This is a genomic window from Paraburkholderia sp. Cy-641 (assembly GCF_011752945.1).
Lineage (GTDB): Bacteria > Pseudomonadota > Gammaproteobacteria > Burkholderiales > Burkholderiaceae > Paraburkholderia.
This window is the reverse complement of the sequence record NZ_VWWM01000053.1, coordinates 1-57,671: the sequence shown is the minus strand read 5'-3', so window position 1 is coordinate 57,671 and position 57,671 is coordinate 1. Positions and strand designations below refer to the sequence as shown.

General features: G+C 63.1%; 45 protein-coding genes, 1 tRNA gene and 1 pseudogene. 28 read left to right on the top strand and 19 right to left on the bottom strand.

All coding sequences use genetic code 11. From position 1 onward, the window contains the following. Window positions 1-8: 8 nt before the first annotated feature. On the top strand, window positions 9-1,718 hold the full coding sequence (dhaK, locus tag F3J20_RS24770) for a dihydroxyacetone kinase subunit DhaK (RefSeq protein ID WP_167284813.1): 1,710 nt from the start codon (window positions 9-11) through the stop codon (window positions 1,716-1,718). Between the two features lie 24 nt (window positions 1,719-1,742). Here the strand turns inward: dhaK and F3J20_RS32450 are convergent, their stop codons facing one another. The 4 genes from F3J20_RS32450 to selD all read right to left on the bottom strand — a co-directional run bounded on the left by F3J20_RS32450 (window position 1,743) and on the right by selD (window position 5,223). Further along, on the bottom strand, window positions 1,743-1,877 hold the full coding sequence (locus F3J20_RS32450) for a hypothetical protein (protein ID WP_275691484.1): 135 nt from the start codon (window positions 1,875-1,877) through the stop codon (window positions 1,743-1,745). Between the two features lie 26 nt (window positions 1,878-1,903). Further along, window positions 1,904-2,959 carry a permease gene (locus tag F3J20_RS24765; RefSeq protein WP_167284812.1) on the bottom strand — a complete coding sequence of 352 codons (1,056 nt, stop codon included), beginning with the start codon at window positions 2,957-2,959 and terminating at the stop codon, window positions 1,904-1,906. 26 nt (window positions 2,960-2,985) lie between these two features. Continuing rightward, window positions 2,986-4,053, bottom strand: a complete 1,068-nt coding sequence (gene mnmH, locus F3J20_RS24760) for a tRNA 2-selenouridine(34) synthase MnmH (RefSeq protein ID WP_167284811.1) — start codon at window positions 4,051-4,053, stop codon at window positions 2,986-2,988. A gap of 111 nt (window positions 4,054-4,164) precedes the next feature. Further along, the gene (gene selD / locus F3J20_RS24755; protein ID WP_167284810.1) at window positions 4,165-5,223 is read right to left on the bottom strand and encodes a selenide, water dikinase SelD; all 1,059 of its coding nucleotides are present in this window, start codon (window positions 5,221-5,223) and stop codon (window positions 4,165-4,167) included. Between the two features lie 173 nt (window positions 5,224-5,396). Between selD and fdnG the strand changes: the two genes are divergently transcribed. The 11 genes from fdnG to F3J20_RS24700 all read left to right on the top strand — a co-directional run bounded on the left by fdnG (window position 5,397) and on the right by F3J20_RS24700 (window position 20,711). Then, the gene (gene fdnG / locus F3J20_RS24750) at window positions 5,397-8,465 is read left to right on the top strand and encodes a formate dehydrogenase-N subunit alpha (RefSeq protein WP_167284809.1); all 3,069 of its coding nucleotides are present in this window, start codon (window positions 5,397-5,399) and stop codon (window positions 8,463-8,465) included. Between the two features lie 9 nt (window positions 8,466-8,474). Beyond that, window positions 8,475-9,398: a formate dehydrogenase subunit beta gene (fdxH, locus tag F3J20_RS24745; protein ID WP_167284808.1), complete on the top strand. Its 924-nt coding sequence runs from the start codon at window positions 8,475-8,477 to the stop codon at window positions 9,396-9,398. After that, the gene (locus F3J20_RS24740) at window positions 9,395-10,051 is read left to right on the top strand and encodes a formate dehydrogenase subunit gamma (protein WP_167284807.1); all 657 of its coding nucleotides are present in this window, start codon (window positions 9,395-9,397) and stop codon (window positions 10,049-10,051) included. The genes fdxH and F3J20_RS24740 overlap by 4 nt, the downstream gene beginning before the upstream one ends. Before the next feature lie 156 nt (window positions 10,052-10,207). Beyond that, window positions 10,208-11,209 (top strand): formate dehydrogenase accessory protein FdhE, encoded by a 1,002-nt coding sequence (gene fdhE / locus F3J20_RS24735; RefSeq protein WP_167284806.1) that lies wholly within the window; start codon window positions 10,208-10,210, stop codon window positions 11,207-11,209. An 86-nt stretch (window positions 11,210-11,295) separates the two neighbouring features. Beyond that, window positions 11,296-12,738 (top strand): L-seryl-tRNA(Sec) selenium transferase, encoded by a 1,443-nt coding sequence (gene selA / locus F3J20_RS24730; RefSeq protein WP_345889919.1) that lies wholly within the window; start codon window positions 11,296-11,298, stop codon window positions 12,736-12,738. Further along, entirely contained in the window at window positions 12,735-14,648 is a 1,914-nt protein-coding gene (selB, locus tag F3J20_RS24725; protein ID WP_167284804.1) for a selenocysteine-specific translation elongation factor, read from the top strand. Before selA ends, selB begins: the two co-directional genes overlap by 4 nt. A gap of 59 nt (window positions 14,649-14,707) precedes the next feature. Beyond that, window positions 14,708-14,803: transfer RNA gene (locus F3J20_RS24720), tRNA-Sec, on the top strand. 665 nt (window positions 14,804-15,468) lie between these two features. Next, complete coding sequence (locus F3J20_RS24715) at window positions 15,469-16,689, top strand: cupin (protein WP_167048056.1); 1,221 nt, start codon at window positions 15,469-15,471, stop codon at window positions 16,687-16,689. Window positions 16,690-16,765: 76 nt separating this feature from the next. Further along, entirely contained in the window at window positions 16,766-18,319 is a 1,554-nt protein-coding gene (locus tag F3J20_RS24710) for an ethanolamine ammonia-lyase reactivating factor EutA (RefSeq protein ID WP_167284803.1), read from the top strand. A 10-nt stretch (window positions 18,320-18,329) separates the two neighbouring features. Beyond that, window positions 18,330-19,283 (top strand): alpha/beta fold hydrolase, encoded by a 954-nt coding sequence (locus F3J20_RS24705; protein WP_167284802.1) that lies wholly within the window; start codon window positions 18,330-18,332, stop codon window positions 19,281-19,283. A 93-nt stretch (window positions 19,284-19,376) separates the two neighbouring features. Beyond that, the gene (locus F3J20_RS24700; RefSeq protein WP_167284801.1) at window positions 19,377-20,711 is read left to right on the top strand and encodes an MFS transporter; all 1,335 of its coding nucleotides are present in this window, start codon (window positions 19,377-19,379) and stop codon (window positions 20,709-20,711) included. A gap of 445 nt (window positions 20,712-21,156) precedes the next feature. On the opposite strand, the gene F3J20_RS24695 is transcribed toward F3J20_RS24700, so the two are convergent. Continuing rightward, entirely contained in the window at window positions 21,157-21,501 is a 345-nt protein-coding gene (locus F3J20_RS24695) for a helix-turn-helix domain-containing protein (RefSeq protein WP_167048068.1), read from the bottom strand. A gap of 152 nt (window positions 21,502-21,653) precedes the next feature. Between F3J20_RS24695 and F3J20_RS24690 the strand changes: the two genes are divergently transcribed. After that, window positions 21,654-22,286 carry a glutathione binding-like protein gene (locus F3J20_RS24690; protein WP_167284800.1) on the top strand — a complete coding sequence of 211 codons (633 nt, stop codon included), beginning with the start codon at window positions 21,654-21,656 and terminating at the stop codon, window positions 22,284-22,286. 312 nt (window positions 22,287-22,598) lie between these two features. Further along, on the top strand, window positions 22,599-23,813 hold the full coding sequence (locus F3J20_RS24685) for an MFS transporter (RefSeq protein WP_167284799.1): 1,215 nt from the start codon (window positions 22,599-22,601) through the stop codon (window positions 23,811-23,813). Window positions 23,814-24,100: 287 nt separating this feature from the next. Here the strand turns inward: F3J20_RS24685 and F3J20_RS24680 are convergent, their stop codons facing one another. After that, complete coding sequence (locus F3J20_RS24680) at window positions 24,101-24,652, bottom strand: DUF4256 domain-containing protein (protein ID WP_167048077.1); 552 nt, start codon at window positions 24,650-24,652, stop codon at window positions 24,101-24,103. 119 nt (window positions 24,653-24,771) lie between these two features. After that, window positions 24,772-26,217, bottom strand: a complete 1,446-nt coding sequence (locus F3J20_RS24675; protein ID WP_167284798.1) for a DEAD/DEAH box helicase — start codon at window positions 26,215-26,217, stop codon at window positions 24,772-24,774. A gap of 345 nt (window positions 26,218-26,562) precedes the next feature. On the opposite strand from F3J20_RS24675, the gene F3J20_RS24670 reads away from it, so the two are divergent. Next, window positions 26,563-27,162 carry a hypothetical protein gene (locus F3J20_RS24670; RefSeq protein WP_167284797.1) on the top strand — a complete coding sequence of 200 codons (600 nt, stop codon included), beginning with the start codon at window positions 26,563-26,565 and terminating at the stop codon, window positions 27,160-27,162. Between the two features lie 34 nt (window positions 27,163-27,196). On the opposite strand, the gene F3J20_RS24665 is transcribed toward F3J20_RS24670, so the two are convergent. After that, window positions 27,197-27,769: a RidA family protein gene (locus F3J20_RS24665; protein ID WP_167048086.1), complete on the bottom strand. Its 573-nt coding sequence runs from the start codon at window positions 27,767-27,769 to the stop codon at window positions 27,197-27,199. Window positions 27,770-27,884: 115 nt separating this feature from the next. On the opposite strand from F3J20_RS24665, the gene F3J20_RS24660 reads away from it, so the two are divergent. The 9 genes from F3J20_RS24660 to F3J20_RS24620 all read left to right on the top strand — a co-directional run bounded on the left by F3J20_RS24660 (window position 27,885) and on the right by F3J20_RS24620 (window position 39,344). Continuing rightward, entirely contained in the window at window positions 27,885-28,784 is a 900-nt protein-coding gene (locus F3J20_RS24660; protein WP_167048089.1) for a LysR family transcriptional regulator, read from the top strand. 309 nt (window positions 28,785-29,093) lie between these two features. After that, entirely contained in the window at window positions 29,094-31,085 is a 1,992-nt protein-coding gene (locus tag F3J20_RS24655; RefSeq protein ID WP_167284796.1) for a sigma-54-dependent Fis family transcriptional regulator, read from the top strand. Between the two features lie 240 nt (window positions 31,086-31,325). Continuing rightward, a complete protein-coding gene (locus F3J20_RS24650) occupies window positions 31,326-32,426 on the top strand; it encodes an NAD(+)/NADH kinase (protein WP_167284795.1) in 1,101 nt (366 codons plus the stop codon). 14 nt (window positions 32,427-32,440) lie between these two features. Beyond that, a complete protein-coding gene (locus tag F3J20_RS24645) occupies window positions 32,441-33,442 on the top strand; it encodes a thiamine pyrophosphate-dependent dehydrogenase E1 component subunit alpha (RefSeq protein ID WP_167048094.1) in 1,002 nt (333 codons plus the stop codon). A 48-nt stretch (window positions 33,443-33,490) separates the two neighbouring features. Next, window positions 33,491-34,507: an alpha-ketoacid dehydrogenase subunit beta gene (locus F3J20_RS24640; protein WP_167048097.1), complete on the top strand. Its 1,017-nt coding sequence runs from the start codon at window positions 33,491-33,493 to the stop codon at window positions 34,505-34,507. Continuing rightward, entirely contained in the window at window positions 34,507-35,619 is a 1,113-nt protein-coding gene (locus F3J20_RS24635) for an acetoin dehydrogenase dihydrolipoyllysine-residue acetyltransferase subunit (RefSeq protein ID WP_167284794.1), read from the top strand. The genes F3J20_RS24640 and F3J20_RS24635 overlap by 1 nt, the downstream gene beginning before the upstream one ends. Before the next feature lie 175 nt (window positions 35,620-35,794). Beyond that, window positions 35,795-36,862 carry a 2,3-butanediol dehydrogenase gene (locus F3J20_RS24630; RefSeq protein WP_167284793.1) on the top strand — a complete coding sequence of 356 codons (1,068 nt, stop codon included), beginning with the start codon at window positions 35,795-35,797 and terminating at the stop codon, window positions 36,860-36,862. Window positions 36,863-36,937: 75 nt separating this feature from the next. Next, the gene (locus F3J20_RS24625; protein ID WP_205299366.1) at window positions 36,938-37,729 is read left to right on the top strand and encodes a lipoate--protein ligase family protein; all 792 of its coding nucleotides are present in this window, start codon (window positions 36,938-36,940) and stop codon (window positions 37,727-37,729) included. Between the two features lie 88 nt (window positions 37,730-37,817). After that, entirely contained in the window at window positions 37,818-39,344 is a 1,527-nt protein-coding gene (locus F3J20_RS24620; protein ID WP_167048109.1) for an aldehyde dehydrogenase family protein, read from the top strand. 173 nt (window positions 39,345-39,517) lie between these two features. On the opposite strand, the gene F3J20_RS24615 is transcribed toward F3J20_RS24620, so the two are convergent. The 10 genes from F3J20_RS24615 to F3J20_RS24570 all read right to left on the bottom strand — a co-directional run bounded on the left by F3J20_RS24615 (window position 39,518) and on the right by F3J20_RS24570 (window position 51,577). Further along, a complete protein-coding gene (locus tag F3J20_RS24615) occupies window positions 39,518-40,657 on the bottom strand; it encodes a porin (RefSeq protein WP_167048111.1) in 1,140 nt (379 codons plus the stop codon). Between the two features lie 148 nt (window positions 40,658-40,805). Next, a complete protein-coding gene (gene aldA / locus F3J20_RS24610) occupies window positions 40,806-42,242 on the bottom strand; it encodes an aldehyde dehydrogenase (protein ID WP_167048113.1) in 1,437 nt (478 codons plus the stop codon). A 75-nt stretch (window positions 42,243-42,317) separates the two neighbouring features. Next, window positions 42,318-43,610, bottom strand: coding sequence for an MFS transporter (locus F3J20_RS24605; protein ID WP_167048115.1), 1,293 nt, complete (start codon window positions 43,608-43,610; stop codon window positions 42,318-42,320). 63 nt (window positions 43,611-43,673) lie between these two features. Then, a complete protein-coding gene (locus tag F3J20_RS24600; RefSeq protein WP_167284792.1) occupies window positions 43,674-44,837 on the bottom strand; it encodes a mandelate racemase/muconate lactonizing enzyme family protein in 1,164 nt (387 codons plus the stop codon). After that, window positions 44,834-45,718 carry a DeoR/GlpR family DNA-binding transcription regulator gene (locus F3J20_RS24595; protein WP_167048119.1) on the bottom strand — a complete coding sequence of 295 codons (885 nt, stop codon included), beginning with the start codon at window positions 45,716-45,718 and terminating at the stop codon, window positions 44,834-44,836. The genes F3J20_RS24600 and F3J20_RS24595 overlap by 4 nt, the downstream gene beginning before the upstream one ends. Before the next feature lie 143 nt (window positions 45,719-45,861). Next, window positions 45,862-46,290, bottom strand: coding sequence for a RidA family protein (locus tag F3J20_RS24590; RefSeq protein WP_167048122.1), 429 nt, complete (start codon window positions 46,288-46,290; stop codon window positions 45,862-45,864). A gap of 47 nt (window positions 46,291-46,337) precedes the next feature. Further along, entirely contained in the window at window positions 46,338-47,978 is a 1,641-nt protein-coding gene (locus F3J20_RS24585) for a hydantoinase B/oxoprolinase family protein (protein ID WP_167284791.1), read from the bottom strand. Further along, the gene (locus F3J20_RS24580) at window positions 47,975-50,029 is read right to left on the bottom strand and encodes a hydantoinase/oxoprolinase family protein (RefSeq protein ID WP_167284790.1); all 2,055 of its coding nucleotides are present in this window, start codon (window positions 50,027-50,029) and stop codon (window positions 47,975-47,977) included. Before F3J20_RS24580 ends, F3J20_RS24585 begins: the two co-directional genes overlap by 4 nt. Window positions 50,030-50,054: 25 nt before the next feature. After that, complete coding sequence (locus F3J20_RS24575; protein ID WP_167284789.1) at window positions 50,055-51,386, bottom strand: FAD-binding oxidoreductase; 1,332 nt, start codon at window positions 51,384-51,386, stop codon at window positions 50,055-50,057. A gap of 47 nt (window positions 51,387-51,433) precedes the next feature. Continuing rightward, window positions 51,434-51,577 (bottom strand): hypothetical protein, encoded by a 144-nt coding sequence (locus F3J20_RS24570; protein ID WP_167284788.1) that lies wholly within the window; start codon window positions 51,575-51,577, stop codon window positions 51,434-51,436. Between the two features lie 709 nt (window positions 51,578-52,286). On the opposite strand from F3J20_RS24570, the gene F3J20_RS24565 reads away from it, so the two are divergent. From F3J20_RS24565 to F3J20_RS24550, 4 genes are all read left to right on the top strand, one after another. Further along, window positions 52,287-53,231 carry a LysR family transcriptional regulator gene (locus F3J20_RS24565; protein ID WP_167284787.1) on the top strand — a complete coding sequence of 315 codons (945 nt, stop codon included), beginning with the start codon at window positions 52,287-52,289 and terminating at the stop codon, window positions 53,229-53,231. A 76-nt stretch (window positions 53,232-53,307) separates the two neighbouring features. Then, window positions 53,308-54,462 carry a mandelate racemase/muconate lactonizing enzyme family protein gene (locus F3J20_RS24560; protein WP_167048135.1) on the top strand — a complete coding sequence of 385 codons (1,155 nt, stop codon included), beginning with the start codon at window positions 53,308-53,310 and terminating at the stop codon, window positions 54,460-54,462. A gap of 165 nt (window positions 54,463-54,627) precedes the next feature. Further along, entirely contained in the window at window positions 54,628-55,734 is a 1,107-nt protein-coding gene (locus F3J20_RS24555) for a mandelate racemase/muconate lactonizing enzyme family protein (protein ID WP_167284786.1), read from the top strand. 97 nt (window positions 55,735-55,831) lie between these two features. Next, window positions 55,832-57,253: an MFS transporter gene (locus F3J20_RS24550; RefSeq protein WP_167048141.1), complete on the top strand. Its 1,422-nt coding sequence runs from the start codon at window positions 55,832-55,834 to the stop codon at window positions 57,251-57,253. 300 nt (window positions 57,254-57,553) lie between these two features. Here F3J20_RS24550 and F3J20_RS24545 read toward each other — a convergent pair. Beyond that, window positions 57,554-57,671 (bottom strand): annotated as a pseudogene (locus F3J20_RS24545) (IS5/IS1182 family transposase); the annotation flags it as partial.

The following is a 57,671-nucleotide window of genomic DNA, read 5'->3' as shown; positions in this document are numbered from 1 at the left end:
CTGACGCAATGAAGAAGCTCATCAACGACGTGTCCACCGTGGTCCCCGACATGCTCGACGGACTCGTGGCGCTCAATCCTCATCTTTCGCTCCTGCAGGGCGGCACGATCGTCGTGCGCGCCGATGCCGAAGCCGTGGCCGCGCGCGGCGAAGTCGCGTTGATCTCGGGTGGCGGCTCGGGTCACGAGCCCGCGCACGGCGGCTATGTGGGCCACGGCATGCTGAGCGCGGCGGTGGCCGGCGAGGTGTTCACGTCGCCGTCGACAGATGCCGTGCTCGACGCGATACGCGCGGTGGCCGGCCCCGCGGGCGTGTTGCTGATCGTGAAGAACTACACGGGCGACCGTTTCAACTTCGGCCTCGCCGCCGAGATTGCGCGCGCCGAGGGCATCCCCGTCGACATGGTGATCGTCGCCGACGACGTCGCGCTGACCGCGCGTGGCGATCACGCCGGCCGTCGCGGACTCGCGGGCACGGTGCTGGTTCACAAGATCGCCGGCGCGGCGGCCGCGCGCGGCATGCCGCTCGCCGAGGTCGCGCGGATCGCACGCGAGACGGCTGCGTCGCTCGGCACGATGGGCGTCGCGCTGACGCCATGCACAGTGCCGGCAGCGGGCAAGCCGGGCTTCGAGCTGGCCGACGGCGAAATCGAATGGGGCCTCGGCATTCACGGCGAACCGGGCGTCGCGCGCGGCATGCTCGAGCCGGCCGAGGCGATCGTCGGCAAGCTGCTTGCGAAGATCGTCGACGATCTTGTATTGCAGGCAGGCGAGCGCGTGACGCTGCTCGTGAACAACCTCGGCGGCACGCCGTCGAGCGAATTGAACGTGGTGGCCGGCGTCGCGTTGCGCGAGCTGGACAGGCGAGGCATCAAGGTCGAGCGCGCATGGGCCGGCACGTTCCTGAGCGCACTGGAAATGGCCGGCGTCTCGCTGACGCTGCTGCGCGTGGACGACGAGCGGCTTGCGTGGCTCGATGCGGCCGCGCACACGAGCGCATGGCCCGCGTTGAGCGGCCGCGTCGCGCAGGTGTCCGTACGATCCGCGCCCGCCGCGCCGCAACAGGCGAGCGGCGCGACGCTCGCGCGCGAGGCCACGCTGCGTCGGGTGATCGAAGCCGTTTGCGCGTGTCTGCTCGAAGCGGAGCCGACGCTAACCGGGATGGATCAGCGCGTCGGCGATGGCGATCTCGGCATCAGCCTCGCGCGCGGCGCCCGCGCCGTGCAGCACGAACTCGATTCGTATGCGGCGGAGTCGTCCCCGGGGGCCGTGTTGCGCGGCATGTCCGCGACGTTGCGGCGCGTGGTCGGCGGCACGTCGGGGCCGCTGTACGCGGTGATGCTGCTGCGTGCGGCGGCCGCGCTCGAATCGTCGGGCGCGCCTACGGCGCAGCAGTGGGCGGCGGCCTTCAGCGCGGGTGTCGATGGATTGATGGAACTGGGTGGCGCGAAGCCCGGCGACCGCACGATGGTCGATGCGCTCAAGCCCGCCGCCGATGCGTTGCACAGTGCGCTCGCGCAAGCGGCGACGACGGATGCTGCCTTGAACGCGGCCGTCGCCGCAGCGGTCGACGGCACTTCGCGCACAGCGTCGATGCATCCGCGCCGTGGGCGTTCGAGCTATGTCGGCGAGCGCGCGCTCGGTTACGCGGACCCGGGCGCGCATGCAGTGGCGTTGTGGCTCGCCGCGATTTGCGAGGCGCTGGCCGGTCGAGCGTAGGGTGGGCGCAGACCGCAAACCTCCTTACGGCCGCAGCAGATCGAATCCCGCCAGCACCACGACGCCGCTCAACGCAATCAGCGCCACCGAGTGCTGTCCGCTATACAGCAGCCCGGCGGCCGACCAGCAGGTCACGGCGAATGCGGTGATACGTTTCATCGTTCGGCAGAGCAGGCAACGCCGCTTCAGAACCCCAACGCCACGGCCAGCAAGCCACTCACGACACCGCACAGCGCGACCGCCACCGCGACCACGGTCAGCACGCGCTTCGGAAACGAGCGCGACAGCATTGCGAGCGACGGCACGCTGACGAGCGGCAGCGTCATCAGCAGCGCGCCGGCGGGGCCTGCCGCCATGCCGAACGACAGCATTGCCTGAATGATCGGCACTTCGCCGGCGGTCGGGATCACGAACAGCGTGCCGGCAATCGAGAGCGCGATGATCCACAGGAGGCTGTTGTCGATGTCCGGGCCGATGTGCGGAAACAGCCACGCGCGCGCCGCGCCGAGCACCAGCACGAGCACGATGTACTCGGGCACGAGGCGCAGCGTCATCCGGCCGAGAATCTTGATCCAGCGCGTGAACGCGGTGCCCGGATCATCGCGGCTGATCAGCTCGGCCACGGCCGCCTGCGACGCTTGCGCTTCCTGCGGCGTGACCATGCGGTTCACCAGATAGCCGAGGCCGAACACCATCACGAGGCCGAGCGCGAGGCGCAGGCCCATCCACTGCCAGCCGAGCACGAAGCCCATGAAAATCAGCGTGGCCGGATTGAGCGCGGTGTTGCCGAGCCAGAACGCGATCGCCGCGCCCGGCGCAGCCTCGCGCGCCCGCAAACCGGCGACGACCGGCGCCGCGCAGCACGTGCACATCATGCCCGGCAGCGACATCAGGCCGCCCTTCACGACGCTGCCGAAATCGGTGCGGCCGAGCGCGCGCGCGACCCACTGCGGCGGAATCAGCGCCTGCACCGCGGAGCCGAGCAAGAGGCCGAGCACCATGGCCTGCCAGATCGCCTTGCCGTAGGCGAGCGCATAGTCGATCGCGGCTTGCCACGACGCGGCCGGCGCGTTCGCGGACGAGCCCATCAGGATCGACTTGCCGATCGAATGCTGGCTCGCGGCGACGAACGCGCGGTTGTAGTACGGGAACCACTTCACATAGAAGAGGCCGATGACGGCGATCAGCAAAAAGACGATCCAGCCGAGCGCGACGCGAGGTTGCCGAAGGGTAGATTGCATGGGGGTCCAGAGGTCGTTCGTTTGGATTAGCCGGCGACGAGCGTTCGGCTTTCGAGCTGCGCGAGCAGCGTTTTCGCCTGCTCGACGACGTCGGCGTCGTTCGGGCGGAAATCGAGTGGCAGCGCGTTCGGCAACTGCTCGAAGTGCTGACCGCTGCTGCGCGCATAGGCGGGGTCGTAGTGCCGTTCGATCAGTTCGCCCGCGAGTTCGGCGCGGCGGTTTTCGTCGACGAGCCGCAGCCAGCCCGTCACGCGCTCGCGGCTATGCAGGCCGATCAGCCGTTGCAACTGCGCCTTCAAATACTCGGGATGGTCGAACAGGTGCGCGTAGTCGTGCAGCAGGAAGGCCGCGCGGTCCTCGCGGCTCGAACGCACCTCGACGCACGCGCCGCGATGGAACGTGTCGAGCAGCGCGAGTGGCAGCGTGATCGAGCCGATGCGGCGGCTTTCCGCCTCGACGAACACCGGCCGGCCCGGGTCGAAACCGCGCAGCGCGGTGACGAGCAGCGTGTCGAAGCGCTTTTGCGACGGCTGCGGCACGCCTGTCCACGCGCCGAGCAGCGAACCGCGATGCGAGGCGAGCGCTTCGAGGTCGAGCGTCTGCGCGCCCGCCTGCGCGAGCGCCGACAGCAGACGCGTCTTGCCGCTGCCGGTCGGGCCGACCAGCGCGATGTAGCCGAAGGTTTGCGGCAGTGTGTCGAGCGTATCGAGCGTCGCGCGCCGGTAGCTTTTGTAGCCGCCGTTGAGTTGCCGCGCCGGCCAGCCGATCATATTGAACAGCGTCGTGACCGAGCCCGAGCGCTTGCCGCCGCGCCAGCAGTAGATGAGCGGCCGCCAGCTGCGCGGGCGGTCCGCGAAGGTCGTTTCCAGGTGATGCGCGATGTTGCGCGCGACGAGCGCCGCGCCGAGCCGCGTGCCCTCGAAGGGCGAGACCTGCTTGTAGGTCGTGCCGACCAGCACGCGTTCCTCGTTGCTCAGCACCGGCGCGCTGATGGCGCCCGGAATATGGTCTTCCGCGAACTCGAGCGGGGTGCGTACGTCGACGATTTCATCGAAATCGCCGGCTTTGTCGAGCGTGACGAGAAGATTTTTCAAGGGAGTAGGGACGAAGCGGACGGCGGGCAGAGCAAAATTATCGCATGGACGGCCCGGGCGGGCCGCGCCGCTCACCCGCTCCCGGCCGTTTCAGACCCGCTCCAGACCGCGTCAGACCACCTCGACGCGCGCGGCTCCGCTCACCATCTCGCCGATCACGCGCGCCTCGCCGAACCCGTCGGCGTGGAACAGCGCGAGCACTTCGTCGACCGCCTCGGGCGCGCACGACACCAGCAGCCCGCCCGACGTCTGCGGATCGGTCAGCAGCGCGCGGGCGGCCGGCGGCAGCGTTGCGGGCAGCACGACGTCGCGGCCGTACGCGTCCCAGTTGCGGCCCGACGCGCCGGTAAAGATGCCGGCTTCCGCGAGACTCGCGACGTGCGGCAGCCACGGCAGGTCCGCATAGCGCACGCGCGCGGTCAGTTGCGAGCCGCGCGCCAGTTCCAGTGTATGGCCGAGCAGGCCGAAGCCGGTGACGTCGGTCAGCGCATGCACGCCGTCGAGACGGGCCAGCTCCGCGCCCGGGCGGTTCAGCTGGGTGGTCGCGCCGATCATCGCCGCGTAGCCGGCCGCGTCGAGCCGGTCTTTCTTGAGCGCGGCCGACAGAATGCCGACGCCGAGCGGTTTGCCGAGGATCAGCACGTCGCCGGCCCGGCCGCCCGCATTGCGCTTGACGCGCTTCGGATCGACGACGCCAAGCGCGACAAGGCCGTAGATCGGCTCGACCGAATCGATCGAATGGCCGCCCGCGAGCGGAATGCCGGCGTCGGCGCAGACCGATTCGCCGCCCTTCAGCACGGCCGCGATCACGTCGTGCGGCAGCACGTTGATCGGCATGCCGACGATCGCCAGCGCCATGATCGGCTTGCCGCCCATCGCGTAGACGTCGGACAGCGCGTTGGTCGCGGCGATGCGGCCGAAGTCGAACGGATCGTCGACGATCGGCATGAAGAAGTCGGTGGTCGCGACGATCGCCTGCTCGTCGTTGAGCCGGTAGACGGCGGCGTCGTCGGCGGTGTCGTTGCCGACCAGCAGGTCGGGGAAGAACGGCAGCGGGGCGCTGCGTCTGAGCAGGTCGGCGAGCAGGCCGGGGGCGATCTTGCAGCCGCAGCCGCCGCCATGCGACAGGCTCGTGAGGCGGGGCGGCTGGTTTGCTTGGGCTTGGGTCATGAGGGCGCGGGGTCCGGGGCTTCGAATCACCGCATTATGAAGCCTGTGCCGGCACCGTGCAGCGCCGCGGGGCGCCGGTTCGGCCCGCGCGGAGCGTGGCTGACGATCTCGCTGCAGGTCGCGAAACCGGCATCTATAATCAAATTTGTCCCCAAAAGAGCCGAGGCCATTCAATGACCCAGATGACCCGGCGACAATTCCTGAAGGTCTCCGCCACCACGCTTGCCGGATCGAGCCTCGCCCTGATGGGCTTCTCGCCGACCCCCGCGCTGGCCGAAGTCCGTCAGTACAAATTGTCGCGCACAACCGAAACCCGCAACACCTGCCCGTACTGCTCGGTGGGCTGCGGCATCCTCATGTACGGACTCGGCGACGGCGCGAAGAACGCGAAGTCGAGCATCATCCACATCGAGGGCGACCCCGACCATCCGGTCAATCGCGGCACGCTGTGCCCGAAGGGGGCGAGCCTGATCGATTTCATCCATAGCGAAAGCCGCCTGCATTACCCCGAGTACCGCGCGCCCGGCTCGAACGAGTGGAAACGCATGTCGTGGCAGGACGCGCTCGACCGCATCGCGAAGCTCATGAAGGAAGACCGCGACGCGAACTTCGTCGAGACGACCGCGGACGGCAAGAAGGTCAACCGCTGGCTGACCACCGGCATGCTGGCGGCATCGGCCGGCAGCAACGAAGTCGGTTATCTGACGCACAAGGCTGTCCGCAGTCTTGGCATGCTCGCATTCGACAATCAGGCGCGTGTCTGACATGGCCCGACGGTGGCAGGTCTTGCCCCGACGTTTGGCCGTGGAGCGATGACGAACCATTGGGTCGACATCAGAAACGCGGATGTGATTCTCGTGATGGGCGGCAACGCGGCCGAGGCACACCCATGCGGTTTCAAATGGGTTACCGAAGCCAAGGCGCACCGCAAGGCGCGTCTGATCGTGGTCGACCCGCGCTTTACGCGCACGGCTTCGGTCGCGGACTACTACGCGCCGATCCGCACCGGCTCGGACATTACGTTCCTCGGCGGGGTGATCAATTACCTGCTGACGAACGACAAGATCCAGCACGAGTACGTGAAGAACTACACGGACATGTCGTTCATCGTCCGTGAAGATTTCGCCTTCAACGACGGTCTCTATTCCGGCTACGACGCCGACAAGCGCAGCTACGACAAGACCTCGTGGGACTACGAGCGCGGCGCCGACGGCTTCGTCAAGGTCGATCCGACGCTGCAGGACCCGCGCTGCGTCTATCAGCTGATGAAGCAGCACTACTCGCGCTACACGCCCGAGCAGGTCGAGAAAATCTGCGGCACGCCGAAGGAGAAGTTCCTGCACGTGTGCGAGATGCTCGCCTCGACGGCGGTGCCCGGACGCGCCGGCACGATCATGTACGCGCTCGGCTGGACGCATCACTCGGTCGGCTCGCAGATCATCCGCACCGGCGCGATGGTGCAATTGCTGCTTGGCAACATCGGCATCGCGGGCGGCGGCATGAACGCGCTGCGCGGCCACTCGAACATCCAGGGCCTGACGGACCTCGGCCTGATGTCGAACCTGCTGCCGGGCTACATGACGTTGCCGATGGAAGCGGAGCAGGACTTCGACGCCTATATCGCGAAGCGCGCCACGCAGCCGCTGCGGCCGAACCAGTTGAGCTACTGGCGCAACTATCGCGCGTTCCACGTCAGTTTCATGAAGTCGTGGTGGGGCGACAAGGCGAGCGCCGACAACAACTTCGGCTACGACTATCTGCCGAAGCTCGACAAGTCCTACGACATGCTGCAGGTCTTCGAGCTGATGAACCAGGGCAAGATGACCGGCTATATCGCGCAGGGCTTCAACCCGCTCGCGGCGGCGCCGAACAAGGCGAAGATCGGCGCGAGCCTGGCCAGGCTCAAGTGGCTTGTCATCATGGACCCGCTCGCGACCGAAACCTCCGAGTTCTGGAAGAACCACGGCGCGTTCAACGACGTCGATTCGGCGTCTATCCAGACCGAGGTGTTCCGTCTGCCGACCACTTGCTTCGCCGAAGAGCGCGGTTCGCTCGTCAGTTCGAGCCGCGTGCTGCAATGGCACTGGCAGGGCGCGGACGGCCCCGGCGAGGCGAAGAGCGATCTCGAGATCATGTCGGGGCTGTGGCTGCGCATCCGCGAGGCGTATCGCAAGGACGGCGGCAAGTATCCCGATCCGATCCTCAACATGAGCTGGCCGTATTCGAACCCGGAAAGCCCGACGCCCGAAGAACTCGCGATGGAGTTCAATGGCAAGGCGCTCGCCGACGTCACCGATCCGACGGATAAGACCAAGGTGCTCGCGAAGAAGGGCGAACAGCTCGCGGGCTTCGCCTTGCTGCGCGACGACGGCAGCACCGCGAGCGGCTGCTGGATCTTCTGCGGCTCGTGGACCCAGGCGGGCAACCAGATGGGCCGCCGCGACAACTCGGACCCGACCGGCATCGGCAATACGCTGAACTGGGCGTGGGCATGGCCCGCGAACCGGCGCGTGCTGTACAACCGCGCGTCGTGCGACGTGAACGGCAAGCCGTTCGATCCGACTCGCAAGCTGATCGCGTGGAACGGCAGCAGCTGGTCGGGTGCCGACGTGCCGGACTTCAAGATCGACGAGCCGCCTGAAAACGGCATGAATCCGTTCATCATGAATCCGGAAGGCGTCGCGCGGTTCTTCGCGCGCGACGGTCTCGTCGAGGGGCCGTTCCCCGAGCACTACGAGCCGTTCGAAACGCCGCTCGGCTACAACCCGCTGCATCCGGACAACAAGGCGGTCGTCAGCAATCCGGCGGCCCGCGTGTTCCCGGACGACCAGGCCGCGTTCGGCACGCACGAGAACTTCCCGCATACGGCGACGACCTACCGGCTCACCGAGCATTTCCATTACTGGACCAAGCACGCGCGCCTGAACTCGATCATCCAGCCGGAGCAGTTCGTGGAGATCGGCGAAGACCTCGCGAAGGAAGTCGGCGTGGTGGCCGGCGACCGCATCAAGGTCAGTTCGAACCGCGGGCATGTGATTGCCGTGGCGCTCGTCACGAAGCGCATCAAACCGCTGATGATCGAGGGGAAAAAGGTTCAGACCGTCGGCCTGCCGTTGCATTGGGGCTTCAAGGGGCTCACGAGGCCGGGCTATCTCGTCAATACGCTGACGCCTTCCGTGGGCGACGGGAATTCGCAGACACCGGAATTCAAGTCGTTCCTCGTCAAGGTCGAAAAGGCATAAGGAAAAGAGATGGCACTGCAATCACTAGACATCAGACGTATCTCGGCCACGACCGTGCCCGCGCCGCAGGTGCGCGAGCCGGTCACGGGCTCGGTCGCCAAGCTCATCGACGTGTCGAAGTGCATCGGCTGCAAGGCGTGTCAGACGGCCTGCATGGAGTGGAACGACCTGCGCGACGAGATCGGCCACAACGTGGGCGTCTACGACAATCCGGCCGACCTGAGCGAGCATTCGTGGACCGTCATGCGCTTCTCGGAGCACGAGAACGACGCCGGCGATCTCGAATGGCTGATCCGCAAGGACGGCTGCATGCACTGCGAGGACCCGGGCTGCCTGAAGGCCTGTCCGTCGCCGGGCGCGATCGTGCAGTACACGAACGGCATTGTCGATTTCCACGAGGAAAACTGCATCGGCTGCGGCTACTGCATCACCGGCTGTCCGTTCAACGTGCCGCGTCTGTCGAAGAAGGATCACCGCGCGTACAAGTGCACGCTGTGCTCGGACCGCGTGGCGGTCGGCCAGGAGCCCGCGTGCGTGAAGACCTGCCCGACCGGCGCGATCATGTTCGGCACCAAGGAGGACATGAAGCAGCAGGCCGAGGATCGCATCGAGGACCTGAAAGACCGCGGTTTCCAGAACGCGGGCCTGTACGATCCGGCGGGCGTCGGCGGCACGCACGTGATGTACGTGCTGCATCATGCCGACCGGCCTTCGCTGTATCACGGCTTGCCGGACAATCCGCGCATCAGTCCGATGGTCAAGCTGTGGAAGGGTATCGCGAAGCCGCTCGCGCTGGCCGGCATGGCGCTCGCGGCGGTGGCCGGCTTCTTCCACTACACGCGCGTCGGGCCGAACGAGGTGAGCGAGGCCGACGAAGCCGAGGCCAATCAGGAAGCCGATGAAGCACGCCGTTCGCAGGAGGACGCGCAATGAAACACTTCGAGCATACCGTGCTGACCGACGCGAAGGGCAACCGCCTGATCGTGCGCTACACGCCGAACGAGCGCACCAATCACTGGATCACCGCGATCGCGTTCGTGCTGCTCGCGCTGTCCGGCCTCGCGATGTTTCATCCGGCGATGTCGTTTCTGTATTTCGTGCTCGGCGGCGGGCAATGGACGCGGATTCTGCATCCGTTCGTCGGCTGCGTGATGTTCATCTCGTTCCTGATACTGGCGCTGCGTTTCTGGCATCACAACTATCTCGACCGGGCGGACATCCAGTGGATGCGGCAGATCGACGACGTGCTGAACAATCGCGAGGAAAAGCTCCCCGCGATCGGACGCTACAACGCCGGCCAGAAGCTGCTGTTCTTCGTGATGGTGGTCTGCCTCGTGCTGCTGCTCGCGAGTGGCATCGTGATCTGGCGGCGCTACTTCTCGCTCTATTTCCCGATCGGGGTGATCCGGCTCGCGGCGCTCGTTCATGCGGCGGCGGCGTTCGTGCTGATCGTCGGCATCATCGTGCATGTCTATGCGGCGCTGTGGGTCAAGGGCTCGATCGGCGCGATGACGCGCGGCACCGTCACGTATGGCTGGGCGCGCAAGCATCATCCGAACTGGTTCCGGGAAACGATCGGCAAGTGAGTGGCCAACGCGTGGCCGACGAGCCGCGAATAAGCAACGGATAAACGCGGATAAACCGCAATCGAGGCGCGTTTCGCCGCGCCGTTCGCAGCGCACCGGGCCGCCGCTCCCCGTCGATGACGGGCGGCGGCCCTTCAGTTTTCAGAGGTCGACACCTTGGTTCAACGCATTCTCGAAGCCGGCGACATCGAATCGCTCGATCACACGGCGATCCCCCGCATCCGCATGCCCGAGCGGCTCGCCGTGTTCGCGCCGCGCGCCGCGCGTCTGCGGCAACTCGCGGCACTCAACAATCCGATCGCCGGCTATCTGCGCCTGATGGCCGTGCTCGCCGACGCGCAGCAGGCCGTGATCGCGACCTTCAAGGCGCAGCCGCCGAGCGCCGAGCTGATCGCGAGCGCGCAGCAGCATTCGATGCCGCTGATCCCGGCGTTTTCCGGCGTGCGCGATCCCGCGTGGCAGGACGTGCTGCGCCAGTTGCTCGACAAGGTCGAAGCGGCCGGTCCGCTCACGCCGCCGCTCGCCGCGCTGATCGCGCGGCTGCGCACGCTCGATGCCGCCGTGCTCGACATTCAGGCCGACGCGATCTTCGCGCAGCGCTTCGAGGACGTCGATCCGGCGAGCGCGCCGTTCATCATGGCCGCGCTGCAGGTCGTGTGGACCGACCTCGCCGCCGACATCGACAAACGCGCGGTGCCCTACGTCGAGACGCCGGGGCTGTGTCCCGTGTGCGGCTCGCATCCGGTCGCGAGCACGGTGCGCGTGGGCGGCGCCTACGACAACTACCGCTATCTGCAATGCGGGCTCTGCGCGACTGAATGGCACATGGTGCGCGCCAAATGCTCGAACTGCGATTCGACCAGGGGCATCGCCTATCACGTGGTCGGCTCGCCCGATGCCGACGCGGCCGCGCGCGAGGCCGAATCGAAACATGCCTCGCTGAAGGCGGAGTCGTGCGACGAATGCCATACTTACCGCAAGATCGGCTTTCTGGCGAAAGACTTCGACTTCGATCCGTTCGCGGACGATCTCGCAAGCCTCACGCTCGATCTGCTGATGGGCGCGGAAGGCTATCGGCGCGCGTCGCCGCATCCGTGGCTGTGGCCGGAGCAGAGCGCCGGCGCGGTCGAGCCGGACAGCGGCGCATCGGCGGAATAGGTAACGGCGAGGCAACAGCGAGGCAGCCGCCAGGCCGCAACCAGTCAGCAGCCTGGCGCAAGTTCAAAACGACACAAGGATTGCCCGTGAGCGATGTGAGCGGCTCGGAATTGCGCGCGCTGATGGCGCGCGTGCCGTCGGTGGAAAAGGTCATGGCGTCGGAGCCATTCGCGGCGCTCGTGAGCGAATACGGACGCACCCAGGTGCTCAACGCGCTGCGCGCCGCGCTCGATGCCTGGCGGCTGCACGCGCAATCGGGCCACGCGGCCGATAATCCGCCGCTCGGCGCGCTCGATACCGGGCAATTGCAGGGCACGGTCGAAGCAGCGCTGCGCGCGCGCAACGCATCGCGTCTGCGTAGCGTGTTCAATCTCACCGGCACGGTGCTGCACACGAACCTCGGCCGCGCATTGTTGCCCGACGAAGCGGTGCGCGCCGTGATGAGCGCGCTCACACAGCCGGCGAATCTCGAATTCGATCTCGCCACCGGCAAGCGCGGCGACCGCGACGATCTGATCGACGAACTGATCTGCGAGCTGACCGGCGCCGAAGCCGCGACCGTGGTCAACAACAACGCGGCGGCGGTGCTGCTCACGCTGTCCGCGCTGGCGGCGAAGAAGGAAGTCGTGGTGTCGCGCGGCGAACTCGTCGAAATCGGCGGTGCGTTTCGCATTCCCGACATCATGAGCCGCGCGGGCGCGAAGCTGCGCGAAGTCGGCACGACGAACCGCACGCATCTGAAGGACTACGACGAAGCGATCAACGCACGCACCGCGCTGCTGATGAAAGTCCACGCGAGCAATTACGCGATCAGCGGCTTCACGAAGGAAGCCAGCCTCGCGGAAATCGCGCCGCTCGCGCATGCGCGCGGTCTCGCGGTCGCCGTCGATCTCGGCAGCGGCACGCTCGTCGATCTCAGCGAATGGGGCTTGCCGCGCGAGCCGACCGTGCGCGAGACCGTCGAGGCCGGCGCCGACGTCGTCACGTTCAGCGGCGACAAACTGCTCGGCGGCCCGCAAGCCGGGTTGATCGTCGGGCGGCGCGATCTGATCGCGAAGATCAAGAAGCATCCGCTAAAGCGCGCGCTGCGCGTCGGCAAGCTCACGCTCGCGGCGCTGGAACCGGTGTTGCAGCTGTATCGCGCGCCGGAGAAGCTGACCGAGCGGCTCACCACGCTGCGCCTGCTTACGCGGGCCGCCGACGAGATTCACGGCGCCGCGCAACGCGTGCAGCCGGCGTTGCAGCAGGCGCTCGGCGCGCGCTACACGGTGAGCGCCGAGCCGATGTTCAGCCAGATCGGCAGCGGCGCGTTGCCGGTCGACGTGCTGCCGAGCTATGGGCTCGTCGTCAGGCTGGCGGACGGCAAGCGCGGCGGCCGGCAACTGCTCGCGCTCGAAAAGCAGTTGCGCGAGATGGCGCGGCCGGTGATCGGCCGGATCGCGGACGACGCGTTGCGTCTTGATCTGCGCTGCCTCGAAGCGGGCGACGAGGCGCAACTGATCGCGCAACTGAAGGGCCAGTACGCATGATCGTCGGCACGGCGGGGCATATCGATCACGGCAAAACGAGTCTCGTGAAGGCGCTGACGGGCGTCGATACGGACCGCCTCAGGGAAGAAAAAGCGCGCGGCATTTCCATTGAACTCGGCTATGCGTACGTGCCGCTCGAAAACGGCGACGTGCTCGGTCTGATCGACGTGCCGGGTCACGAAAAGCTCGTGCATACGATGACAGCCGGCGCGAGCGGCATCGACTTCGCGCTGCTCGTGATCGCCGCCGACGACGGCGTGATGCCGCAAACGCGCGAGCATCTGGCGATCGTCGAACTGCTCGGCATCAAACGCGGCGCAATTGCGCTGACGAAGGTCGATCGCGTCGATGCGCAGCGTCTGCAGGATGTGCATGCGGAAGTGGCGGCGTTCGTCGGCGGCAGCGTGCTGGGCGATGCGCCCGTCTTCGACACCTGCGCGACGCGCGCGGACGACGCGGGCGTGGCCGCGCTGAATGCGTATCTGCGCGAGCAGGCCGCGGCATGGCGCATGAAGCGCGACGACGGGCTGTTCCGTCTCGCCGTCGATCGCGTGTTCACGCTGGCGGGGCAGGGCACGATCATCACCGGGACCGTGGTGGCGGGCAGCGTGAGCGTCGGCGAGACGATGCTGCTCGCGCCGAAGAACGAGCCCGTGCGCGTGCGCAGCATTCACGCGCAGAATCGTCCCGCCGAAACCGGCCGCGCCGGCGAGCGCTGCGCGTTGAATCTCGCGGGCATCGAGAAGAGCGCGATCGATCGCGGCGACTGGATCGTCGATGCGCGTTTGTCGCAAGCGAGCGAGCGCATCGACGTGATGCTGACGCTGCTCGCCGACGCGCCGCATGCGCTCGAACATTGGACGCCGCTGCACGTGCATCTCGGCACGCAGCATCAGGTCGCGCACGTCGCGCTGCTCGACGGCGACACGCTCGGCGCGGGACAGTGTGCGCGCGTGCAACTGGTGTTCGAGCGGCCGCTGTGCGCGGTGCCCGGTGATCGCTTCGTCGTGCGCAATGCGCAGGCCAATCGCACGGTGGGCGGCGGCCATGTGCTCGATCCGTTCGCGCCCGCGCGCAAGCGGCGCGCGGCGGAACGGCTCGCGTGGCTCGATGCCATCGAAACGATGCTCGACACCGGCTCGCTCGATGCGCTGTTTGCGTGCGCGCCGCGCGGCCTGTCGCGCACGCTGCTCGAACGTCTGACGGGCAGGCCCGCCGCCGCGCTCGCGTTGCCGTCCGATACGCGCATGATCGAATTGCCGGGGCACGATGCCTTGCTGTTTGCGGGCGCGGCATGGGACGCGCTTGCCGAACGATTGACGGGGGCGCTTGCGCAATATCACGAACGCTCGCCCGACGAACTCGGCCCGGACGTGTCGCGCCTGCGGCGCATCGCGGCGCCGCTCGCCGACGATGTGCTGTGGCGCGCGCTGGTGGACGCCGCGGCGGCGCGTGGCGAGATCGTCAAACGCGGGCCGTGGCTGCATTTGCCCGGGCACACGGTGACGCTCGACGACGCCGATCGCGCGCTTGCCACCGCGCTGCTGCCCGAGATTGAGGCGGGGCGCTTCGATCCGCCGTGGGTGCGCGATCTCGCGAAGGCACACGGCGTGACCGAGGAGCGCATGCGTCAGTTGCTGCGCAAGCTCGCGCGGCAGGGCGAGCTGTTCCAGGTCGTGCACGATCTGTTCTATCACCAGGATGTGGTTCGCGAACTCGCTGCGATTGCGGCGGTTGAAGCGCGGAAAAACGCGGGCACGGTGGCGGCGGCACCGTTTCGCGACGTCACCGGACTCGGCAGAAAACGCGCGATCCAGCTTTTGGAGTTCTTCGACCGGGTTGGGTATACTCGCTTCCACCGTGGGTTGCACCTGCTGCGCACGGATAGCCGCTGGCTCGATATGCTTTGAGCGGCGGCGTGCAGTCGATCGATGCTTCATCATCGACTCGTCGTTTTGCAATCACCGAAGGAAGACATTCGTATCCGGTGGTGCGGCTGGGCTTCAAACCCAGTTGAGGGCGTCAGACGCTCTCAGGTCGGTTCGACTCCGGCTGTCTTCCGCCAGCAGGGCCTTTGGGGATAACCGAGCTTGGCTGCATGGCGCACGCACAACGCAAATTCCTCGATCTGCACGCGGAAAAAAACGAAATTACCTGGCTGCGCTGCAATACGTCGCCCAGATCCAGGACGTCGCACTCGAGGTGCAACCGCTCGCACCCCATTGCCGATACGCTTCATCAATGGATGACGCCGCAACGGGCACGTGCCAGTGAAGGTTCGGCAAGACACAGGTACTGATCGATAACAACGGGTGTGAAAACCTCAAGGATGTGCTCGCACGCTTGCCGACACATCCTGCTTCCCGTATCGATAAATTGTTGCCGCAGCGGTAGCGGGTAGCCGCATCCATCTAACTTGCACGTCGTCAATACGGAATTGCCGTGTGCCGACCATTCACCTTTCCGGCGCGCGGCATGAAATCCATGAGGATCACTGACATTCAACCCGGATATGAACTCGCCCGTCAAGGGAAGTGGGTAATGACAAGCCACGTGAGCCGTTTACGGAAAAACCCCGATGGAAAAATCTATACGTCGATCCGTCATTGACACCCGTTACGGTATCGTGATTCAATCATGTCGTTCCATATAAGCGTATATCGTTCCTTATAAAGGAACAACTGAGGCGGTCTTTGCCTGAAAGATCAGCCCGTAAAAGGAGAGATAGCGATGCCGCATGAAAAAGACCTTGCCCACTGGCATGAACCCGCTGGACACAAGAAAGCCGGTTTTGGCGAGTTCAAGAAGCAACCGACGCCCTATGACATTTTCATGGAAAGCGAAGGTGTTCCGGTCTTCCGTGACATCGGTATCAAGGACGTGCGCGATCTGCCGATGGTGGAATGGAAGCGTAAGGGCGGCCGTGGCCACTACATCCAGCTGCTGGGCACAGAAACGAAGTGGGGCTGCTATGTGGTTGAAGTGCCCGCAGGCGGTGCACTGAACCCCGAAAAGCACATGTTCGAAGAAATCTACTGGGTGGTCGAAGGCCGCGGCACCACCGAGGTTTGGCTCGAAGGCGAAGGCCGCAAGCACGTCTTCGAATGGCAAGCCGGTTCGATGTTCTCGATTCCGATGAACGCATGGTTCCGCATCGTCGACGGCTCGAACTCGGGCGCGATCCTGCTCGCCGGCAACACGGCACCGAATGTGATGAACCAGATCAACAACGTCGAAGCGGTGTTTAACAACCCGTTCGTGTTCCGTGATCGCTTCAGCGCAGACGAAGACTTCTACAAGCCGCGCGACGAGATCGAAACGGATCCGGTCCGCGGTCTTGCCCGTCGTCGTACCAACCTGATTACCGATGCGGTTAACTGCGATCTGCCGCTGGACAACCGTCGTTCGCCGGGCTATCGCCGCGTTGAGCCGTTTATGACGGAAAACTGCTTCTATTTCTGGATCGGCCAGCACGAACAGGGCCGCTACTCGAAGGCCCACGCTCACACGTCGGCAGCAATCCTCATCTGCCTGAAGGGCGAAGGCTATACGTACACGTGGCCGGAAGAATGCGGCGAAAACCCGTGGGCCGACGGTCACGCAGACAAGGTTCGTCGCCTCGACTACGGTTACGGCGGTATGGTTACCGCGGCGCCGGGCGGCGCACGCTGGTACCACCAGCACTTCAGCACGTCCAGGGAGCCGTTCCGTCTGACGGCATGGTTTGGGCCGCACAACCCGGGCCGCGATCCGGGTGCCCCGGGTTCGAAGCACAACGACTACACGGCTCAGGACGTCGGTTCTGGCGGCACGGCTATCCCTTACTGGATGGAAGATCCGTACATTCGTCAAGAGTACGAAGCACGCCTCACGAAGAACGGGGTCCAAAGTCGTATGGATTCGTCGTGGTACGTCAAGCCGGAAAAGAATGTCGGTGACTCGGTGGTCTAACGCGTTCGCGTAGTTAGTCCATAGGGCTGTGTTCTTTCGGGGACACAGCCCTAACTTTTATGTATTGGAGACAAGCATGAACAGTGAGACGCAAGAAGGTCGCATCTTCTTTACCGATACCGGCCGGAGCCTGGAGGATGAAGACGAAATCGAACTAACCAGCGTGGGCATCGACGTCGGGTCCTCCACTTCCCACATGGTCGTTTCGCGCATCGTTCTCGAACGCACGACCACGCGTTACATCGTTGCGGAACGTACGATTCTTCACGAATCGGATATCTTGCTTACACCCTATACCGACGACCTGACTATCGATGAGGCCCGGCTGGGTGCGTTCATTGATGAGCAATACCAGAAGGCAGGGGTCACGCCCGAACAGATTGATACCGGCGCCCTGATCCTCACCGGGTTGGCGGTTCGCCGTCGTAACGCACGCGCAATCGCGGATCTGTTTGCCGCGCAGGCGGGCAAATTCGTTTCGGTCTCGGCTGGCGACGGCCTCGAATCCATGCTGGCGGCATTCGGTTCCGGCGCGGTCTTGCGAGCACTGCGTCAAGGCACCCGTCTCCTCCACCTGGATATTGGCGGCGGGACCACGAAGATCGCTATCTGTGAAGAAGGCGAGGTCAAAAGCGTTACCGCTATCGACATCGGCGCCCGCATCATTACCCTCGACGAAAAAGGCCGAATTGCTCGTGTCGAAGCCGCAGGCGAGCGTTTTGCCCGCGAGCTTGGCGCCACGCTGACCGTGGGTGATCCTCCGCTTCCCGGTGTACTGGAGGCCATCGTTGACCGCATGGCCGAGCGCCTGTGTGACGCGTCGATGAAAAACGGCGCAGAACTCGATCCGGCAACTGCTTCATTGCTGCGTCTCCCGCCACTGGCAGGCGCTCGGGTCCCCGATCTCGTCACGTTCTCCGGTGGTGTTTCGGAATACGTTTACGGCCGCGAAACGCGGGTATTCGGTGACTTGGGCTTGATGTTGGCCGCCGCTGTTCGCAAGCGCATCGAAGCCTCGGGAGCCGAAATCAAGGAAACGGATGAGGGTATCCGGGCTACGGTCGTCGGCGCCTCGCAATACACGGTTCAAGTGAGCGGCAGCACAGTTTACGTCGAACCGCAGTCGGTGCTTCCCTTGCGCAATCTCCCGGTGGTGGTTCTCGATCTGGATCTTGAGCCGGATCAACTCGACCCCAAGGACATCGAAAAGGCAGTGACGACAGCGCTCGAGCGGATGGACCTGCAGGAGGACACGAAATGCGTTGCTCTCTTCTACCGGTTTGCCGGGACGGCATTCTATCGCCGGATGGACGCGTTTGTTGTCGGTGTCATGAACGCCATGCGCATGCGGATCGAAGCCGGGCAACCTATCGTCCTGGTCGGAGAGGGCGATGTCGGCGGCTTGATCGGTATCCACTTCAAGCGGGAACGTGGTCTCCCGGTGCCTATCGTTTCCATTGACGGGATCTCGCTCAAGGAATTCGATTTCGTCGACATCGGCGAACTGCTTCCCACGGCCTCAGCGGCACCTGTGGTGATCAAATCCCTGGTGTTCCCGGCGTCAAGCGGCTTGGGCCAAACCGCATTCGAACCCGTGACCGAAATCGCAACCGAAGCCGCGGCCGAATAGGGGACTAGCGATGCCCTATCTGCGCGATCTTTATCCCCCGAGCACGGCTCGCGAATCCGGTTGGATGGATGTCAGTGGAGGTCATCGCGTTTTCTGGGAGGCTCATGGCAATCCCACGGGTATTCCCTTGCTGCATCTATGCGGGGGCCCTGGTGGTTTTCCTGGCCGCCAGGATTCCCGGTTCTTTAACCCCATGGGTTATCGAATTGTGCTCATTCACCCACGTGGGGCCGGTCGTTCTACGCCTGCGGCCAGCGTAGAACATAACACGATGGCCGATCAGATCTCCGATATCGAGCAGCTACGCACCCTGCTTGGTGTTGAACGCTGGATTGTTTCCGGCGCATCCTGGGGGACTACCGTGGCCTTGGTCTATGCGCAAACCCACCGGCAAAGAGTCCGTGCTCTGCTGCTGCGCGGCGTTTTTCTTTGCACCGAAAACGAACTGGAGTGGCTTTACGGAGGGGGCGCCGGTCGCCTGCATCCTGAGGCCTGGGCACGGTTTTCCGGGTGGACCCGGGCCGCAGGGCATCAAGATCTTTTACAGGCCTACGGAGAGGCTTTGAATTGCGGCATCCCCGAAGAGGAATACGAGGCGGCTTATGAGTGGTGCGCCTGGGAAAATCATTTGGCCGGATTTCGGGATCAGGAGCGCGACACGGAGCCGCAAACGAAAGCGCAGGAATTGGCGATGGCTCGCATCTCCGTGCACTACTTCCTGAATGAAGGATTTTTATCACCTCATCAGCTAGTCAGTCATGCAGGTCAATTGCACGACATTCCCGGTACGTTAATTCATGGTAGCTGTGACGAGGTTACCCCTATAGGCGTATACCCTTTAATTCAGGCATGGAGAACGTCAGTGTTTCACCTTGTGGATGGCGGAACCCATGTAAGCAGTGACCATCCAGGAATGATCGATTGCATTATTCGCAACTCAAGTGAGTTGATGAGTTTGAAATAGGTGGCAGGTAACTCCCCATTCCTTAAGTATCGTGTACATCACATACTCCGTCACTCGTGTATGCACTACGCTGGCAGCTGGAGATCATCGACAATGGATTACGAAGTAAATTCACAAACGATTCGCATCACTGAGTTTGTCGACGAACAAAAGATTGGCCCATTCATCTGGACAGTCGTATTCATTGGCTTTCTATGCCAACTTTGTGACGGCTATGATCTTTCGGCCGCCGCATTTGCGGCGATTGGTATCGCCAGCGAGTTCGGGATCGAGAAACACGCCTTGGCCCCTCTGTTCAGTGCCGGTCTCTTCGGTATGCTGTTTGGTGCCCTGGGTTTCGGCTACATCGGCGACCGCTGGGGCCGGCGTGTGGCTATCCTCTCTGCGGCACTGCTTTGTAGTGCGTTTACCCTGCTTAGCGCGACTGCCGAATCCTTTTCTACACTGATCGTCTTCCGCTTCTTCACCGGCGTTGCTCTCGGAGGCCTGCCTGCAAATACAGTGGCTCTGACAGCCGAATACGCACCGCAGCGTAAGCGCGCGTTGTTGATCACGATGATGTTCGTGGGTATGACTTTTGGCGGTGCGCTGCCGGGCCAGCTAGGAAGCATCATTCACCCTACGCAATGGCGCCTGATTTTCACCATCGGTGGTGTGGCTCCGCTGGTAACCGCAGTCCTGGCGTACTTCTTCCTGCCTGAGTCGATCAAGTTCCTGGTCGTACGTAACCCGCACGATCCGCAGATCGTGAAGCTTGCGCGCCGGATCCGTCCGGAGTTGAACATCCCGGTCGAGCCGAGATTTCAGATCCATCACCTTGCGGAAAAGAAATTCCACGTCAGCCAACTCTTTGAAGGCAATCTGCGCGTCATCACTCCACTCATTTGGGTGATGTCGGTCACGAACCTGTTCGCGAACTTCTTCATGAACAGTTGGATGCCGACACTTCTGCATTCGCTGGGTCTGAACCCGCACCAGGCCGAACACGCTGCCTCCATGTACTATCTGGGTGGCGTTCTCGGGGGCCTTCTGATGTCGTTGATGCTTGATCGAGGGCGTCTTTGGGTCGTGCCGCTGTATATGGCGCTCGGAGCCGTGGCGGCCCTGTTCCTGGGGCAGCAAACGCACTCCGTTACGCTCGCCCTTGGCGTGTTCGGTGTCGGTCTCTTCATCCTGGGTACGCAGTCGGGTACGAATGCTCTGATGGCCGTTTGCTACCCAACTCAGATTCGCGCCTCGGGTACGGGTTGGGCACACGGTCTGGGACGCTTTGGTGCAATTGCAGGCCCCTTGACCGGCGGCGAACTGATCCGCATGCACGTGCACATGGCGCAGATCTTTTGGGCGCCGGCAATCATGTCGGTCATCGGTTGCGTGGCCACGATTTGGCTCTCGCGTGTGGCACGGCATCGCTTCCCGAAGAAGTAACCGAAGACTGTAGTCGTTCCCCGGGGTTTTGTGGAGTTGCCTCTGTAACTCAGGACACACGGACACCGTTAGATGGATGACGCCGCTGTACGCTGAGGAAAGCGAATGCTCTTTGCCGATCCATCGCCGACGGTTGAGTCGTCGCGGTTCCAACGGCAGGTTTCAGAGTGGAACGGCCCTACTGCGCCTTCGTCCATGGACTCGTATTCGGTCGAAGCCGACAGTCGCCGATTGGACACAGCACGGCCGTTGTGGGTCACATTGCGGCCATTCGCAAACCGGTGCCTGTGAACGTTTGCTATCTCTATCGATGAATGAGTCTCACCGACCCGAGCGGCGAGTGGACATGTAAAGACAGGCGCTTGAAATGCGCGCGATAACGTCCACTCGGAACGCCATGTCGGCATTCGCGCGAGCTTGTGTCGACCAACCAGCCGCATCCAGCTTAGCGGTCTGCATTGGCGTTGCCAGAGATGTTTCTCCCCTTCAACCACAGCCCAAACTCCTTCAGTACCGCCACTACGGGTTCCAGGCGCTGGCCATCTTCCGTCAGCGTGTACTCCACACGCACAGGGGAAGTCGGGAAAACAGTACGCCGAACGAGCCCGGCATCTTCAAGCGCGCGTAGGTCTAGCGTCAGCATCCGTTGCGAGATTTGCGGGACATCACGGCGTAAATCGTTGAATCGCTTCGGGCCATCTATCAAATACGAGGCAATCAGCAAGCGCCATCGACCACCGATCAGGCGCATTGACTCCTCGACAGAACAGCCAGACAGGTTCTCTTTCATGTTGGTCTCGAAACAGTCATCCAGGTATATTTTTTGTACCTAGATGACACTTTACTGCCTTCTTCCATTTTTAAACCTGATTCTTACAATCATGGCTGTTCGCCTTGGCGCCGAGTGCGACACATGTCATCTAACGAATCGAGGACTGACTTATGAAGCTGTATTACATACCAGCCGCATGTTCGCTGTCGCCACACATCGTCGCCAGGGAGTTGGGGCTGGAAATCCAGTTGATAAAAGTCGACTACAAGACACATCGCACCGAGGACGATCGTGACTTCTACGAGATGAGCCCTTTCGGCTATGTTCCGCTGCTGGAACTGGACGACGGTACAACCCTGCGCGAGGGGCCCGCGATTGTTCAGTATCTTGCAGATTTGAAACCGGATGCGAATCTTGCTCCTGCAAACGGCATTGTTGATCGATATCGATTGCAGGAGTGGTTGAGCTTTCTGACATCTGAGATTCACAAAGGCTTTATCCCGTTGCTTTACGCGCGGCTGGCTGGTCAGTACGGCGTCGAGATCGCGAAGCCCAGGTTGGAAAGCCGGTATGCGTGGTTAAACGAACATCTGGCAGGCAACAACTACCTCATGGGCGGCACGTACACTGTCGCCGATGCTTACCTCTATGCGCTCACGCAATGGGGCCAGGCCGCGTGGTTAGAACCCACTTACAACGCGAACATCTCATACGATGGACTGGACAATCTCAAGGGTTGGTATCAGCGAATGCGTCAGCGGCCCGCTGTCAGGAGCGCGCTGGATTTCGAAGGGTTGAAGTAGCCGTCCGCGGTCCAGGCTCGACTGAGCGTCGAGCCTCGGAATGCTGGTTTTCGAACGGACAGTCTTCACGGTCGGGGGAGTGTCCGCGGGACACGCAGGCCCGGCCGTCTGAGATGAGTATTCGAGTAGCACTTCGTGGCCGGTTGCACGCGTTCAGTGTTCGACCTCGTAAGCTATTGGTCACATACATTCGCCTGGGTCAGTGGTAACTCTTTGACTTCTTGGTTACCAAGCGCAACCCGCCACTATCAGCCACCCGCGAGCAATGCGACGTAGCCACCCATATCACCCTAATCTGGAGCCAGTGAGTTCATGCAGACCGAATCGCCAATCCGCGTCCTTCGCCTGATTCCTCGCACCGTGTGGGTTCTGGGCTGTGTCAGCCTGCTGATGGATGTCTCCTCCGAGATCATCCATAGTCTGTTACCTATGTTCCTGATGGTTGGCCTCGGGGCGAACGCCGCCACGATCGGCGTCATCGAGGGTATCGCGGAAGCCACGGCACCCGTCGTCAAGGTCTTCTCCGGAACGCTGAGCGACTATCTCGGCAATCGCAAATGGCTGGCGGTGACGGGGTACGGACTCGGCGCACTCAGCAAGCCGCTGTTTGCGATTGCGCCGACAATCGGCATCGTCGTGACCGCACGGATTATCGACCGGGTTGGCAAGGGAGTGAGAGGTGCGCCACGGGATGCCCTGGTGGCTGACGTGACCCCCGTGCACCTGCGCGGTGCCGCGTATGGATTGAGGCAGTCGCTCGACACCGTGGGTGCGTTTCTCGGGCCGCTGCTTGCCGTTGTCGTCATGCTGACGTGGGCGGACAACTTCCGGCTCGCTTTCTGGCTCGCCGTCATCCCGGGATGGCTCGCTGTCGCACTGCTGACGTTCGGAATCGCAGAGCCTGCACACGCACTCGACACGAAGCGCGTCAACCCGATTCACTGGGATAGCCTGAGGCAGTTGGATCGGACCTACTGGTGGGTCGTCCTGGTTGGCGGTGTGTTCGCGCTGGCGCGTTTCAGCGAAGCGTTCCTGGTGTTGCGCGCGATGCACAGCGGTGTCCCCGTTGCGCTCGTTCCTCTCGTGATGGTCGCGATGAACGTCGTTTATTCTCTCTCCGCTTATCCGTTCGGCAAGCTGGCGGATACGACGAGCCATACGAGGCTGATGGTTGCGGGCTTGTTCGTACTGGTTGTCGCCGACGTTGTACTCGCCGGCAGTGCCCATTGGGGGGCCGTGCTGACTGGAGTCGCGCTTTGGGGCTTGCATATGGGAATGACGCAGGGACTGCTAGCGACGATGGTGGCCCATGCTGCGCCTCCCGGTCTACGAGGTACGGCCTTCGGTTTTTTCAATCTCCTGAGCGGTATCGTGACGCTCGCCTCCAGTGTCATTGCCGGCATCCTGTGGGATGGACTCGGCGCGCCGACTACGTTTTATGCGGGAGCGGCGTTCAGTGTTCTGACTGCGGCACTGCTTCTGTGCAAGTCACGGCCGTCGGAAGCGGCGCGCAGTGGTTTGCAGTAGCGCAGGCACGGAACAACGCGTAGGAGGCAGGTTGCTGTACCGTCGGCCCGTTTGGAGCATTCGATCGGGGTAGCAAGATCGTTGACGACACAGGGCTGCGCCTCTGCTTTATGGCGGCGAAGTCTGAGGGGTAGTCTTTGGAAGGACACGCTCACAATGCGGCCATTGCGGCCGTCGGCACGATCGCGGACCATGGGCCGCTATGGGTTGCTCTGCAGTCGTTAGACCGCTCACTACTTATGGATGAAAAGGGAGAATTCAGCCATTGGGTTTTGCTGATCCCCGTGCTAGACCCGCAATATGCCGCGAAAACCCCTCGCTGCGTAGTACGACTGTGCGCCATTGTGATACACGAAAACCGTGTCATAGCGCCTGTCACAGAACAGCGCTCCGCCAAGTTTCCTGATTTCCGGCGGCGTCGCAACCCAACTGGAAGTCTTGGCATCAAAGCAGCCGAGTTTTTGCAGATCGCGGTACTGCGCCTCCGACAGTAACTCGATTCCCATTGCTGCCACCGTGTCCAGGACATTACCCGCTGGTTTGTTCTCCTTTCTGGAATCCAGCGCTTCACGATCAAAGCAAAAGCTTCTCCGGCCGCCGGGACTTTCAGCGGAACAATCACAGAATATGATCTGTCCGGTTTTCTCGTCGTGACCAATGACATCTGGCTCACCACCCGTGGCTTCCATCTCGTGAAGCGACCGCAATTTTTTTGGATCTGACGTCATCCGCGATTGAACCTGCGTCCACTCGATGTCTTTGTGACGGCTCAGATTTTTCTCGAAGCGGGCTTTAAGTGTGGAAATCAGGGATTCACTCTGCTTCTTCGTCAGGCTCATGGAACCTCTCCTCAAGACTCACTACTGACTTTCGATTACGTACGAATGCTGCCTGGGTACCCAACCAGTAGTAGACGGACTCGTCGGTCCATCTACGGTTAATAGTGCGGACAAGCATATCAAGGTTGGCGTTTACCGCGGCCACCAGCAGGTTTGCCAGCCGGCTTACGTGAACTCGCAATTGGCTTGCCGGCGGATTTGCTGCGCGGCTTCTGCACGCTGAACGGGCTACCGCTAGACAAAGCTGTGCCTTTACCCGCGGCCACAGCACGTTGCGCCGCAGGCTTGTGCCTGTTTTCGCCACTTTGCGGGTGCGGCTTTTTGCCGGGCACCTGCGTTGCGCCCGGCGCGGCGAACGGCACCTTGGGCTTCTTCGGTTTTTTCGGTTTCCTGATGATCTGCCCCGTCGCGCTAGTTTGCGGCACGCGGTGTTCAGCTTCAAAACCGGGCTCTTCCTCACGGCGCAGCGTTTGCCGGATCAGCGCTTCAATCGCGGCCAGCTGCGGCGCTTCATCGGCACACACAAGGGACACCGCCACGCCGCTGGCACCTGCACGGCCGGTGCGGCCAATACGGTGCACATAGTCTTGCGCCACGATCGGCAGATCAACGTTGATCACCAGCGGCAGATCGTCGATATCGAGCCCGCGCGCAGCCACATCGGTGGCGACCAGCATCTGTACTTCGCCTGTCTTGAGGCGCTCCAGCGCACGCAGGCGCGCGGGTTGCGGTTTATCGCCGTGGATGGTGTCGACCGCATAGCCCGCGTCATCCAGCATGGCCGCCAGGTAATCCACGCCATTGCGGGTTTTGACGAACACCAGCGCGTGCTCCCAGTTGTTCTCGGCCACAAGGTGCATGAACAGGTCAGGCTTGTTCTTTTTGTCCACCGTCACCACCCACTGCCTGATCTTGCTGGCCGTGGCATTGGGCGGGTTGACGCTGATATCGACCGGGCCGCGCAGAATGCCAGACGCCATGGCGCGGATATCCTCGGTAAACGTGGCGGAGAACAGCAGGGTCTGGCGCTGGGCCGGCAACGCTGCGAAGACGGCGTTGAGTTCGCGCGCAAAGCCCAGATCCAGCATGCGGTCGGCTTCATCCAGCACCAGCGTTTGTACCTGATCAAACTGCACTGCGTTCTGGCGATGGAGATCCAGCAAACGGCCCGGCGTGGCAACGAGCACATCCACGCCTTTGCGCAACTTCATCATTTGCGGGTTGATACTCACGCCGCCATAAGCGGCCAGAAATCGCAAATCGAGGCCTTTGCCGTAACCGACGAAGCTTTGCAGCACCTGTTCGGCCAGTTCACGTGTGGGCACCAGCACCAGAACGCGCGCGCGGTTGCTGGACACCGCCGGGCCGTGTTGCACCAGCCGCTGCAACAGCGGAAGCGCAAAACCCGCCGTTTTGCCGGTGCCGGTCTGTGCCGCCGCCATGACGTCCTTGCCACTGAGCACGGCAGGAATCGCCTTGACCTGCACCGGCGTAGGTGTCCGGTAATTGAGGTCCTGCACATTACGCAGCAAGTGATCGATCAGGCCAAGCGAGGCAAATGACATGGGCGTATTCCGGGCTGAAACTGTAATTCTAGCGGTTGTGTTGAGTGGCAATGGATGAATTGAATGTCTGGGCGTTTCGTGGCCACAGAGTCGATCAATGGATGGCGGTCGGAATCCCGCATGCGACGAATAAATCCTGGCGATCCTATGCAGTCGCCCGAAACCGGGCCGGCATGCGACCGCTCGCTGCGCCGTTGCGTCAAATCTCCGTGTGTTCTGTCATTTCAAGCGCAAGCCATTGCGGAGAATAGGCCTGCTAGAATCACCGGGCCTGATTATTTCGCTATATATAGCTTGCGTCGCCGCATGCCCAGAGGGCGATCGCAAGCGCGAATGGAGAGTGCAATGCCGTTGAGTCTGAATACCCAGGACACCCATTGGCGCATCCATGAACTGGTGTGGGGCGGATTCCACGCCCTTGATGACATCGAGGCGATCATCACGGATGAATATCTCGATCCCGACGACCTTAACGCCGACGACCTGGTCTGGGTGAAATCCGAGGTGGCCCAGGCGACAGCCGCCAAGCGCGCCATGGAAGCCGAATGGTCAAACCCTACCGAATACGACCGCCTGGAGAAAGTGTTCCAGGCGCTTCGGGTTGAACACTTCATCGCCCTGCATTGCGCGGGCAATACCAACCAGGAAGGGAAAGACGATGCGCGGGAGGCGTGGAAGGCCGCGGGCGGCCCAGGCTCCGGGCTGTTAGGCTACTGTTTCTATCACAGCCAGGACGTAGATCGCGCTGTTGATACTGGCCATCTTTACCTGTCTTTCAGCGGCATCGGCCCGACTCCGCAGGCCCGTGACGAGCATACCCTGCTGCTCTCGCGTCGCCTGATCGAACTCCTGCGGGAGGCGGGCTTCGCTACTCACTGGAGCGGTTCGATTGAAGAGCGAATCGACATCGACCTGGGGCAGTGGCGCAAACGTAGCCCGCAATAGAGCCGGCTCTCGCCGACGCTATTCCGCTGGTCACTCAGATGACACGCGCGACGAATTTAATCTCGATCAGCTGACCGACGAACGCCAGGCGCGGCGTCGCCAGCATCGTACTCGTCACGATCGGCATGTTGCTGCCGTAAGCCTGCCGTCGAATGTCGCCCGCCACGGCAAAGGCCGTGTCCACGTCGAGAACCAGGAGCGTTTCCTCGACCACATTTGCCATCGTGAAGCCGAGCAGTTTCAGCACCTTGGTCGCATTCGCGTAGGCCTGGCGCATCTGCAGGCCCATGTTGGAGAAATCGACGACTTTACCGTTGGCATCGACCGGCGCCGGGGCGACCAGCTTGCCCGTATCGTCATGGCTGAGCTGACCCGATACGTAGATCGTGTCGCCGACGCGAATCGCCTGCACGTAGCCGTAGCTCGCTTCCCAGGGCACCCCCAGGTTCACCCATTGCTTATCGGGGCAGGTTGCGGCCGAGGCCGTCGTAGCCAACAGGCCGGACGCCGTTGCTGTTGCTGCTGCTGCTGAAGTCGCGAGGAATCTGCGACGCCCCGAAGTCAGGTCGAGGGCGCTGCCGTTCGCGGGTGCCGTTTTATTGCTCATGCCGTACTCCTTGCTTGACGTGATGGGATGGGGCTTTCACGATGCACACTCTATAAATTCTGCCGCGCTAGATAAACAGCAGGCAGCCTGATGGTTTGTCCACGAGAGAGAGACAATGGATCGTTTCCACGAGATGAAAGTCTTCACGACGGTCGTCGATACGGGCAGCTTCGCCGGCGCGGCCGATTCGATGGCACTTTCAAAGCAGACCGTTTCAAAGCGGGTCGGCGAGCTGGAGAAGCGCCTGGGCGTGCGCCTTCTCCATCGCACCACGCGCCGGCTTTCGATCACCTCGGAGGGCGAGACCTTTCTCGCCCGATGCCGTGCGCTGCTGGCCGGCGTCGATGAGGCCGAGGCCGAACTCACCGCGCATCACGGTGCGGCGTCCGGGCGGTTGAAGGTCAACGTGCCCATGACGTTCGGCCTGTCTCATCTGGCGCCGCTATGGGGGCGCTTCACCGCCGACAACCCGGATGTGATGCTCGAGGTGACGCTGACCGATCACGTCGTCGACCTCGTCGACGAAGGCTTCGACATGGCCGTGCGTATCGCGCGCATACCCTCCAGCTCACTGGTCGGTCGCAAGCTCGCGTCGACGCGCATGATCCTCTGCGCCTCGCCGGTCTATCTCCAGGCGCGAGGCCGGCCTCTTCATCCCTCGGACCTGCAGCGGCACGACATCATTGCCTATAACCTGTTTTCTCTTGGCGACCAATGGGAGTTCGAGAATGCCGGCGAGATCGTGACGACACGTGTCCTGCCGCGTGTGCGCACGAACAGCGGCGATACCTGCCTTGCCATGGCGCGTCAGCACCGGGGGATCGTCCTGCTGCCCAGTTTCCTGGTCGACGGTGTCATGACGAGCGGGGAACTGGTCGAGGTGCTGCCCGAGCACCGATCCATCGAGTTGGGCGTGTTTGCCCTGTATCCCTCGCGCAAGTTCGTCCCGGCCAAGGTGCGGCAACTGGTCGAGTATCTCGCCGAGTCGTTTCGCGACTCTCCGTGGCGGAACTAATCCTGCTGCTCGCTCACGCTGGCTTGCAGGCCGTCGTGCCGCCGGATTTGCACAATCCGGAGGCAGTCGGATACATTATCGAGTCGGGTACCGTTGAATTCGAAATCTGCCGGGCCCGCCTGCAGGCACAGCCCGTGGCGTCCTGCGACCGCATTTCAATTTCAAAAAATGGCGGCTCCGACCCTATGGCCGCCCGGCGATGTATTGCACGGTGATGTGCCCGGAGGCACCACCCGGCACGTTGAGCCAGCGTGGCAGGCTGGCCGGTATCGGCGCACCCGGCATCAGGCGCGTCGTAAGGAGGCAGCGATGGACCAGCGGCAACGCGAGCACATCGAGACAGTAGTCCTGACGACTACCGGCGAGTCGTCAGGCGTCGCGCGCGCGCACGATGCCATCATCCAGAGTTCGTGGCGGCGTTGCGTGCATCAGTACGGTCTTGATCCGGCCCGCATGCAGGAAGCGCGCATTCTGCCGCAGATGCGCTTGCGCGAACATCAGCAACGCATCGACGATTTCACGCGGATTGCCCGTCATGGCCTCGAAACCCTGTACGGCCAGGTAGGGGGCATGGGCTACGTGGTGCTGCTGACGGATGCCGACGGCGTCACCGTCGACTACCTCGGCAATGCCAATACGGATGCCGCGCTACGACGCGCCGGCCTTTATCTGGGCGCCGAATGGAGCGAAAACGGTGCGGGCACCTGTGCGGTCGGTACGGCGCTGGCGACGGGTCAGGCCCTGACCGTACATCAGGCCGATCATTTCGATGCGACCCATATTCCGCTGACCTGCACCGCGGCGCCGCTGTTCGATTCGTATGGTCAGCTCAATGCGATTCTCGACATCTCCGCGCTGAGTTCGCCGCAGGCGAAGTACAGCCAGATGCTTGCGCTGCAACTGGTACGCATGTACGCCAATCAGATCGAGGACGCCTATTTCTTGCGTCGGCACCGGCAGGACTGGATGCTCAAGCTCAGTCCGGCGTCCGAGTTCCTCGACGTCAACCCGGAGTACCTGATCGCCCTCGACGCCGATGGCCGGATCTCGGGCCATAACCGTCGCGCCCAGCAAATGCTGATCGCCGAGCCCGGTGTCGAGGCGAGGGGGCTGTCGCTGATCGGCCTGCGCTTCGAGGCGTTGTTCGAGGCACGTCAGGAAGACCTGGGCCGCTTCGTCTACTCGCGGCCCAGTGAGCAGCGCGTCGTGCGGCTGAGCCATAGCGGAAAACGGCTCTACCTGAGCGTGATGCCGCCGGTGCTGCGTTTGCAGCATGGAATGCCGGACAGCGCATCGCTGCCGCTGCCCCCCGAACTGGAGGCCCTATGCGGTGGCGATGCGATGTTGCAGCAGCAATTGCAGCGTGCCGCCAAGCTGGTCGATTCGCGCATCAACCTGCTCATCAACGGCGAGACCGGCAGCGGCAAGGAGTTTTTTGCCAAGGCGCTGCATCGAGCCAGTTCACGCCGCAATGGTCCATTTATCGCGGTCAATTGCGCGGCGATTCCCGAAACGCTGATCGAGAGCGAGTTGTTCGGGCATCTGCCCAACAGTTTCTCGGGCGCCGGTTCCAGGCCCAAGCGCGGCCTGATCGAGGCGGCAAACGGCGGTACGCTGTTCCTCGACGAGATTGGCGACATGCCGCGCGAGTTGCAGTCGCGTCTGCTGCGGGTGCTGTCCGAGGGCGAGGTGCTGGCGATCGGCGCTTCGCGTCCGGTGCCCGTCGATGTGCGAGTCATTTCGGCCACTCACCACTCGCTTGATCAGCTGATCAGCAGCGGGCGGTTTCGCGAGGATCTGTACTACCGTCTCAACGGTGCGCGTTTTGTGCTGCCGCCGCTGCGCGAGCGCAGCGATCTGGACTGGCTCGTGCAGAAGCTGCTTGCCGTACCGGAGCGCGAGTCGGGTTTCACGATCTCGGAAGCGGCGCGCGAGCGGTTGCATCGTCATCGCTGGCCGGGAAATTTGCGCGAACTGCGCAACGCGCTCGAATATGCGCGCGCGGTTTGCAGTCATGGCCACATCGAAGTGGATGACCTGCCCGAAGGTATCGGCGAGGCAGCCGTGGCGGCGCGCGAGGCTGCCGGCGTGGCGACGCATTCGGCTGCGGCGTTGGAACCGGCCGTTCTGCCGCCCGAGGGCATGCTGCTCATGCAGTACCTGCGCGCGTCCGGCTGGAACCTGAGCGCCGTTGCCCGCCAGATCGGCATTAGCCGCATGACGCTGTACCGCCGCATGGCGCGCTATGGCATCCAGTCGCCCAACCGCAGCGACACGGATGCCGGCGAGAGCCGGCGCTAACGGCACGGCCCGCGTTTCACCGATACGACTGTCCACCACGATGCAGTTGCCGCTGTGACACCTGTCTCGGCGGCACGCTCCAATTCGGCGCTTCACGTCGATTCGCGTCCCTTCATGCCCCTTCGCGTCCCTATTCCCGGGGGTATTCCCGTAGATTTTCCGCCCATCCCGGGGGATGCGGCATTGGCATAGTCGTTGCGGTATTTACGCCTGTCAGAACACGCACATCAGGAGACAGGCATGCGCGAACCTTGTCCGGTTCGTCCGCCGCGGGTTGGCATCATTGCCAATCCCATTTCGGCACGCGACATCCGCCGGGTCATCGCCAACGCGAACAGCCTGCAACTGGCCGATCGCGTCAATATCGTGCTGCGGCTGCTGGCCGCGCTGGCCGCCGGTGGGGTTGGCCGCGTGCTGATGATGCCGGACCGCGAGGGGCTGCGGGTCATGCTGCAGCGGCATCTGGCGCGCTCGCAAGGGCCCGATGCCGCGCTGGCGGCCGTCGAGTACCTGGACATGCCGGTTACCGGCAGCGTGGACGACACGCTGCGCGCCGCGCACATGATGCGCGAGGCGGGCGTTGCCGCCATCGTGGTGCTCGGCGGTGACGGCACGCATCGCGCCGTGGTTCGCGAGTGCGGTGATGTACCGATCGTCGGGATCTCCACGGGTACCAACAATGCCTTTCCCGACATGCGCGAACCCACCATCACCGGCCTCGCGACCGGCCTGTTCGCCAGCGGACGGATTCCAGCCTCGTGCGCGCTCGCGAGCAACAAGCGCCTGGACGTGACGATTCGCGAGCCGAACGGAGCAGTACGGCGCGATATCGCGCTGGTGGACGCGGTCATCTCCCGCGAGCAATACATCGGCGCGCGCGCCGTATGGAAGACCGACACGCTGGCCGCGGTCTACGTGTCGTACGCGAGTCCGCAGGCAATCGGCCTGTCCGCCATCGCCGGCCTGATCGAGCCGATCGGCCGGGACGAATCCGGCGGCCTCGCCGTCGAGCTCGCCAGCCCGGGCCATGGCGCGTTCGAATTGATTGCGCCGATCGCGCCCGGCCTGCTGCGGCCGGTGCCGATCGCCGCCTGGCACCGCCTCGAACATGCCGTGCCGCAGCGTGTGCGGCAGCGCGCCGGCATCGTCGCACTCGACGGCGAACGCGAGCTGACCTTCGGTCCGCACGATGAAGTCTTCGTGACCCTGCACGAGAACGCCTTTCACAGCATCGACGTGGCCGCCTGCATGAGCTATGCGGCGGACGCGCAACTGATGCGCAGCGCCGCGGGCGCGAGCCTGCCCGTTGCCGGATTCCGCCCCCTCACTCCCCAAACCTGAAACAGGAGACAGACATGGACGCAGACATCGCAGCAGGGCAGGCCCGCTTGCCGCTCGACAAGGAGACGCTGCTCGCGGTCTACCGCAAGATGCGCACGATCCGCGAGTTCGAAGAGCGGCTGCACGTCGACTTCGGCCGCGGCGACATTCCCGGCTTCGTCCACCTCTATGCCGGCGAGGAAGCGACCGGGGTCGGCATTCTGCACCACCTGGGCGACGGCGACCGCATTGCAAGCACGCACCGCGGCCACGGCCATTGCATCGCCAAGGGCGTGGACCCGGTGGCGATGATGAAGGAGATCTACGGCCGCAAGGGGGGCTCCTGCAACGGCAAGGGCGGCTCGATGCACATCGCGGACCTGTCGAAGGGGATGATGGGCGCCAACGGCATTCTCGGCGCCGGCGCGCCGCTGATCTGCGGCGCGGCGCTGGCCGCCAGGTTCCGCGGCAAAGGCGAGGTCGGCATCACGTTCTGCGGCGACGGCGCGTCGAACCAGGGCACGGTTCTCGAAAGCCTGAACCTGGCCGCCGTCTGGAATTTGCCGGTGATCTTCGTGATCGAGAACAACGGCTATGCCGAATCGACCGCGCGCGAATACGGCACGGCCGTGGACAGCTACGTCGATCGCGCGGCCGGCTTTGGCATTCCGGGCGTGACGGTGGACGGCACCGACTTCTTCGCGGTGCACGAGGCCGCGGGCGAAGTGATCCGGCGCGCGCGCGAGGGCGGCGGGCCATCGCTGCTCGAATGCAAGACAGTGCGCTTCTACGGCCACTTCGAAGGCGATGCGCAGACCTATCGCGCACCCGGCGAACTCGACGAGATTCGCGGCAATAAGGACTGCATCAGGAAGTTCGCGCAGGTGGTGACGCGCGCGGAGGTGATTGCGCGCGATGAGCTGGAGGCGATCGATCGCGAGGTCGCGGCGCTGATCGAGCATTCGGTCGTGGAGGCCAAGGCGGCGCCGCTGCCGGGCCCCGAGGACCTGCTCGCGGACGTCTATGTCAGCTATTGAAAGCACTTTGCGACGACCGATCCCATCATTCAATCAGGAGACTTGACCATGGCCCGCAAACTGAGCATGAAGCTGGCGATCAACGAGGCGATCGACCAGGAGATGACCCGCGACCCGAGCGTCATCATGTTGGGCGAGGACATCGTCGGCGGTGCCGGCGCGAATGGCGAAAAGGACGCGTGGGGCGGCGTGCTCGGCGTGACCAAGGGCTTGTACGCCAAGCACGGCGATCGCCTGCTCGACACGCCGCTGTCCGAGTCCGCCTACATAGGTGCGGCGATCGGCGCGGCCGCGTGCGGCATGCGGCCGATCGCCGAGCTGATGTTCATCGACTTCATGGGCGTGTGCTTCGACCAGATCTACAACCAGGCCGCGAAGTTTCGCTACATGTTCGGCGGCAAGGCCGAAACGCCGGTCGTGATCCGCGCGATGGTCGGCGCCGGCTTTCGGGCCGCCGCCCAGCACAGCCAGATGCTGACGCCGTTGTTCACGCACATCCCCGGCCTCAAGGTGGTGTGCCCGTCCACGCCCTACGACACCAAGGGGCTGCTGATCCAGGCCATCCGCGACAACGATCCGGTGATCTTCTGCGAGCACAAGAACCTGTACGGCTTCGAAGGCGAAGTGCCGGAGAACTCGTATACGGTCCCCTTCGGCGAGGCCAACATCGTGCGCGACGGCAAGCACGTATCGATCGTCACCTACGGCCTGATGGTGCATCGGGCATTGGAAGCCGCCGCGACGCTGGCCAGGGAAGGCATCGAGGCCGAGATCGTCGATCTGCGCACGCTGTCGCCGCTCGATATCGACACCGTGCTGGAAACGGTCGAGAACACCGGCCGTCTGGTGGTGGTGGACGAGGCCAGCCCGCGCTGCAATATCGCCACCGACATTTCGGCGCAGGTCGCGCAGCGCGCGTTCGGCGCGCTCAAGGCCGGCATCGAGATGGTCTGCCCGCCGCATACGCCGGTGCCGTTCTCGCCCGCGCTGGAAGACCTGTACATCCCGAGCGCCGCGCAGATCGCGGAGGCGGCGCGCCGCACGATGCAAGGAGGGAAGAACTGATGGCTGCGATAACCCCGATCGTGATGCCCAAGTGGGGGCTCGAGATGCGCGAAGGCACCGTGCAGGACTGGCTGGTCCGGGAAGGCGAGCGCATCGAAGTCGGCACGGCGCTGGTCGACGTGGATACCGACAAGATTTCCAACGCGGTGGAAGCCGCCGATGCCGGACTGCTGCGCCGCATCGTCGCGCAAAGCGGCGAGACGCTGCCGGTCAAGGCGCTGCTCGGTGTGCTGGCGGAGCCGGACGTGAGCGATGCGGACATCGACGCCTACGTCGCCGCGTTCGAGGTGCCGGCCGCCGACAGCGACGACGAAGACGCCGGCCCGGCGTTCGACTATGCGGAGGTGGACGGCATTCGCGTGCGCTACGCGCGTCGCGGGCCGGCGTCGGGCACGCCGGTGCTCTTTATCCACGGCTTCGGCGGCGACCTGAACAACTGGCTGTTCAACCTCGACGCGGTGGCCGAGAAGCATCCGGTGATCGCGCTGGACCTGCCGGCGCACGGGCAGTCCGCGATCAAGCTGGCCGGCACCACGCTCAAGGCGCAGGCGGCTTTCGTCGGCAAGTTCATGGAGGCCATCGGCGTGACGTCGGCGCACCTGGTCGGCCACTCGATGGGTGGCGGCGTCGCCGCGCAGATCGCCGTGGACGCGCCGCAGAAGGCGGCCTCGCTGGCGCTGATCGACAGCGCCGGCTTCGGCGACGAGGTCAACGCCGGCTATACCGACGGCTTCGTGCGTACCGATTCGCGCCGCGAACTCAAGCCCGTGGCCGAGCTGCTGTTCGCCGACCCCGCGCTGGTGAGCCGCCAGCTGCTGGACGACCTGCTCAAGTACAAGCGCCTGGACGGCGTGACCGAAGCGCTCGGCGCGCTGGGTACTCAACTGTTCGGCGGCGGCAGGCAGAGCGAACAGCCCGGCAAGGCGCTAGGCAGCTTCGGCAAGCCGGTGCTGGTGATCTGGGGCCGCGAGGATCAGGTCATTCCGAGCAGCCATGCCAGGGCCGCGCCCGCCGGCGCGACGGTGGAACTGCTGGACGGCGCCGGCCATATGCCGCAGATGGAGAAGGCCAACGAGGTGAATGCACTGCTGCGCCGGCATCTGAACCCGTGAAGCAGGCCGGCGTGCGTTGGCGACGACGCTCCTTCCGAATGCCGTGCCGGGCACGGCATCTCAAGGCAAGCCAGCCGATCTCCAGGACGCCTCGATCCTGTGGCGCAGGCGCAGCAGGAGGCGAGGCGTCCTGGATCACCTCATGTCATGCGGAACCAACCAGGGAATCCGAACCATGAAAGCAGCACGTTTTTACGATCGCGGCGACATCCGCATCGAAGACATCCCCGAGCCTGTCGTGGCGCCGGGCACCGTTGGCATCGACGTGGCCCGGTGCGGTATCTGCGGCACGGATCTGCACGAATTCATGGAGGGGCCGATTTTCATTCCGCCTTGCGGCCATCCGCATCCGATCTCCGGGGAGTCCGCGCCCATCACCATGGGGCATGAGTTTTCCGGCGTGGTGTATGCCGTGGGTGACGGCGTGACCGATATCGAAGTCGGCCAGCATGTGGTGGTGGAGCCCTACATCGTGGCCGACGACGTGCCGACCGGGCCGGGCGACAAGTATCATCTGTCGAAGAACATGAATTTCATCGGCCTGGGGGGCCGTGGCGGCGGCCTGTCCGAAAAGATTGCGGTCAAACGCCGCTGGGTGCATCCGGTTTCCAACGCTATTCCGCTCGATCAGGCGGCGCTGATCGAACCCTTGTCGGTGGGGCACCATGCCTTCACCCGCAGCGGCGCCAAGGCTGGCGATGTCGCGCTGGTCGGCGGCGCGGGCCCGATTGGTCTGTTGCTGTCGGCGATTCTGAAAGCCAAGGGTCTGCGCGTCATCGTGACGGAGCTGAGTGCGGCGCGCAAGGAAAAAGCCCGCGAATCCGGCGTTGCCGATTACATCCTGGACCCGACCGAAGGGGAGGTGGTCGCGGAAGTCATGAAGATCACGGGCGGTAAGGGTGTGGACGTGGCGTTCGAATGCTCCAGCGTGAACAAGGTGCTGGACACGCTGGTGGCCGCGACCGCTGCGTCCGGCGTGGTGGTGATCGTGTCGATCTGGAGCCATCCGGCCACGATCAACGTGCACAGCGTGGTCATGAAGGAACTGGACGTGCGCGGCACGATCGCGTATTGCAACGACCATCAGGAAACCATCAAGCTGGTCGAGGACGGCAAGATCGATCTGGCGCCGTTCATCACCCAGCGCATTCAGTTAGACGAACTGATTTCGCAAGGATTCGAGACCCTGATCCACAACAATGAGTCGGCCGTGAAAATCATCGTTCAGCCCAGACTGAAGTGAGTCGGTGCTTCTCTGCGAGAAGGGCATATCTGCCGATCTGAGCTTTTGCGAGTTTTCGTGATCCTTCGTGAGCCTATGCCATTTGACATCGTCGACTTCGATGCCGATGCCGATGCCGATGCCGATGCCGATGCCGATGCCGATGCCGCGGACCCCCTCGTCGCGGAGACGGCGCTGCTGCAGCTGGCCGAGACGGGCCGGTGCGTCGCGCACCTGTGGCAGGCCCCGCTGTCGCTGGTGGTGCCGCGCAGTTATCGGCGCTTCGCGGCCCTGGAGAGCGCTCGCGCCGAATTCGCGCGGCACGGGTGCCCGGTTTTTCTGCGCATGTCGGGCGGCGGGCTGGTACCGCAGGGGCCCGGCATTCTCAACCTGAGCCTGGCCTACCTGGTGCGGGGCACCGTGGGCGCGCTTTCCGACGGGGTGTATCGGCATCTATGCGAAATCCTGCGCGAGGCGCTCGGCACGTTGGGGCTTCAGACACATTGGCAGGCGGTGCAAGGCTCATTCTGCGACGGACGCTTCAACCTGGCCTGGGGGCCGCCGGACGATGCACGAAAGCTTGCCGGTACCGCGCAATACTGGCGCGGCGTGCGCTCGGACGCGGGTTCGCATGCGTCGCGGCATGCCGTGTTGGCCCATGCGGTGTTGCTGGTCAGCGCCGATCCGGAGGAGATCAACCAGCGGGCCAATGCTTTCGAGCAGGCCATCGAAAGCGGACGGCGCTATGACGCGCGGCGTGTGGTCAGCGTACAGGAGGCGCTTTCCCGAACCGGTGTGGTGCCGTCCGATGGGCTGATCGACTCGGTCATGTCGGCGCTGCGCGCGAGCGTGATGGCGACGCCGCCGCCCGTCGATAAAGGCGATTAAATGCAGTCCCGCTTTCCTGTGCCAACCGTCCAATGGAGACACGTGATATGGCATCCGTCAAATCAGCATCATCAACCGGAGACACACCATGAATCCCTTTGATTTGAAGCAACTCGGCCTCGACGTCGACTATCCGTATCGCCGGCAGTACGACAACTACATCGGCGGTCGATGGGTGCCGCCCGCCAACGGCGAATACTTCGAGAACGTGTCGCCGATTAACGGCCAGCCGTTCTGTCGCGTACCGCGCTCGCGCGGCGAGGACGTCGAATTGGCGCTCGATGCGGCGCATGCCGCGCGGCGCAAATGGGGCAAGACGTCCGCGGCGGAGCGCTCGAACCTGCTGCTCGCCGCCGCCGACCGGATGGAGAAGAACCTGAAGCTGCTCGCGGTCGCGGAGACGATCGACAACGGCAAACCGCTGCGCGAGACCATGGCCGCCGACCTCCCGCTCGCGGTCGACCACTTCCGCTATTTCGCCGGCTGCATCCGCGCGCAGGAAGGCGGGATCTCCGAGATCGACGACAACACGGTCGCATATCACTTCCACGAGCCGCTCGGCGTCGTCGGCCAGATCATTCCGTGGAATTTTCCGCTGCTGATGGCGGCCTGGAAACTTGCGCCGGCGCTCGCCGCCGGTTGCTGCGTCGTGATGAAGCCGGCCGAGCAGACGCCCGCCTCGGTGCTCGTGCTGATGGAACTGATTGGCGAGCTGTTCCCGCCGGGCGTGATCAACATCGTGAACGGCTTCGGCAGGGAAGCGGGCGAACGGCTGGCAACCAGCAAGCGGATCGCGAAGATCGCGTTTACCGGGTCGACGCCGGTGGGCAAACACATCCTGCGTGCAGCGGCCGACAATCTGATTCCGTCGACGGTCGAACTCGGCGGCAAGAGCCCGAATATCTTCTTCGCCGACGTGCTGGATCAGGACGATGCGTTCCTCGACAAAGCGCTCGAAGGACTCGCGATGTTCGCGCTGAATCAGGGCGAAGTGTGTACGTGTCCGTCGCGCGTGCTGATTCAGGAGTCGATCTACGAGCGCTTCATCGAGAAGGCAATCGCGCGCGTCGAGCGTATCAAGGCCGGCCATCCGCTCGATATGCAGACGATGATCGGCGCGCAGGCGTCGCAGCAGCAGCTCGACAAGATCCTCTCGTACATCGACATCGGCCGCGACGAGGGCGCGCAGTGCCTGACGGGCGGCGAGCGCACCGCGCCCGTCGCGGAACTCGGCACCGGCTTCTATGTGAAGCCGACCATGCTGCTCGGCAACAACCGGATGCGCGTGTTCCAGGAGGAGATCTTCGGGCCGGTCGCGTCGGTGATGACGTTCAAGGACGAGCAGGATGCGATCGAACTGGCGAACGACACGTTCTATGGTCTCGGCGCGGGCGTGTGGACGCGCAACGGCACACGCGCGTATCGCATGGGCCGCGAGATCGAGGCGGGCCGCGTGTGGACGAACTGCTATCACCTGTATCCGGCGCATGCGGCGTTCGGCGGCTACAAGCAGTCGGGCATCGGGCGCGAGACGCACAGGGCCGCGCTGTCGAACTACCAGCAGACGAAGTGCCTGCTCGTCAGCTATCAGGCGGATGCGCTCGGGTTCTTCTGATCGCGCGGGTTCCTGCGTGAGGAGGAGGCCGGAGCGTCGTGGTGAGAGTGGCGCTCCGGCGAGGGTGTGCCTGGTTCGAATCGGCATCGATGAGTTTCACCGATGCCGTTGCGTCTCGCCCGCGCGAACGGTTCGAAGCCAGATAGCGGATGCGAGCGCGAGCCCCATGCGCTCTAGAAGCTGTGGCGGATGCCCACGCGCACCACGACCTGGTTAGGCGTGTCCGATGGCGTGATGTTGTTGTTGGCCGCCACGGCCTCGGTACCCACCGAATTCGTCCCGCTCGCGTGCTGCCATACGCCGCTCACGTAAAGCAGCGTGCGCTTTGAAAGCAGATAGGTCGAGCCCAGGTTCAACTGGCCGTAATGCGCGTCGCCTGCCCACGTGTAGCTGTAGGCGGCGCCGAGCAGCAGTGCCGGCGTCACGTTGAAGGTGTAGTTGCCTTCCAGCGTGTCGAAGTGCGCGTTGCCGCCGAGTGGTGTCGTCGTGGTGACGACGGCATCGTGGAACTGTGCGTTCGTGTACAACAGCCCAAAGTTCGATGCGCCGAACTGGTACTTCGCCCCACCGCCCGCGATCTGTAGCGAAGATGCGCTCGCATAGCCGCGGTAGATCGGCGTCGTCAGCGGATTCGCGAATGCCTCGTTCGCGACCGGCGGCGCGCTCGCGTTCCACACTGCCGTCGCCGGATTGTTCACCTTGATGTAGGCCGCCGCTACGGAAAGCGGTCCATTGCCATAGGTGAGCGAGAAGTTGACGACCTGATTGCGGCCCATCGATCCCGCGACGTTGCCGAATGCGTAGGCCGCACCGAACTGGAAGCCCGCGAGTGTCGGCGAAAGATACTTGACCGCGTTGTTGAGGTTGAAGTCGCCCCATACGTTGTCGACGTCGCCGGCGTGCGCGCCGAGGCCGCCCGCAAATTTACCCGCCGCCGACAGCGGTACAAGGCTTTCAAACAGCAGGTCGTACTGTTTGCCGAGCCGGATCTGTCCGTACTGGTCGCTGCCCACGCCAACGTAGGCCATCCGCCCGAACAGAGCGCCGTTATTGCCGAGCGCGCCGTTGCTCGGATTGAAGCCGTTTTCCAGCTTGAAAAAGGCATGCAGTCCGCCGCCCAGATCTTCGGTGCCGGTGAGCCCCCACTTGCTGCTGCCGAGACCGCCTTGCGACATGGCCCACGACGATTTGCCGCCCTGATTGTTCGTGTACTGGAGGCCCTCGTCCACGACGCCATATAGCGTGACGGAGCTTTGCGCGTGTGCGAGACTCGCAGCCGCCCCGCATGCCAACATCATCACGACCTTTTTCATTGATTTCCTCCAAATCTTGATACGGTTGTTAGAAACGCTTTTATTCGTTATCCGGAATAAACTGACGGGACACATGCTGCGTGTGCTGTTTCGAGCATGTGTTTGCCAGCGGATAGCCCCTCGCGGGCGCTATCCCACTGGCGCCGCTTTATGCCTGCATGTAGACGGCGTGCGTGTGCGTGTACTCGTACAGACCATGCTTGCCGTCCGCACCGCCAATACCCGAGCGGCGCACGCCCGCGTGAAAGCCTTGCATCGCTTCGAAATTCTCGCGATTGACATAGGTTTCGCCAAAATCGAGTTCACGGCTCGCCTGCATTGCATGCGAGAGGCTGCGCGTGTAGATCGAGGATGTCAGCCCGTAAGCTGAATCGTTCGCCAGGGCGATCGCCTCGTCGAGTCCGTCGACGATCTGGATCGGCAGCACCGGCCCGAAGATTTCCTCGCGCATGATGTTCATGTCGGCGCGGCAATCGACTAGTACGGTCGGTTGATAGTGATAGCCCGACGCGCGCTCGGCGATTGCGCCGCCGGTGGTTGCCGTCGCGCCCTGCGCTATAGCCGTGCGAACCTTCGCTGTTACGTTCTCCAGCGCGCGGGCATTGATGAGCGGGCCCATGTCGAGCCCGTTATCCTTGCCGGGATCGCCATAGCGTGTCGCCGCCATCGCGGACGTGATCCTGTCGATGAACGCCGGGGCCACGGCGCGCTCCACGTAGACGCGTTCCGCGCAGTTGCACACCTGCCCCGTGTTGATGACGCGCGATGCGTGAATCGCCTTGACCGCGAGATCGAGGTCCGCGTCGGCCAGCACAATGGCCGGTGCCTTGCCGCCTAGTTCCAGGTTGACCTTGGTGAGGTTGCCCGCGGCCGCCGCCATGATTTTCGCGCCCGTCGGTACGCTGCCGGTAAAGCTCACCATGTCGATGCGATCGCTCGCAGCGAGTGCGGCGCCGACCTCGCCCGCGCCGCTCACCACGTTGAAGACGCCCGGCGGCAAATCGGTTTCGGCGACGAGCCGCGCGAATTCGAAGCAGTTGTTCGGCGTTTCCTCGCTCGGCTTGATGACGATGGTGTTGCCGGTCAGGAGCGCCGGCGCCATTTTTCGCGCAATGAGGAAGAACGGAAAGTTCCACGGCAGGATGCCCGCGACGACCCCCATGGGTTTGCGGAACAGGAATATGTTTTCACCCGGACGGTCGCTCGTGACAATCTCGCCTTCGATGCGGCGCGCCCACTCAGCCATATAGTCGAGATAGTCGGCGGTGAAATTCACTTCGACTTCGGCGAGGCCGAGAATCTTGCCCTGCTCGAGCATGATGGTGCGCGCAAGGTGTGGCGCGTGCTCGCGTACTTTGGTTGCGATCCGCCGCAGAAAGCTCGCGCGATCGAGCGGCGTGCGCTTCGCCCAGGCGGGCTGGGCGCGGCGAGCGGCGTCCACGGCTAGCGCCACTTGTGCGGCGTTAGCCACCGGTACGCGCGAGAGCAGGGCGCCATCTGCGGGATTGACGACATCGAGATGTTCATTAGCCGGCACGAAGGCGCCGTCGATGTAGTGTTGATGGGTCGGCACGGCAGGACTCATGTTGTCTCCATAAATAATTAGAGGTACATATTGTTGAGAATATTGCGGCAGATGTATAAAACCTCTGCAACGAACTCACTTGAAATTCTTGTCCAGTTCCGAAATCTTCAATCCGAGCGTTTCGCTCAGTGCCCAGAGTGCCGCGCTCGACAGTACCGCGCACGCGACCGCGACGACCATCATCGACCAGCCGAGGCCGTGCTGTTTTGCCATGAAGCCGATCAGCATCGGACCGAACGACGCGATACCACGCCCGACGTTGTAGGCGAAGCCGATCCCCGCGCCGCGCACCGCGCCCGGAAACTGCTCGGACAGGATCGCGCCGAGCCCGCCGGCGCATGACGAGATGCTCGCGCCGACCAGGAACACCAGCACATAGCCGGTCGTGAGCGATTGGACCGGCAGGTAGAGAAAGGCGGCGATCGCAATCATCGAAAAGAGGATCGTTGCGGTTTGCGTCGGGCGGCGGCCGAAGCGGTCGTGAAACCAGCCGACTGACACATACCCGATGAAGCCGCCGAGAATCTGGATGAGCATGAACGTCGTCGTGCCGGCGACGTGCAGGCCGCGTTCGGTCCCGAGATAGAGCGGCAGGAATGTGACGATCGAATAGTAGGTGCCGTGACCGCCGACCATGAAAATCGTCGAGAACATCGTCACGCGGCGCAGATCGCGATGAAAGAGGCGTCCGATCGAGGCGAGCGCCGCTTGCTCCGAGCGGCCATTCCCCGATCGGCGTTCATGAATGCCGCGCCGTGCAACGAAGATCGCAATCGCCGGCAGGAGGCCGAGCACGAAGAGCCAGCGCCACGCGACGTCGGCCGGCATGATCGAGAACATCACGAAGTAGGCAATCGTCGACAACGCCCAGCCGATCGCATACGCGCTTTGCATCACCGCCATCATCCGGCCGCGGCGCTCGTCGGCGGTGTACTCCGACAGCAACGCGACACCCACGGGCCACTCGGCGCCGAAGCACAGTCCTTCGAGCGTTCGCCACAGCACCAGCTGCGTGGCATTCTGCGCGGTTGCAGTCAACGCGGTGAATATGCTGAAGCCGACTACCACCCACACCAGCACGCGAACGCGTCCGTAGCGATCCGCGAACGCGCCGCCGAACAGCCCGCCGATGGCCGATGCGACGAGGCTTGCCGTCGAGATCGTGCCGCCCACGCCGACGGAGAGATGCAGCGTCGTCAGGATTGCGCCGAGCGCGAGCGCAAACATCGTGTGATCGAAACCATCGAGTCCCCATCCGAGCGCCGACGCTATCACCACGCGGCGCTGTTGCGAACCCGCTATCCGTGTGAGATCGGTTGGTGACGGCTGGAATTGCAGTGATTGATGTATCGCATGCGGATCTTTCATTGTCTCTCTCCAGGTTATCTATTCGGTTGTCTTGTACTTCGACCGGGTTGCCGCCGCGGCCGCTCAGCGCGATGGGCCGCCGATGCGTTCACACAGGAATGGCGCGAGTGCGTCGCGATTGAGTTCGGCGCCGAGCCCGGGTCCTTCGGGCGGACTCAGGTAGCCCTCCTTGACCGACGCCTCCGGCGCATCGCGCACCGTGTCGATGTAGCCGTCGTGAAAGCGGAAATACGGATACAGCTCGAGCATCGATATATTCGGCAGGTTGATCGCCAGATGCCGGGCGACCTGGGTCGCGAGCGGACTGCCGCACACATGCGGCGCGACGCGCATTCCGAATGCTTCGGCCATGGCGGCGATCTTCTTGGTTTCCATGATGCCGCCCGTGTTGCACGGGTCCGGCTGGACGATGTCGACCGCGCGCGTCTCGATGAGCGCACGCATCTGGTGGCGTCCATAGTTGCGTTCGCCCGCTGCGAGCGGAATCGACGTGCGCGCGGCGACCCACGCCATGGCATCGGCATCGGACGGATCAGTGGGTTCTTCGACGAACTGAATGTCGTACGGCTCGAAGCGGTTGCACAGCCTCGCTGCTTCGGCGGCGCTCAGTCCGCCGCTCAAATCGAGCATCAGGTCGACATCCGGACCGATCGCTTCGCGTACCGCTTTCACGCGTGCTACCGCGAGATCGGCCTGCTCGCGTGTAATGGAGCGCTGGCTGACGTGGCGCATGTTCACGCCAAGCATCTGGCCGAGCGGATAGAACTTGAGCGCTGTGTAGCCGTCGGCGAGCGGACGCTCGGTGGCCCGGGCGAATTCGTCGGGTGTCTGCGCGGCGTCGTACCAGCCGTTTGCATAGCAGCGAATGCGATCATTGACTGCGCCGCCGAGCAATTGATAGACCGGCAGGCCGCACGCGCGACCCTTGATGTCCCAAAGCGCCTGCTCCAGTGCGCTCAACGCGGCGAACACGATGGTGCCGCCGCCCTTGGCCCAGAACGTATGGTCGTATACGTGTGTCGAAAATGCTTCGATACGAGCGGGATCACGGCCGATCAGATCGGGTGCGAGATCCTTCAGCATGCCTGCGGCGGCATGGGCGCCGCGTCCGTAGGCCACGCCCGCTTCGCCGATGCCGTTAATCCCTTCGTCGGTGCTGACCTCGACGATGATCGGATGCAGCTTGCCGCTGCGAGCGAGATAGATATCGACTTGCGTGATCTTCATGGCGGACCGGGTGGGGAATCACCGGCGAGGTCGGACGCCGCGTCGTCGAGCTGCACGCGCGTCACCTTCACGCCCAACTGCCGGTATTGCTGGAACTCGTTGTCCGCAAGACCGTCGTCGGTGATGATTTCGTTGATGTCGGCAACGTCTGCGATACCGTGGATCGCACGTCCCGCGAACCGGCTGCTGTCGATCATGAGCGTGGTCTTGCTCGCGGCGCGGATCATCGCCCGCTTGAGCGTGACCAGTTCAAGGGACGTGTCCGACACGCATTCGTAGTCGACCGCTTGCGCCGACAGAAAGCACTGGTCGACCCGCATGTCATGCAAAAACGACATGCCCGGCTCGCCGAGCAGCGTGTACGCGCGCGGCCGGCACTGGCCGCCCGGTACGATCAGCTTTACGTGCGGCTTGCGCGTCAGCAGGCTCGCGACCATCAGATCGCAGGTCACCACGGTCAACGAGATGTCGAGTTCGCCGACCACTTGCGCAAACTCGTGCATCGTCGAACCGGTATCGATAAGAATGCTCTGGTCCTCGGAGAGCCGTTTCGCCGCTTCGACTGCGATCGCGCGTTTCTCTTCCGACGCCGTGTAGCGCGCTTCGTCGACGCTCGGCTCGTAGGTCGAACGCTGACGGATGCGCACTGCGCCGCCGTGCGTACGCCGGACCACGCCACGCGCGGCGAGCGCGTCGAGATCGCGCCGGATGGTCGACACCGATGCATTGAACAGGCGCGACAATTCCTGATTCGACCCGCCGACGTTCTGCTCGAACCAGTCGATCATGCGTTGCTGACGCTCTGCCTGAATCATGTCCTCCGGCATGCCGTCGGACTGCGTTTCAGGCTCCTTTTTGCCGTTGGCCGTCATCTTCGTCATCTTCCTTTCTCCTGAAGCATCGCCTAAAGTCCTCGGAGGATACACGAAGTGATAACGCGAACTGGCCGGCCAGGCGAGGCCAGTGCGCGCCGCTTTCCGGCCCCCGCGCAAGCTGCTCGCGGAACGCCGGGCCGGGACATCCGTTACAGGCTTACGCGCATTTTCTCGGTGCGCGCCGCGCCTGCGCCGCGATACGCGGTGACTTCGATTTCGACCAGATATTCCGTGCCCGCGAGCGGCGTCGCGGTGATGGTCGCGGCCGGATCGATGTCCTTGAATTTCTCCGAGACGACCGCCATCACGGCTTCCTTATGGTCGAGGTTCGGTATCGCGATACGCGAGCGCACCACGTCGGCGAGACTCGCGCCGACCGCCTTCAGCGCACCTTCGATGTTGGCGAAGCATTGCAGCGTCTGCTCGGCCGGGTCCTTCGAGATTTCACGCGTGCGGTAGTGACGGCCCGCGGTGTTCGCGACCAACACCCAGTTGTCGACCACCACGGCGCGCGAGTAGCTGTTTTTGTCTTCGTACACGCTGCCTGACTTCAGTTTCTGCACCTGTAGCTCAGCCATCTAAAAAGTCTCCATGAAGGGAAGGTTGCTTCGAAGAGCGATACGGATCACTGCGTCTGTAGTGCGAGTTCGCCATACTCGCGCCGCGCGAAGGCATCGGAAATGCGCTGCTCGACGAGATCGCGCCGCAGGTCTTCGGGCTTGCGTGCTTGCGGCGGACCGTAGCCGCCGCCGCCCGGCGTCAGGATCTCGACGATGTCGCCGCGCTTCAGCGGCGTCGTTTTGCCCGCCAGCGGCGCGCCGTTGACGCTGCACGACGAGCCTTGCGCCGCGCCGCCGCCTTCGAGGCCCCACGGTTGCGAGCCCAGCCGCGACGTCTCGACGTTGATCTGGCAAGCGCGTTCGGCGCGATACACGCGGCGCAGCCCCATGCCGCCGCGCCAGGTGCCGGCGCCTGCCGAATCGTTGACGAGTTCGTAGCGCAGCAGCGTCAGCGGATATTCCTGTTCGAGTGCCTCGACGGGGAGGTTCGACGTGTTGGTCAGATGCACGTGAATGCCGCTCAGGCCGTCGGCGGTGGGCCGCGCGCCGCCGCCGCCGCCGATCGTCTCCAGATAGACCCAGAGTTCGCCGTTATCGGTGCTGCCGCTGAACACCGCCGCGGCGCAGCAGCCGTTGCCGGCCGCCATCACCTTGTTCGGCAGCGCCTGCGCGAGTGCGCCGTAGATCATGTCCGACACGCGCTGGCACGCGGACAGCCGGCTGTTGACCGCCGCCGGATGCTCGCAGTTGAGCAGCGACCCTTTCGGTGCCTCGACGCTGATCGGCCGCGCGAGACCCGCATTCGGCAGGATGGTCGAATCGATGATCGCCTTCACCGCGTAGTAGCAGGTAGCCAGCAGGCCGGTGTAGATGACATTCAGCGCGTTGCGCATCTGCGGCGGCGCGTCGAAGGCAAGATGCATCGAGTCGCCCTTGATGGTGATGGCCACACTCAGGTCGAGCGAGCCTTCGAAGTGCAGGCTGTCGAAGCGGTCGGTGAAGCGATAGGTGCCGTCGGGAATCGCCGCGATGCCGGCGCGCATCTTGCGCTCGGCGTAGTCCTGCAGTGCCTCGCCGGCGCGCAGGATGCGCTCGGTGCCGTATTTCCCGCACAATGCCTGCAGGCGCTGCACGCCGACGCGGTTGGCGGCCATCTGCGCGCGCAGATCCGACAGCCGTTCGTGCGGCACCTGGCAGTTCAGCAGGATCAGTTCCTGCACATCCTTCTGCAATACGCCTTCACGATAAAGCCTGACAGGCGGGATACGCAGGCCTTCCTGATAGATGTGCGCGTGGCCGCGATCGGCGAAGTCGGCGTGGTGCGCGGTGTTGATCGCCCACGCAATCAACTGGTCTTCGAAGAACACCGGCTCGGCAAGCACGATGTCCGGCAGGTGCGTGCCGCCGCCTTCGTACGCATCGTTGCCGATGAACACGTCGCCCGGACGGATGTCCGCGAGCGGAAAGCGCTTCATGATGTGCGGCACGGTCTCGAGAAAGCTGCCCAGGTGCATCGGGATGTGCTCGGCCTGGCACAGCGTGTTCCCCGAACGGTCGAAGATCGCGGTCGAGCAGTCGCGGCGTTCCTTGATGTTGGTCGAGTAGCTCGAGCGCACCAGCGCTTCGCCCATTTCCTCGGTGATCGATGCGAGCGCGCTGCCAACGACTTCCACCGTGATCGGATCGATAGACAGGGTCGTGTTCATTTCTGCATTTCCAGAATCAGATTCAGATAGGGGTCGACGCTCGCGCGCATGTTCGGCAGCACAACGGTCGTGGCGTCCATCTGCTCGACGATGGCCGGGCCCGTGAAGGTATTGCCCGACGCGAGCTTGTCGCGGCTGTAGACCGGACAATCGACGAATGCCGCGGCCTCGGCCATGTAGACCTCGCGCCGGCCGATCTGCGCATGGCTCGCATCCGGACCCACCGCCGGCGCGGGCGTGAACTGCGCCTTGGCGACACGCCCGACGGCCTCGACACGCAGTGTGACGAGCTGGATCGTTTCGCCCTCGGCAACGAAGCCGAAGCGCTGCCGGTGTGCGTTTTCGAAGCCGCTCGCGAGCAGGTCGAGCGTGGCCTGGGTGATCGGTCCCGGCGGCACCGGCACCGATAGCTCGTAGTTCTGGCCGTGATAGCGCATGTCGGCGGTGCGTGTGATCGACTGGCGATCGGACTCGATGCCTTCGCGTGCAAACCAGCCCTGAGCCTGCGTGTCGAGTTCCGCATAGCCGGCTTCGAGCGCATCGAGCGACGCCGCGTCGAGCCGCCGCACGCGCGACAGGGCGAAGTCGGCGCGCAGGTCGGTGAGCAGCAGACCGAGTGCACACAACGCACCCGGCGTGAGCGGCACGATGATGCGCGTCATGTCGAGTTCCTGCGCGAGACGCGCCGCGTGCAGCGGTCCGGCGCCGCCGAATGCCATCAGCGTGTAGTCGCGCGGGTCGTGGCCGCGCTGCACGCTGATTACGCGAATCGCCTTGGCCATGTTCGCGGTCACCACCGAGACGATGCCCTGCGCGGTCTCCATCACGCCGATGCCGAGCTGATCCGCGAGCTTCTGCATCGCATCGAGCGCGAGGTCGCGGCGCACCTTCATGCGTCCGCCGAGAATCTCGACTGGATTGAGCGTTTGCAGCACGATGTTCGCGTCGGTCACGGTCGGCTCGCTGTTGCCGCGGCCATAGCAGACCGGGCCGGGATCGGCGCCGGCGCTGCGCGGGCCGACTTTCAGCAGGCCGCCGCTGTCCACATAAGCGATCGAGCCGCCGCCCGCGCCCACCGTATGGATGTCGAGCATCGGCGCCTTGATCGGATAGCCGTGTACATTCGCTTCGCCGGTCAGCGCGCACTGGCCGCCTTGCAGCAGCGCGACGTCGCTGCTCGTGCCGCCCACGTCGAACGTGATCAGATTCGGAAAGCCCGCGAGATTGCCGATTTCCTGCGCCGCGACCACACCCGTGCTCGGCCCGGAGAGGACCGTGCGCACCGGCAGTTCGGCGGCCGTGTCGAAGCCGATGACGCCGCCGTTGGATTGCGTGAGTTGCGGCGCGACGCGCAAACCCAGATCCTCGAAGCGATGATGGAGGCGCTGGATATACTTCTTCATGATCGGGCCGAGATACGCGTTGACGACCGTGGTCGACAACCGTTCGTATTCGCGGAATTCCGGCGCGATCTGATGGGATGCGCAAATGAACACATCGGGCAGGATCTCGCGAACGATTTCCAGCGCACGGCGCTCGTGCTTCGTGTTCAGGAATCCGTACAGAAAGCAGACGGCGACCGCCTTGACATCCTCGTCGGCCATCTTGCGCGCGGCGGCGCGCAGACCTTCTTCGTCGAGTTCCAGTTCGATTTCGCCGTTCGCGCGCAGCCGTTCCTTGACTTCGAGACGCAGATCTCGCGTGACGAGAGCTTGCGGTTTTTCCGCGTACATGTCGTACAGACTCGGGCGTTTCTGACGGCCGATTTCGAGCAGATCGCGAAAGCCGTCGGTGACGACGAGGCCGGTCTTCACGCCGCGCAGTTCGATCAGCGCATTGGTCGCGACGGTCGTGCCGTGGCCGAGAAAGCCGATATCCTGTGCCTGCGCGTCAACGGTTCCAAGCCCCTCGGTCACGCCGTTGGCGATGCCGAGCGAAGGGTCGGCCGGCGTCGACGGTACTTTCCATATCTGCACGCGGCCACTCGCATCGTCGAACATGCAGACGTCGGTGAAGGTGCCGCCCGAATCAACTCCTATTCGCCAAGCCATGTGATTGCTTCCTGAGTCAGAGAGGTTAAGCCGCCATCAAACCGGCAGCTGAAAAACGCGCGAATCGTTCGAAGCGGAACGGCGCCGGATCGACCAGCGGCGTTTCGTTCATCACCAGTTGCGCCATCAGCTTGCCGGCGCCGGGGCCGAGGCCGAAGCCGTGCCCGGAAAACCCGGTTGCGATGAAGAAGCCGGGCAGTGCGGCGAGAGGTCCAATGATCGGCACCGCATCGGGCGTCACATCGATCATGCCGCCCCACATCTGCAGGATGCGGGCGTTCGCAAATGCCGGGAATGCCTTGGCCAGGTTCGCGAGGCCGTTGCGGATCACCGCCTCGGACGGTTTGGGATCGAGGATGCGATGCTTCTCGAACGGCGTGATCGCATCGAGTGCCCACTGGCGCGGCGTACGCCACTCGTCGATGAACTGCCTGTCGAGACGCAGCTTCAGATCGGCGCGGTTGCGGCGGAAACGCGACCAGTATTCCGGGAAGAGCCGGAAGCTGTCCGGTACGATCGGCACTAGCGTCGAGTTGCGCATGGCGATCGTGTAGCCGCCGTCGAGCCGCTGGCGGAACGAGAAGTTGTCGGCACCGACAGGCATCGCGGTGGGGCCGTTGACGTCGCTGATGCGCGCGGCGCTGCCGAGCACCTTGAGTTGCGGCAACTCGAGGCCGAACGAGCCCGCGAACAGGCGCGACCACGCGCCGCCCGCCAGCACGACCGACGAGCAGCGGATCTCGCCGTGCTCGGTGACCACACCGCTCACGCGCCCCGCTTCGCGCTGGATGCCGCGCACCGCACAACGCGTCGCGATATGCGCTCCCGCTCTTTGCGCGGCATGCGCGATCGCGGGTGCCGCCATCAGCGGCTCCGCTCGTCCGTCGGTTGCCGTGTGCATTCCGCCCGCGAATGTGGTGGAACAGCCGGGGACATATTGCGCGAGATCGTTCTTCCCGAACAGCACCGTATCGATGCCGTATTCCCTGGCGTGCCCGATCCATTCGCGGTACTCGGCCATCTGCGCTTCGTTGCGGCACAGATAGGTGATGCCGGTCTGACGCAGGCCGGTTTCGGCGCCGTACTTCGGCTTGAGTTCGTGCCACAGTCGCAGGCTCTCGATCGACAGCGGAATTTCCGCCGGATCACGGCCCATCTGACGTACCCAGCCCCAGTTGCGCGCCGATTGTTCCGCACCGATCAGTCCTTTCTCGCAGACGACGACGCGCACGTTCTGCTGCGCGAGATACAGCGCCGTGCACACACCGATGATGCCGCCGCCGATGATGACGACCTCGGCCTCGGTGGGCAGTGGTGTTGCGCTGTTGGCGATCGGGTCTGGAATGATCCTGCTCATGGGGTTCCTGTGTTTTTGCGAATGCGATGGAAAGCGAGTGCTGGCGGCTACAGCGTGTCCTCGGATCGGCAATCGACGGGCAGTTCCTCGATCGCCAAACCGGTGCCGCGGTTTGCGCCGCAGACCTGCACGACGGAACCGGCCACGCGACGCGGGGATGGCGGGTTCGGCGACAGGGATTGAGAAAACATCGGTGATCGTTTTAGGTTGATTGTGGAAGAATGTGAGATATCTTATGAACGTTTGTGATTGATTAAAAATAAGTATTTTCCCTGTGACGGTCCTGGGGAATTCCCGCGTTAGCGCAAGAATTCCGGGTATTCCCTGTAAAAAAGAATTCATGCAAGCGAACGACTGGTCTTTTTTGAGATGTGAAAGTGTCTCTTCGTTGATGGAAGATTGTGATCGATTTTGTTGGGTGGCAGGATTTTCTGTGAAAAAACTTCATAATCTATCGTGAGGCGGTCAGATATGGCGATGCCCGCACGTTCGCAACGGAATTCGAGTCGTGGCTTTGCGACAAATCAAAGATCGGATTAGTCGGCAACTTTGAGGCGTGACATCGCCGACCGCTACCTCGTACATGGATAGTGTGAGGGAGCGTTGAGGAAGCCTGAGTTATTTTCGGAGTTCAGTCGTATCGAAAGACGCGGTCAAACGACGAAGCTTTTGCGTCATCCTGTAGCAGGCGGCGATCCGTAACAGAGGGAGTCAAATCCGGTGGGACGTTGCGGGCGGGTCGTGCGGGTCGTGCGAGTCGGCTGTCTTCCGCCAGTTGGGCCTCACGCGCTATTCCGGATACTTTCTTGGGGCAAGGCACGGAAACGGCTCGCCGGATGCCGCGCCATATAATCGATACATCTCAACCACCAGCGGATCAGCCAGGCTGACAACGTAAGCATGAAAACGCTCGAGATGTTGCGTGCCCTCGATCTGGAATCCGCTCGTCTCTTCCTCATCGCCTATGAGGAGGGGAGTCTCACGCGAGCGGCCGAACGCAGCAACATTGCAGTCTCGGCCGTCACCAAACGCCTCCAGGAGCTCGAATACGTCTTCGGCGTATCGCTGTTCAACCGGCACGCGCGAGGCGTTACGCCGACGCCCGCCGGCGACGAATTCGCGAGACAGGTTCGCCTGCTGACACAGCGCCTGAATGAAACCGCCAGTGCGATGAGAGAGTTCTCGGAGGGAATTCGCGGACGTGTGCGGGTGGCCTCCAGTCAGTCGGCGATCGTCGGTGGCCTCGCCGCCTTCGCCGGCAGGTTTATCCAGGCAAACCCGGAAATTGCCGTGGATGTGCACGAAATCCACGGCTGGTCACTCGTTTCTGAAATCGAAAGTGGCCGCGCCGATCTCGCCCTCAGTCTTTCGGTATTCGACGTGCCGTCGTCGATCGCGAAAGTGCCGTACAAGGAAACCAGTCTGGTCGTGGCCGTACCGAAAGACCATCCGCTCGCCACACGCCAATGGGTCAGGTTCGAGAACCTGATCGACTTCGAGCACGTCACGCTCGGGCCGAAAAGCGCGCTTTGTTCGTTCCTGGTCAATCAGGCAGCCAGTCTCGGGCATGAGCTGAAGTACCGCGCGGTCTCCTCTTTCGATGTCATGCGCTCGATGATCGCTGCCGGCCTTGGCATCGGCATTCTTTCGGAAATCATGGCCATTCCCTTTGCGGGAAATCCGGACGTGCGCTGCATTGCCCTGCGGGAAGAATGGGCACCGCGAAGCATCCAGATTTACTACCGCGAAGATCTCATTCCCCCGTCGGCCCGCCTGTTTCTGAAAGAGTTGCTGATTTCTGCAGGCCACCGTTCTCCATCGGTGAAAGCTGGTTTGATGAAATAGAAATATCTCGTCCCTGCTCTCCTCCTATACTGCTTTGCAATTGAAAATCTGTTTTGTATAGGTGGAGAACAAATAGATGAAGATTGCAAGCGTCACACCGATTTTCGCCGATCGCTTTCTGTATGTGAAAGTCACAACCGAGGACGGACTGACAGGAATCGGCGAATCCGGCGCATGGGGCCAATATGAAGCCAGTGCGGCAGCCATGGTCAAGTGCGGAGAGTATCTCGTTGGACGAGACGCGCGCCAGATCGAACACCACTGGAATGTATTGCAACGCGCGAATCATTTCACCGGCATGGCCATCATGGGCGCGATCTCCGCAATCGACATCGCCCTGTGGGACATCAAGGGAAAAGCACTCGGCGTTCCGGTCTACGAATTGATCGGTGGCCAGATGCGGCATAAGGTGCGTCTTTACGGACATGTGAAAGCGCGCACCAAAGCGGAGATGCTCGACGAAGCGCTGCTGCGCAAAGAGCAGGGATTCACCGCGCTAGGCCATCTCAACCCGTTCCTCGATGAGGATTACGATCGATATTTCCGCCCTCATGCGAAGAAGATGGAAGAGGCCGTGGGTGTCGTTCGGGAACTTCGCGAAGCGCTTGGTCCCGACGTCGATCTCTGTATCGAGCTGCACCGGCGGCTCAATCCCGCCGAAGCCGTCACCTTTGCGCGCAGTATCGAGCCGTACTTCCCGATGTTCTTCGAAGACCCGCTGAAACCGACCGGCGTGGATGCGATGTCCTGGGTCGCGGATCACATTCCGGTGCCGATTGCCACCGGCGAGCGCTTCTTCAACATGCACCTGTTCCAGTCGATTGTCGCGCGGCGCGGCGTGCAATTCCTGCGCCCATCGATAGGTCTCTGCGGCGGCATCACGGGAGCGAAAAAGATTGCGGCTCTGGCCGAGGTCAACGACATGGAAGTCGTGCCGCATAACCCTCTGTCGCCGCTTAATCTGGTCGCCGAATTGCATCTTGACGCGACGATTCCGAATTTCGCCATTCAGGAATATCCGTCGTCGTCAAAGAACCTGCATGGGACGACCCAACTGCCTGGCCGCGAAATGTTTACCGATTTCCCGGAGCCGAGCAGCGGATTTCTCGATATCCCGACCGCACCCGGACTCGGTATCGACTTCGTCCCCGATATCGAGAAGCGCTTTCCGAAGGTCAATCGGCCGCTCGACATGCGTCCTCATCTCGATGGATCGGTCATCGAACAGTAAGGACCTTTCGTCATGGGCCAGCCCGCGCTGGCCAGGACGAGCGAGGTCGCGAGTCTATGTTCGATCGCAACGTCTAAGCGCGGCTTGTCATTCATGTCCGCCCTGCCTGATCGGGGAAACGTCGATGCCTCGCAAGCTCACGTTTCCCGCTTAAACAGAGCCCCCATGAAGATCAAAAGCGTTTCGGTTATCGCCCTCGAGATCCCGCTCGCGCGCAGTTTTGGCGGGAGCAAATACCGTGTCGACAAGCGGTGCACGATCATCACGCGGATGGAGACCGACACCGGGCTCGTTAGCGAAGTGTATAACGGCGACAACCGGACACATATGCGCGACGTGGTGGACATCATCGAGAAAGAACTGGCGCCGATGCTGATTGGCGAGGACGTTTTTGCCGTCGAGCGCCTCTGGCAAAAAATGTTCAAGGCGGCCGAATGGAATCGCGACCGCAAGCTGGTCATGGAAGCGATTGCCTGCATGGACAGCGCGATCTGGGACCTTCTCGGTAAGGCCGCGGGCGTCAATGTATGCCGATTACTCGGAGGCTATCGCCAGGCGTTGCCGCTTATCTGCATCGGCGGCTACTACGAGGAAGGCAAGACGCTCCGGGATCTTGGCGACGAAATGGAGCGGCTTCGCGAAGCCGGACTGGCCGGATGCAAGGTCAAGGTCGGTGGCCTGTCCGCCGAGGAAGACGCCAAACGGGTGGAAGCCGCGCGCAAGGGCGGCGGCGACGAGTTCTGGATCGCGGTCGACGCGAATCGCGGCTGGCCTGTTTCCGAAGCGGTCAAGTTCGCCCGCCTCGTCGAGCAATACAACATCGCGTGGTTCGAGGAGCCGTGTCTTTGGTACGACGACGCCAGCATGATGGCCGAAGTGCGCCGAAGAACGTCGATTCCGATCGACGCGGGACAGAGCGAAATGAGCGCCAGCGGCGTACGGCGGCTGATCGACGCAGGCGCCGTCGACATCATCAACTTCGATGCCTCCGAAGCCGGCGGGATCACGGAATGGCGTCGCGCAGCGGCACTTGCCCAACTCCACGGCCTGCGCGTGGGGCATCACGAAGAATCACAGATCGCGATGCAAATGATCGCATCGATTCCACACGGTGTTTGCGTCGAATGCTTCGAGGCCGACCGCGACCCGATCTGGGCCGGTCTCATTGCCAACCGTCCCAATCCGGTCAACGGCACGATTGCCATTCCGCAAGAACCAGGATTCGGACTCCAGCTGGACTGGGAGATGGTCAAGCGCTACCGGGTGAATTAGCAACCGCCGCTGGCGGCTTCAATAAAGAAAAATACGGGATCGTCTCTCTGCGATTTTTATCTTATTGAGGAAGAGCCGGGTCATGCAAGGAGGAGACGTGGACGTGCTATCGGAACAAACGGAAATTGATGCATCGACCAAAGTAGCGCGCCGGGTCATTTTCGCACTCAGCCTCGCGACCGTTGCAGAAGGGGTGTTTATCGGCGGAATTCTGCCGGTTATTCCCGCCATCGTGCACAGATACCAGATCACCTCCGGAGAGGCGTTCTGGCTGAATGCGGTGTATCTGCTGGCAGTCGGCGTGACGTGTCCGGCACTCAGCCGTTTAGGGGACATTCACGGCCACAAGAAGCTGACCGTTCTGACGATCATCGTCAGTATCATCGGCATCGCGCTCGATGTGGTGGCGCCGAATTTCGGCGTCTTTCTGGTCGGACGTTTCCTGCTTGGATTCTGCCCGGCGATTACGCCGCTGGCGATCGGTATCTTTCGCAACACCCTGAAGGAAGAGGCGGCGCTCTACGGGATAGGCGCGCTCGCCGCGGCCATGACGGTGGGCCACGCAATCGGGCCGGTTCTCGCCGGCTATGTGCTTGGCAGCACGTCGGGCATCGGCTGGGTGTTTGCGAGCTGGATTGCGTTGCTGGGTCCGGCAGCGATCGCCATCGTCTTTCTTGTGCCGACCTCTTCTCTTCCCGACACGCGCCGTACCATGGATTGGCTGGGCGCCATCATGTTGGGCGTCGGCGTTGCCGCGATCCTGTTCGCATTCGCCTATGCGCCCAAGTCGGGATGGGGGAACATCTTCGTGCTCGGCGCCATTATCCCGGGCATTGCCCTATTGATCGTCTGGTACGCGTATGAGAAACGCACGGAGTTTCCTCTCGTCGATCTGCGTATGCTGAATAACCCGAATGCACGGCCATACTATGTGTCGAGTTTTCTTTGGGGAATCGCGTATTACGGATCGCAGACGACCGTGGTGCTTTTTCTCGTTGCCTCGCATGAGAAACTCGGATTTGGCTTCTCCGTCTCCGTCCTGACACTCGGCTGGCTTCTTCTTCCGCAGTACCTGGTCACCATAATCGGTGCGCTAGGTGTTGCCAGAATCGTTCGGTCGTTGGGTGGGTACAAGGTCTGCGGGCTGATCGGCGGCACGACGCTGGGCCTCGGCTTCGCCGGTATGATCGTTGCGAACCACGTACTCTGGCAGTTCATGTTCTTCAGCATGATGACGGGCTTTGGCTCCGGCCTGTTGCAAACGACGCTGTCCGGTCGGGTCAGCCAGGTGTGTCTGCCCGAGGAGCGGGGCATCTCGGCGGGTATGTATCAAACCCTGAAGAACATCGGCGGAGCCATGGCAAGTGCTTTCGGTTCGGCGATTTTCGCGGCATTTCTGATCGACGGAACGAAGATCGCTTCGGAGCGCGCTTACATCATTGTTTTTTGCGGCTGCCTGCTTGTGTCGATCTGTATCGTGGCTGCGCTGCTCACCGAACGTTCTGACTATCAATCATAAATTCGGCGATGCCGGTATCTTGTCCGTCATCGCGAACCCGTCGACACTGGCGAACCATTAAGACAAAGGCGCACTCCGCGATCCGGCAATGGATCTCTCCATTCGGTCTTTCCCGGAATGGTTGAAGCGACCTGCGCGAGAGCCCGTCACATTCAATGAACGCTGATAAGAAGTGACTGGACGCTCATGCCGGGAATGGCAGGGATGCATCGGCATGCAATGGTCACCACGATATAGCTGGCGTTCTGCTTGCAGTACCAGTTTGTCTCCTTACAAACTTTAACGGGCGACTAGAGCGTGTTAGGCACTTTGGATAATGGGCACGGCATGAACAAGCATGAGCATAGCGAAGACGACGAAATGCAAGCCTGCCAGGGTTTCGGGCAGGCGTTCGTAGTCGCGTGCCAGCCGCCGGAAG

Coding starts and splice junctions, on each gene's coding strand:
- dhaK (WP_167284813.1), top strand. CDS start 9: ATGAAGAAGCTCATCAACGACGTGTCCACCGTGGTCCCCGACATGCTC.
- F3J20_RS32450 (WP_275691484.1), bottom strand. CDS start 1,877: ATGAAACGTATCACCGCATTCGCCGTGACCTGCTGGTCGGCCGCCGGG.
- F3J20_RS24765 (WP_167284812.1), bottom strand. CDS start 2,959: ATGCAATCTACCCTTCGGCAACCTCGCGTCGCGCTCGGCTGGATCGTC.
- selD (WP_167284810.1), bottom strand. CDS start 5,223: ATGACCCAAGCCCAAGCAAACCAGCCGCCCCGCCTCACGAGCCTGTCG.
- fdxH (WP_167284808.1), top strand. CDS start 8,475: ATGGCACTGCAATCACTAGACATCAGACGTATCTCGGCCACGACCGTG.
- F3J20_RS24740 (WP_167284807.1), top strand. CDS start 9,395: ATGAAACACTTCGAGCATACCGTGCTGACCGACGCGAAGGGCAACCGC.
- selB (WP_167284804.1), top strand. CDS start 12,735: ATGATCGTCGGCACGGCGGGGCATATCGATCACGGCAAAACGAGTCTC.
- F3J20_RS24715 (WP_167048056.1), top strand. CDS start 15,469: ATGCCGCATGAAAAAGACCTTGCCCACTGGCATGAACCCGCTGGACAC.
- F3J20_RS24710 (WP_167284803.1), top strand. CDS start 16,766: ATGAACAGTGAGACGCAAGAAGGTCGCATCTTCTTTACCGATACCGGC.
- F3J20_RS24705 (WP_167284802.1), top strand. CDS start 18,330: ATGCCCTATCTGCGCGATCTTTATCCCCCGAGCACGGCTCGCGAATCC.
- F3J20_RS24700 (WP_167284801.1), top strand. CDS start 19,377: ATGGATTACGAAGTAAATTCACAAACGATTCGCATCACTGAGTTTGTC.
- F3J20_RS24695 (WP_167048068.1), bottom strand. CDS start 21,501: ATGAAAGAGAACCTGTCTGGCTGTTCTGTCGAGGAGTCAATGCGCCTG.
- F3J20_RS24690 (WP_167284800.1), top strand. CDS start 21,654: ATGAAGCTGTATTACATACCAGCCGCATGTTCGCTGTCGCCACACATC.
- F3J20_RS24685 (WP_167284799.1), top strand. CDS start 22,599: ATGCAGACCGAATCGCCAATCCGCGTCCTTCGCCTGATTCCTCGCACC.
- F3J20_RS24680 (WP_167048077.1), bottom strand. CDS start 24,652: ATGAGCCTGACGAAGAAGCAGAGTGAATCCCTGATTTCCACACTTAAA.
- F3J20_RS24675 (WP_167284798.1), bottom strand. CDS start 26,217: ATGTCATTTGCCTCGCTTGGCCTGATCGATCACTTGCTGCGTAATGTG.
- F3J20_RS24670 (WP_167284797.1), top strand. CDS start 26,563: ATGCCGTTGAGTCTGAATACCCAGGACACCCATTGGCGCATCCATGAA.
- F3J20_RS24665 (WP_167048086.1), bottom strand. CDS start 27,769: ATGAGCAATAAAACGGCACCCGCGAACGGCAGCGCCCTCGACCTGACT.
- F3J20_RS24660 (WP_167048089.1), top strand. CDS start 27,885: ATGGATCGTTTCCACGAGATGAAAGTCTTCACGACGGTCGTCGATACG.
- F3J20_RS24655 (WP_167284796.1), top strand. CDS start 29,094: ATGGACCAGCGGCAACGCGAGCACATCGAGACAGTAGTCCTGACGACT.
- F3J20_RS24650 (WP_167284795.1), top strand. CDS start 31,326: ATGCGCGAACCTTGTCCGGTTCGTCCGCCGCGGGTTGGCATCATTGCC.
- F3J20_RS24645 (WP_167048094.1), top strand. CDS start 32,441: ATGGACGCAGACATCGCAGCAGGGCAGGCCCGCTTGCCGCTCGACAAG.
- F3J20_RS24640 (WP_167048097.1), top strand. CDS start 33,491: ATGGCCCGCAAACTGAGCATGAAGCTGGCGATCAACGAGGCGATCGAC.
- F3J20_RS24635 (WP_167284794.1), top strand. CDS start 34,507: ATGGCTGCGATAACCCCGATCGTGATGCCCAAGTGGGGGCTCGAGATG.
- F3J20_RS24630 (WP_167284793.1), top strand. CDS start 35,795: ATGAAAGCAGCACGTTTTTACGATCGCGGCGACATCCGCATCGAAGAC.
- F3J20_RS24625 (WP_205299366.1), top strand. CDS start 36,938: ATGCCATTTGACATCGTCGACTTCGATGCCGATGCCGATGCCGATGCC.
- F3J20_RS24620 (WP_167048109.1), top strand. CDS start 37,818: ATGAATCCCTTTGATTTGAAGCAACTCGGCCTCGACGTCGACTATCCG.
- F3J20_RS24615 (WP_167048111.1), bottom strand. CDS start 40,657: ATGAAAAAGGTCGTGATGATGTTGGCATGCGGGGCGGCTGCGAGTCTC.
- aldA (WP_167048113.1), bottom strand. CDS start 42,242: ATGAGTCCTGCCGTGCCGACCCATCAACACTACATCGACGGCGCCTTC.
- F3J20_RS24605 (WP_167048115.1), bottom strand. CDS start 43,610: ATGAAAGATCCGCATGCGATACATCAATCACTGCAATTCCAGCCGTCA.
- F3J20_RS24600 (WP_167284792.1), bottom strand. CDS start 44,837: ATGAAGATCACGCAAGTCGATATCTATCTCGCTCGCAGCGGCAAGCTG.
- F3J20_RS24595 (WP_167048119.1), bottom strand. CDS start 45,718: ATGACGAAGATGACGGCCAACGGCAAAAAGGAGCCTGAAACGCAGTCC.
- F3J20_RS24590 (WP_167048122.1), bottom strand. CDS start 46,290: ATGGCTGAGCTACAGGTGCAGAAACTGAAGTCAGGCAGCGTGTACGAA.
- F3J20_RS24585 (WP_167284791.1), bottom strand. CDS start 47,978: ATGAACACGACCCTGTCTATCGATCCGATCACGGTGGAAGTCGTTGGC.
- F3J20_RS24580 (WP_167284790.1), bottom strand. CDS start 50,029: ATGGCTTGGCGAATAGGAGTTGATTCGGGCGGCACCTTCACCGACGTC.
- F3J20_RS24575 (WP_167284789.1), bottom strand. CDS start 51,386: ATGAGCAGGATCATTCCAGACCCGATCGCCAACAGCGCAACACCACTG.
- F3J20_RS24570 (WP_167284788.1), bottom strand. CDS start 51,577: ATGTTTTCTCAATCCCTGTCGCCGAACCCGCCATCCCCGCGTCGCGTG.
- F3J20_RS24565 (WP_167284787.1), top strand. CDS start 52,287: ATGAAAACGCTCGAGATGTTGCGTGCCCTCGATCTGGAATCCGCTCGT.
- F3J20_RS24560 (WP_167048135.1), top strand. CDS start 53,308: ATGAAGATTGCAAGCGTCACACCGATTTTCGCCGATCGCTTTCTGTAT.
- F3J20_RS24555 (WP_167284786.1), top strand. CDS start 54,628: ATGAAGATCAAAAGCGTTTCGGTTATCGCCCTCGAGATCCCGCTCGCG.